Raw genomic sequence first — 53748 nt, 5'->3', positions numbered from 1 at the left:
CACTCGCACAATGTGCGAGTGGCCAGGCCTTTTTCGTCAAACGCATTGCCCGGGCCAGGCGTCCGGAATCCGGTCATCGCTCTCCGGTACGTGTGTTAACGGTCCGTTTCGCGGGTGTCTGTCTGTGCTCAGTTTGTCCGGATTTCGGTATCTGGGGCCTTGGTGATGTTGTCAAAACGAGACCACTTAAGTGTGGTTTACAGCCCGGGCGTACTTAATAGTTGGCTCCATTGAGCTCGGGTCAATGGGTCACGCACTGTGGGGAGTGCCGACTCACGAGCACACTCGGGGTACCGGGGGATCAGCGCCGTCAGGGGTGTCGGCAGGTCTCGAAGTGCCCTTCTTGTAGTGACAAGTGGACTCATGAGGAGGAAACCCATGCGCGGTGCCAAGAGCGCCAAGTGGGTAGCGGGCGCGATCATCGTCGCCCTGGCTGCGACCGCCTGTGGCGGGGGCAAGGACGACAAGGGCACGGACGCCGGGGGCAAGGTCGACCCGAACGGCATCTTCTCCATCGAGGTCGGTGAGCCGGAGAAGCCGCTGCTCACGGGTGACACGATGGAGTCCAACGGCGCCATCGTCATGTCCGGTCTGTTCTCGACGCTCGTCGACTACAAGGCCGACGGCTCGCTCGAGATGATCAACGCCGAGTCGGTCACCACCACCGACTCGAAGCTGTGGACCGTCAAGCTCAAGAAGGGCTGGAAGTTCCACGACGGCACCCCGGTCACCGCGAAGTCCTTCGTGGACGCGTGGAACTGGAACGCCAACATCGAGAACGCCCAGGGTCTCGCCTCCTGGTACGCGGACATCGCGGGCTTCGAGAAGGTCCACCCCGAGGCCGAGGGCGCCAAGCCCACCGCCAAGACCCTCGACGGTCTGAAGGTCATCGACGAGAGCACCTTCACCATCGACCTCGCGAAGCCGGTTCCGTACTTCGCCCACAAGCTGGCCTACATCTCCTTCGCCCCGCTCCCGGAGTCCTTCTTCAAGGACCCCGAGGCCGGCGGCCAGAAGCCGGTCGGCAACGGTCCCTACAAGTTCAAGAGCTGGGACCACAAGAAGCAGATCGAGGTCGTCCGCTTCGACGACTACCAGGGCCCGAACAAGGCGAAGAACGGCGGTGTGGTCTTCAAGAACTACACCACCCTCGAGGCCGCGTACGAGGACCTGAAGTCGGGCAACGTCGACGTCCTGCGTCAGATCGCCCCGAAGGACCTGCCGGTCTACCGCCAGGACCTCGGCGACCGCGCCGTGGACCAGCCGTACTCCTCGATCCAGACGATCGCCGTCGCCTTCTACGCCGACCAGTGGAAGAAGCCGAAGCTCGTCGACCCGAAGGTCATCCAGGGCCTTTCGATGGCGATCGACCGCGCCACCATCACCAAGACGGTGCTCAACGGCACCCGTGAGCCCGCCACCGGCTGGGTCGCCAAGGGCGTGCTCGGCTACCAGCCGAACGCGGTCGAGGTCACCAAGTTCGACCCGGCGAAGGCCAAGGAGCTCATCACCGCCGGTGGTGGCGTCCCGAACAACAAGATCTCCATCCAGTACAACGCCGACGGTGGCCACAAGGAGTGGGTGGAGGCTGTCTGCAACTCCATCACCCAGGCCACGTCCGTCGAGTGCGTCGGCGACGGCAAGCCGGACTTCCAGGCCGACCTGACCGCCCGCAAGAACCAGCAGGTCAAGTCCCTGTACCGTTCCGGCTGGGTGCTCGACTACCCGGTGAACGCCAACTTCATCTCGGACCTGTTCCGCACGGGTGCGGGCGGCAACCAGGGCGGCTTCTCCAACAAGGAGCTGGACGCCAAGATCGCCAAGGCCGACTCCGCCAAGACCCTTGAGGAGTCCGTCAAGGAGTACCAGGCGATCGAGAAGGACCTGGTGAACTACATGCCGTCCATCCCGCTCTGGTACTACAAGGTCAACGCGGGCTACTCGGAGAACGTCTCCGGCGTGGCGTACGCCCAGGACGGCGACCCGATCCTGACCGGCGTCGAGGTCAAGCAGAAGTAATCACCCAAGCGTAGTCCGCATACCGTCACGGGACTTGACGGATCGTCAAGTCCCGTCGCGGTGCCTTACGCAGCGGCTGGGGGGCCCTTCCGTGGCATCACGCTGTCCGAAACCGGGCAGCCATGTCGTGGGAGGGCCCGTCGGCTGCGGCCGTCACATCTCAACGGAGGCATGATGGGGCGCTATGTCGCACGACGACTGCTCCAGATGATCCCGGTCTTCTTCGGGACAACCCTGCTGATCTTCCTCATGGTCTACAGCCTGCCCGGCGATCCCGTGGCCGGACTGTTCGGGGACAAGGGGGCATCCCCTTCGACCCTCGCGGAACTCAGACACAAGTACGGTCTTGATCAGCACATCCTGAAGCAGTACTGGGACTACATCACCGGTATCGTCCTGCACTTCGACTTCGGTACGCAGTTCCGGAACGACCGGCCTGTGACCGAGGTTCTGGGCGACGCCTTCCCCGTCACCATCCAGCTGGCGGCCATGGCCTTCGCGTTCGAGCTGATCTTCGGCATCGGGCTCGGCATCATCGCCGGCCTGCGTGCCGGGCGTCTCGCCGACAACGCGATCCTGATCTTCACCCTGCTGATCATCTCGATCCCGGTCTTCGTGCTCGGCTTCATCATCAAGATGGTGTTCGCCTTCCAACTCGGCTGGATCCAGCCGAACGTGAGCAACGATCAGCTGGTGTCCGAGATGATCGCTCCCGCCATCGTCCTCGGTGGTCTCTCGCTTGCCTATGTGGCGCGGCTCACCCGCACCTCGATGGCCGAGAACCTGCGCGCCGACTACATGCGCACGGCCGTCGCCAAGGGCCTGCCGAAGCGCCGCATCATCGGCGTCCACCTGATGCGCAACTCGATGATCCCCGTGATCACCTTCCTCGGCACCGACATCGGCGCCCTCATGGGCGGCGCGGTCGTCACCGAAGGCCTCTTCAACGTCAAGGGCGTCGGTGGCCTGATCTACGAGTCGATCACCCGTCGCGAGGGCTCCACCCTCGTCGGCCTCGTCACCGTGCTGGTGGTCGTCTACCTCGTCACCAGCCTGCTCATCGACCTGCTGTACGCGGTCCTGGACCCGAGGATCCGGTATGCCTGACGTGACCAAGACCGCTGACGCGGCCGTCGTCGCCACCCCCTCGGTGGACGCTCCCGCGCCTCAGGCCCAGCAGGAGAAGCCCCGCTCGCTGTGGGGCGACGCCTGGCGTGACCTGCGCCGCAACCCGTACTTCATCGTGTCGTCGGTGCTGATCTTCTTCCTGCTGCTCATCGCGGCGTTCCCGGGGATGTTCACCAGCGCCTCGCCCACCGCGGGCGACCTGGTGAAGCACTACATCGGCAAGCCGGAGCTGAGCAACATCGGCTCCGAGGGCTGGCTCGGCTACGACATCCAGGGCCGTTCCGTCTACGCCCGCCTGATCTACGGCACCCGTGCCTCGGTCATCGTCGGCATCTGCGTGACCCTGATCGTCACCGTCGTCGGCGGCATCATGGGCATGATCGCCGGCTACTTCGGCGGCTGGGTCGACGCGCTCCTCTCCCGGATCACCGACATCTTCTTCGGTATCCCCTTCCTGCTCGGCGCCATGGTCGTCCTGCAGGCCTTCACCGAGCGCACCGTCATGGTCGTCGTCTTCGCCCTCGCCTTCCTCGGCTGGACGCAGATGGCCCGTGTCATGCGCGGTGCCGTGATCACGGTCAAGCAGGCCGACTACGTGCACGCGGCCAAGGCCCTCGGTGCCGGCACCACGCGGATCCTGTTCCGGCACATCCTGCCGAACGCCATGGCTCCCGTGATCGTCGTCGCCACCATCGCGCTCGGCGGCTACATCTCCGCCGAGGCGACCCTGTCCTACCTCGGTCTCGGCTTCGCGTCGCCGACCGTCTCGTGGGGCCTCGACATCTCCGCCGGTGTTCAGGCGATCCGTACGTCGCAGCACATCCTGCTGTACCCGTCGATCATGCTGAGCCTCACCGTCCTGGCGTTCATCATGCTCGGCGAAGCCGTTCGCAACGCCCTCGACCCCAAGCTGCGCTGAGGAGGGCGTAAACCGTGAGCACTATCGACAAGACCGCGTCCGTCCCGGCGCCGCGCGAGAGCGGCGAGCACAACGGGCCGCTGCTCGAAGTCAAGGACCTGCACGTCGAGTTCCACACCCGTGACGGTGTGGCCAAGGCGGTCAACGGCGTCAACTACTCGGTCGACGCCGGCGAGACCCTCGCCGTCCTCGGCGAGTCCGGCTCCGGCAAGTCCGTCACCGCCCAGGCCATCATGGGCATCCTCGACATGCCGCCCGGCAGGATCCCGCAGGGCGAGATCCTCTTCCGCGGCGAGGACATGCTCAAGATGGCGGACGAGGACCGCCGGAAGATCCGCGGCCGCAAGATCGCGATGATCTTCCAGGACGCGCTCTCCTCGCTGAACCCGGTCCTCACCGTCGGGTACCAGCTGGGCGAGATGTTCCGCGTCCACCAGGGCATGTCCAAGAAGGACGCCCAGCGCAAGGCCATCGAGCTGATGGACAAGGTCAAGATCCCCGCCGCCAAGGCGCGGGTCGGCGACTACCCCCACCAGTTCTCCGGCGGTATGCGCCAGCGCATCATGATCGCCATGGCGCTCGCCCTGGAGCCGGACCTGATCATCGCCGACGAGCCGACCACGGCCCTCGACGTGACGGTCCAGGCCCAGGTCATGGACCTCCTCGCGGAGCTCCAGCGCGAGTACAACATGGGCCTGATCCTGATCACCCACGACCTCGGCGTCGTCGCCGACGTCGCGGACAAGATCGCCGTGATGTACGCCGGCCGCATCGTCGAGCAGGCGCCCGTCCACGAGCTGTACGCGCGCCCGGCCCACCCGTACACCCGGGGTCTGCTCGACTCGATCCCGCGCCTGGACCAGAAGGGCCAGGAGCTGTACGCGATCAAGGGCCTGCCGCCCAACCTGCTCAAGGTCCCCTCGGGCTGCGCCTTCAACCCGCGCTGCCCGAAGGCCACCGATCTCTGCCGCACGGAGATCCCGGCCCTGGTGCCGGTCACCGAGCAGGACGGCGCGGATCTCGCGGGCCGCAAGAGCGCCTGCCACTTCTGGAAGGAGACGATCCATGGCTGACCTCAGCAAGAACGACGAGGCCGTGGCCGCCGCGCTGGACGTGCCCGTCCAGCGGGGCGAGCCGATCCTCCAGGTGCGCAACCTGCAGAAGCACTTCCCGCTGACGCAGGGCATCCTCTTCAAGAAGCAGGTCGGCGCGGTCAAGGCCGTGGACGGGGTCTCCTTCGACCTCTACCAGGGCGAGACCCTCGGCATCGTGGGCGAGTCCGGCTGTGGCAAGTCCACGGTCGCCAAGCTCCTGATGAACCTGGAGCGGGCCACCGCGGGCGAGGTCTTCTACAAGGGCCAGGACATCACCCGGCTGTCCGGCCGCGCGCTGAAGGCCGTCCGCCGCAACATCCAGATGGTGTTCCAGGACCCGTACACCTCGCTGAACCCGCGCATGACGGTCGGCGACATCATCGGCGAGACCTTCGAGATCCACCCCGAGGTGGCCCCGAAGGGCGACCGGCGCCGCAAGGTGCAGGAGCTCCTCGACGTCGTCGGTCTGAACCCGGAGTACATCAACCGGTACCCGCACCAGTTCTCCGGCGGTCAGCGCCAGCGCATCGGCATCGCCCGCGGCCTCGCGCTCAACCCGGAGATCATCATCTGCGACGAGCCGGTCTCGGCCCTGGACGTCTCCGTCCAGGCGCAGGTCATCAACCTGATGGAGAAGCTCCAGGACGAGTTCAACCTGTCCTACATCTTCATCGCGCACGACCTGTCGATCGTCCGGCACATCTCGGACCGCGTGGGCGTCATGTACCTCGGCAAGCTCGCCGAGATCGGTACGGACGAGGAGATCTACGAGCACCCCACGCACCCGTACACCCAGGCGCTGCTCTCCGCGGTGCCGGTGCCGGACCCGCAGGCGCGTGCCAACCGCGACCGGATCATCCTGACGGGCGACGTGCCCTCGCCGGCGAACCCGCCGTCGGGCTGCCGCTTCCGCACCCGGTGCTGGAAGGCCCAGGAGAAGTGCTCCACCGAGATGCCGGTCCTGGCGATCCCGGAGCGCTTCCGCGGCCAGGACACCCTGGCGGCCCACGAGTCGGCGTGCCACTTCGCCGAGGAGCGGGACGTCGTCCACGCGGGCTGATCGACCGTGACGGCCTGACGGACCAGGGCCCCTCGCACCCCCGCCGGGTGCGAGGGGCCCTTCCGCGTCCGGGCGCGGAAGGGAGGCCGTACCCCGTCGGACGCCGTAAAAGTGCACTGCCGTCAATATCGGGTGATATTGGGCCCTAAGTCACGCTTAGGACAATCGGGAGGCACTCCATGCGCGGAGCCACGCACGCCAAGTGGGCCGCTCTGGCCACAGCCGTCGCCCTCGCGGCGACCGCCTGTGGCGGCGGCGACGACAGCGGCGGTGGCGGAGGGGCCGACGGCATCGTGAGTTCCTCGTGGGGCGACCCGCAGAACCCGCTGGAGCCCGCCAACACCAACGAGGTCCAGGGCGGCAAGGTCCTCTCCATGATCTTCCGCGGGCTCAAGCAGTACGACCCGAAGACCGGCGAGGCCAAGGACATGCTCGCCGAGAAGATCGAGACCACCGACTCGATCAACTTCACCATCACGGTCAAGGACGGCTGGACCTTCTCCAACGGCGAGAAGGTGACCGCCAAGTCCTTCGTCGACGCCTGGAACTACGCCGCCGACCTGAAGAACAACCAGAAGAACGCCTACTTCTTCGGCCAGATCGAGGGCTACGACAAGGTCCACCCCGAGAAGGGCGAGCCGTCCGCCACGTCCATGTCCGGCCTCAAGGTCACCGGCCCCCAGACCTTCACGGTCAAGCTCACCCAGAAGTTCTCCACCTGGCCCATCACCCTCGGCTACGCGGCCTTCTCGCCGCTGCCCCAGGCCTTCTTCGACGACCGCCAGGCCTGGCTGTCGAAGCCGATCGGCAACGGCCCGTACACCGTCGACTCGTACTCCAAGGGCTCCCAGATGGCCCTCAAGCGCTGGGACGACTACCCCGGCACCGACAAGGCGCAGAACGGCGGCATCACCCTCAAGGTCTACACCGACAACAACACCGCCTACACGGACCTGACGGCCGGCAACCTCGACCTCGTCGACGACGTCCCCGCCTCCCAGCTCAAGAACGTCGAGGCCGACCTCGGCGACCGGTACATCAACGTCCCCGCCGGCATCATCCAGACCCTGTCCTTCCCGTTCTACGACCCGGCCTGGAACAAGCCCGGACAGGAGAAGCTCCGCCAGGGCCTCTCCATGGCGATCGACCGCGACCAGATCACCGAGACGATCTTCCAGAAGACCCGGACCCCGGCCGTCGACTGGACCTCCCCGGTCCTCGGCGAGGAGGGCGGCTTCAAGGACATCTGCGGCGACTTCTGCAAGTACGACGCCGCCGAGGCGAAGAAGCTCGTCGCCGAGGGCGGCGGCATCCCCGGCGGCACCATGAAGATCTCGTACAACGCCGACACCGGCTCCCACAAGGAATGGGTCGACGCGGTCTGCAACTCCATCAACCGCGCCCTCGGCGACAACAACGCCTGCGTCGGCAACCCGGTCGGCACCTTCGCCGACTTCCGCAACCAGATCACCCAGTCGAAGATGGACGGCCCGTTCCGGGCCGGCTGGCAGATGGACTACCCGCTCATCCAGAACTTCCTCCAGCCGCTGTACTACACCAACGCCTCGTCCAACGACGGAAAGTACTCGGACCCCCAGTTCGACAAGCTGGTGAACGAGGCCAACGCCGAGGCCGACACCGCGAAGGCCGTCGGGCTCTTCCAGCAGGCCGAGGAAGTCCTCCGCGACGACATGGGCGCCATCCCGCTCTGGTACCAGAACGGCAGCGCCGGCTACTCGGAGCGGGTCGGCAACGTCTCCCTGAACCCGTTCAGCGTCCCGGTCTACGACCAGATCAAGGTCAACTGACGTCGTAGCAGGTCGGAGGCGTACGGCCCGGCCCGCGGACCCCCGCGCCGGGCCGCACGTCTTCTCCGCACCCCACCGCCACGCGGAGCCACCCCTCTTCCCGGAGCCAACCCCCGGAGCCCCCCATGGGTCGATACGTGATCCGGCGGCTGCTGCAGATGATCCCGGTCTTCTTCGGCGCCACGCTGTTGATCTTCCTGATGGTGAACGTGATGGGCGACCCCATCGCCGGACTGTGCGGCGACCGCCAGTGCGACCCGGCGACCGCCGCCCAGCTGGAGAAGGAGTTCGGTCTCGACAAGCCCGTCTGGCAGCAATACCTCACCTACATGGGCAACGTCTTCACCGGAGACTTCGGCACCGCCTTCAACGGGCAGCCCGTCACCGAACTGATGGCCAGCGCCTTCCCCGTCACCATCCGGCTCACCATCGTCGCGATCTTCTTCGAGATCGTCATCGGCATCAGCCTCGGCGTCGTCACCGGCCTCAAGCGCGGCCGCCCCGTCGACACCACCGTCCTGCTGCTGACCCTGGTCGTCCTCTCCGTCCCGACCTTCGTCACCGGCCTCCTCGTCCAGCTCCTCCTCGGCGTCAAATGGGGCTGGATCAAACCGGCCGTCTCACCCGAGGCCACCTTCAGCGAACTCATCGTGCCCGGCCTGGTCCTCGCCTCGGTCTCCCTGGCCTACGTCACCCGGCTCACCCGCACCTCGATCGCCGAGAACAAGCGCGCCGACTACGTCCGCACCGCCGTCGCCAAGGGCCTGCCCCGCCGCCGGGTCATCAGCCGGCACCTGCTCCGCAACAGCCTCATCCCCGTCGTGACGTTCATCGGCGCCGACGTCGGCGCCCTCATGGGCGGAGCCATCGTCACCGAACGGATCTTCAACATCCACGGCGTCGGCTACCAGCTCTACCAGGGCATCGTCCGCCAGAACACCCAGACCGTGGTGGGCTTCGTGACCATCCTCGTGCTGGTGTTCCTGCTGGCCAACCTCCTGGTCGACCTTCTGTACGCCGTCCTTGACCCGAGGATTCGCTATGCCTGACCAGCCCGAGCCGCTCGAGTCGTACGAAGAGGGCCAAGCCATCGCCCCCACCGGGGCCGGGGGCGCGTCCGACCTCGCGACGGCCGAAGGCGAGACCCTGGAGAAGACGCCCGGCGGCCCCCTGGGCACCGGAGCCGACAAGAAGCCCCGGTCCCTGTGGTCCGACGCCTGGCGCGACCTGCGCCGGAACCCGATCTTCATCGTCTCCTCGCTGGTGATCCTCTTCCTGGTCGTCATCTCCATCTGGCCCCAGCTGATCGCCTCCGGGGACCCCCTGGACTGCGACCTCTCCAAGGCCCAGGAAGGCTCCCAGCCCGGCCACCCCTTCGGCTTCAACGGCCAGGGCTGCGACGTCTACACCCGCACCGTCTACGGCGCCCGGACGTCCGTGACCGTCGGCGTCCTCGCCACCCTCGGCGTCGCCGTCCTCGGCAGCATCCTCGGCGGACTCGCCGGCTTCTTCGGCGGCGCCTGGGACGGCGTCCTCTCCCGGATCACCGACGTCTTCTTCGCCATCCCCGTCGTCCTCGGCGGCCTGGTGCTCCTCTCCGTGGTGACCAGCTCCACCGTCTGGCCGGTCATCGGCTTCATGGTGCTGCTCGGCTGGCCGCAGCTCTCCCGCATCGCCCGCGGCTCCGTCATCACCGCCAAACAGAACGACTACGTCCAGGCGGCCCGGGCCCTCGGCGCCTCCAACTCCCGGATGCTGCTCCGCCACATCACGCCCAACGCCATCGCCCCGGTGATCGTCGTCGCCACCATCGCCCTCGGCACGTACATCGCACTGGAGGCGACCCTGTCCTACCTCGGCGTCGGCCTGAAGCCGCCGACCGTCTCCTGGGGCATCGACATCTCCTCGGCGTCGCAGTACATCCGCAACGCGCCCCACATGCTGCTCTGGCCGGCCGGCGCGCTCGCCGTCACCGTGCTCGCCTTCATCATGCTCGGCGACGCCGTCCGCGACGCCCTCGACCCGAAGCTGAGGTAGGGACCCATGCTGCTCGAAGTGCGCGACCTGCACGTGGAGTTCCACACCCGCGACGGGGTGGCCAAGGCCGTCAACGGCGTCGACTACTCCGTCGACGCGGGGGAGACCCTCGCCGTCCTCGGCGAGTCGGGCTCCGGCAAGTCCGTCACCGCCCAGGCCGTGATGGGCATCCTCGACGTCCCTCCGGGCAAGATCAGCCAGGGCGAGATCCTCTTCCAGGGCCAGGACCTGCTGAAGCTCAAGGAGGACGAGCGGCGCAAGATCCGCGGCGCCAAGATGGCGATGGTCTTCCAGGACGCGCTGTCCTCCCTCAACCCCGTGCTCAGCGTCGGCGACCAGCTCGGCGAGATGTTCCAGGTCCACCAGGGCATGTCGCGCAAGGACTCCAAGACCAAGGCCGTCGAACTGATGGACCGGGTCCGCATCCCCGCGGCCAAGGAACGCGTCGACCAGTACCCCCACCAGTTCTCCGGCGGCATGCGCCAGCGCATCATGATCGCGATGGCGCTCGCCCTCGAACCCGAACTGATCATCGCCGACGAGCCCACCACCGCCCTCGACGTCACCGTCCAGGCCCAGGTCATGGACCTGCTCGCCGAGCTCCAGCGCGAACTCAACATGGGTCTCATCCTCATCACCCACGACCTCGGCGTCGTCGCCGACGTCGCCGACAAGATCGCCGTCATGTACGCCGGCCGGATCGTCGAACAGGCCCCCGTCCACGAGATCTACAAGGCCCCCGCCCACCCCTACACCCGCGGCCTGCTGGACTCCATCCCCCGCCTCGACCAGAAGGGCCAGGAGCTCTACGCGATCAAGGGCCTCCCGCCCAACCTCCTCGCCATCCCGCCCGGCTGCGCCTTCAACCCCCGCTGCCCCATGGCCCAGGACGTCTGCCGCACCGACGTGCCCCCGCTCTACGACGTGACCGAGTCCCCGGTGAAGCGCTCCAGCGCCTGCCACTTCTGGAAGGAGTGCCTCCATGGCTGAGGCGATTCTCGAAGTCCGGGACCTCCACAAGCACTACCCGCTCACCCGGGGCATCGTCTTCAAGAAGCAGATCGGCGCCGTCAAGGCCGTCGACGGCGTCGACTTCGACCTCCACGCCGGCGAGACCCTCGGCATCGTCGGCGAATCCGGCTGCGGCAAGTCGACGGTCGCGAAGATGCTGGTCAACCTCGAACGGCCGACGTCCGGCGTGATCCGCTACAAGGGCGAGGACATCAGCGGACTCTCCCCCCGCGCGCTCAAGGCGGTCCGCCGCAACATCCAGATGGTGTTCCAGGACCCGTACACCTCGCTCAACCCGCGCATGACCGTCGGCGACATCATCGGCGAGCCGTACGAGATCCACCCCGAGGTCGCCCCCAAGGGCGACCGGCGGCGCAAGGTGCAGGACCTCCTCGACGTCGTCGGCCTCAACCCCGAGTACATCAACCGGTACCCGCACCAGTTCTCCGGCGGCCAGCGCCAGCGCATCGGCATCGCCCGCGGCCTCGCCCTCCAGCCCGAGATCATCGTCGCCGACGAACCCGTCTCCGCCCTCGACGTCTCCGTCCAGGCGCAGGTCATCAACCTGATGGGGAACCTCCAGTCCGAGTTCTCCCTGTCGTACGTCTTCATCGCCCACGACCTGTCGATCGTGCGGCACATCTCCGACCGGGTCGGCGTCATGTACCTCGGCCGGATCGTGGAGATCGGCACCGACGCCCAGATCTACGACCACCCCACCCACCCCTACACCCAGGCGCTGCTCTCCGCCGTGCCCGTGCCGGACCCCGAGGCCCGCGCCCACCGCGAGCGGATCATCCTCACCGGCGACGTGCCCTCCCCGGCCAACGTGCCCTCCGGCTGCCGCTTCCGCACCCGCTGCTGGAAGGCGCGGGAGCGGTGCGAGCTGGAGGTCCCGCTGCTCGCCGTGCCGGCCGTCTACCGGCTCACCGACAGCCCCGCCAAGCACGACTCCGCCTGCCACTTCGCCGAGGAGAAGCAGGTCGTCCCGCCGGAGGAGTCCCTCGCCCACCCGGAACCCCTGGAGGACGGCCCGGCCCCGGCGGAGGCGGCGCGTGAGGCGGAGGAGCCGGACGAGGGCGCCAAGGGGCGGACCGAGAGCCCCGGGGAGCCGGGTCAGGGCCCCGGGGAGCCGGGCGAGAGTCCGGAGGAGTCGGGGGAGGGCCCGGAGGAGCCGGGAAGCCCGAAGACGCTGTGACTCCTCGGCAATCGCCGAGAAACGGATCCGATATGTGAATACCGGATCCTGTCGGACATGCGGCTGTGCGGGTGCCGTCGGCCGGCGGGGCCCCCGGGAGCCCCGCCGGCCGTTACTCCGTCACCTCGGCACCGGCCATCGGCCGGAACCGCTTGTCCCGGCCGACGCCGACCGTGAGTATCGGCCCCGTGACTGTGACACGACCGGCACGTCTCACCGGCGCGGCGCTCGCCGCCGTGCTCGCGCTCGTCCCCTTCGTCTGGATCCTGCGCGACCTCGCCGCCCTCGGCTCGCCCGAGGACCTGTTCTGGTACTGGGCCGGCGACCGCTTCCGGCTCGCCCGCGCCCGGTCGGCCACCACCCTGCTCGACCCGCTCCTCTGCGTCGCCGCCGCCGGCACCGCCCTCGCGGCCCTCCGCTCCCGCCACGCCGCCGCCGCGCTCGCCGCCACCGGCGCCGTGACCCTCGGCGTCCGCCTCCCCGGCCTCTGGACCCACGGCACGGGCCCCCTCGTCACCGCCCTCGTCGAACTCGCCCTCGGCACCGGCCTCCTCGTCACCGCCCTCGCCGGCCGCCGCCCGGCCGCCGGACCGGACGAGCGGGTCCCGACCCGGCCCCGCAGGCCACCGGCCGTCGCCGCGGGACTCCTCCTCGCCGTCGCCGCCCTCGTCCTGCTCGCGGGGGAGGTCGACCGGGCCGTCCGGCTCGGCCCCCGCTTCGCCGTCGACCGCTTCACCGGCGGCAGGTCCGTCCTCGACGCGGCGCTCGGCGTCCCGCCCGGCTGGCTCGCCGTCGTCCTCGTCGCGCTCTGTCTGACCGCCGCCGTCTCCGCCTTCGCCACGGCCCGGCACACCCGGCCCCTCGGCCTGCTCGCCGGCGGCTTCCTCCTCGCCCGCGGGCTCGCCGAGACCGCCCGGATGGCCCGCCTCCACCTCCACTACGACGTCCGGTACGTCATGGCCCCCGAGCCGGACCTCCCCGGCCTCGCCACCGCGCTCTACGGCGTGCTCGCCGGGGCCGCCGTCCTCGTCCTGCTCGCCGGGCGCGGCGCCCCCGACGCCGCGCCCGCCCCCAGGACCCCGGCGGCGACCCCGCCGCCGCCCTACCCGCGCCCGCCCGGCTGGTGACCGGGGAAGCCGCCCAGCGACCGCTTCAGGAAGTCGACCTGCAGGAGCAGCAGGTTCTCCGCCACCTGCTCCTGCGGGGTCATGTGCGTCACCCCCGACAGCGGCAGCACCTCGTGCGGCCGGCCCGCCGCGAGCAGCGCCGACGAGAGCCGCAGCGCGTGCGCCACCACCACGTTGTCGTCCGCCAGACCGTGCACGATCATCATCGGCCGGGCCGGCTCCGCGGGCGCCGCCAGGCCGTCGTCGGTGAGCAGCGACTGCGCCGCGTACACCTCAGGATCCGCCTCCGGGGTGCCCAGGTACCGCTCGGTGTAGTGGGTGTCGTACAGCCGCCAGTCCGTGACCGGCGCGCCCACCACCGCCGCGTGGAAGACGTCGGGGCGCCGCAGCACCGCGAGCCCCGCCAGATAGCCGCCGAACGACCAGCCCCGCACCGCCACCCGGTCCAGGTCCAGCGGGAACCGCTCCGCGAGCGCCCGCACCGCCGCCACCTGGTCGTCCAGCGTCACCGCGAAGTCCCGCTCCACCGCCTTCTCCCACGCGGGCGACCGCCACGGCGTCCCCCGCCCGTCCGCCACCACCACGGCGAAGCCCTGCTCGGCGAACCACTGCGAGGTCAGGTGCGCGTTGTGCGCGGCCACCACCCGGGGGCCGTGCGGGCCGCCGTACGGGTCCATCAGCACCGGCAGCGGCCCGTGCCCCTCCTCGTACCAGGACGGCAGCAGCACCGCGCAGGGGATCCGCCGCTCGCCGGCCTCCGTGAGCACCGGCCGGGCCCGCAGCGGCGGTTCGGCCGCGTACGAGCCCACCACCGCCACCGGCCGTCCCTCGCGCAGCACCCGTGCCACCGAGCCCGGCGCGTCCGGCCGCGAGGACACCAGCACGGTCACCGGGCCGCCGCGCACCGCCCCGTGCCAGCCCACGCCCTCCGAGACCCGCTCCACACCCGCCGCGGAGACCCGGTACACGTGCGCCTCGCCGGTCTCCGGCGCCCCGGCCGCCGCGCCGGCCGACGCCGACACCAGGACGTCGTCCCCGCCGACGTCCAGGACCGCGCGCACGTGCAGCGAGGCGTCCGTCAGCCGCTCCTCGCCCACCGACAGCGCCCGCGCCCCGCCCTCGTCGCCGATCCGCACCAGACGGCCGTCCGGCGACCAGCACGGCACCCCGGGCAGCAGCTCCAGCCAGGCCGGGTCCTCGTCCTCCCGTACGGTCGCGGTGGTCCCCGACACCGTGTCCACCGCGAGCACCCGCTGGCTCCGCTGGTCCCGGGCCTGCACCAGCAGCAGCGGCGCGCCCGCCGACGACCAGTGCACGCGGGCGAGGTACGGGAACCGCTCCCGGTCCCACACCACCTCGACGCGCGAGCCGTCGAGGCCGTAGCGGAAGAGCCGCACCTCCGCGTTGGGCGTCCCGGCCGCCGGATACGCCACCCGCTGCGGCTCCCGGTCCGGACGCGCCGGGTCCGCGATGTACCACCGGCGGACCTCGCGGTCGTCCGCGCGCGCCACCAGGAGTCCGTCCGACTCGGGCGACCACCAGAATCCGCGGTCCCGGCCCATTTCCTCCGAGGCGATGAATTCGGCCAATCCGTAGCTGCTGTGCCCATCCTCCGGAACCGCCAGTTCCAGATCGCCGGAACCCTCCGCTCCGACCACCCGCAGCGCACCTCCCGACACATACGCCACCAGGCGCCCGTCCGGTGAGGGCCGCGGGTCGATCACCGGCCCCGGCACCGGCAGCTCCCGCACCGCCCCGGCCCGCAGCCCGACCGTGAACAGCCGCCCGGACAGGGCGAACGCCGCGAGCTCCACCGCCGCGTCCACCGCGTAACCGACGATCCCCGCCGACCCCTCCCGGCTGCGCTCGCGCCGCGCCCGCTCCTCGGCCGACAGCTCCTCCCCGGCCCCCGCGAGCAGCGCCGAGGGGTCCGCGACGACCCGTTCCACCGGCTCTCCGCCGCCCGCGGGCAGGTCGAGCACCCACAGACCGTGCGTCCGGTCCGTGGCGGACCCGGAGCGGACGAAGACGATCCGCTCCCCGTCGGGGGAGACCGAGAAACCGCGCGGCACCCCGAGCCCGAACCGCTGGGTCCGGGCGTGCAGGCGCGGGAAGGAGAGCCCCACGGGTGGGGCGGACGAGTGCTGCTGAGGCAAGGTCATACGGCCGAAAGTAGCGCTGTACGCCCCCTCGCGCGCCTGTACGCCGATCGATGCGCGGGTACGGATAGTTATGATCCGTAGCGCTTGGTGGGTGCCCCTCCGTGGGTATGCACTCGCGTGGGGTCCCCGGCACATGCCCGAGGACCACACCACTCGCACGAAGTACGCGCACCACCCGCACGAACCACTCGCACCACCCGCACGCAACCGCACGCGCGAACCGCTCGAATTCCCGACCGAAGGTGGAGGTGAACCGCCGTGGCACTCTCGCTCTCGATCTCCGTGGTGGTGCTGCTGGCGATCGTCGTCTTCCTGCTGATCCGGAAATCCGGACTCAAAGCCGGTCACGCGGTGGTCTGTGCGCTCCTGGGCTTCTACCTCGCCAGCTCCTCCCTCTCCGACTCCATCACCACCCTCACCACCAACGTGGCGAGCATGATCGCCGGTCTCAAGTTCTGACCCGGGCGGTCACCCGCGGCCCCGCCTCGTAGGGTGGGGCCATGACCGATCTCCCCGCCCGTCGTCTGCTCCTCGTGCACGCGCACCCGGACGACGAGTCGATCAACAACGGCGCCACCATGGCCAGGTACGCGGCCGAAGGCGCCCTGGTCACCCTGGTCACCTGCACCCTGGGCGAGGAGGGCGAGGTCATCCCGCCCGAGCTCGCCCATCTCGCCCCCGACCGCGAGGACCGCCTCGGCCCCCACCGCGTCGGCGAACTCGCCGCCGCCATGGCCGCCCTCGGCGTCACCGACCACCGCTTCCTCGGCGGTGAGGGCCGCTTCCGCGACTCCGGCATGATGGGCGCCCCCCAGAACGCGCGCGAGAACGCCTTCTGGAGCGCGGACGTGGACACCGCCGCCTCCCTTCTCGTCGAGGTGATCCGCGAGACCCGTCCCCAGGTCCTCGTCACCTACGACCCCGACGGCGGCTACGGCCACCCGGACCACATCCAGGCCCACCGCGTCGCGATGCGCGCCGCCGACCTCGCCGCGGACCCCGCCCACCGCCCCGGGCTCGGCCCGGCCCACACCATCGCCAAGATCTACTGGAACCGGGTGCCCCGCGCCGTCGCCGAAGCCGGCTTCGCCCGCCTGGCCGCCGAGGGCTCCGCCTTCCCGAAGGACGCCGTCGTCGACGACGTGCCCGGCCTCGTCGACGAGGAGCGCGTCACCGCGGAGATCACCGGCGGCGACCTCGCCCCGGGGAGCTCGTACGCCGCCCGCAAGAGCGCCGCCATGGCCGCCCACGCGACCCAGGTCGCCGTCGACGGCCCCTGGTTCGCCCTCTCCAACGAGCTCGCCCAGCCCCTCCTCACCACCGAGTACTACGAACTCGTCCGCGGCACCCCGGGCGCACCGGCCGGCGCGCGCGAGACCGACCTCTTCGCGGGCCTGCCGGACGCCGACGCGGTCGCGGGGGAGGTGGCGGGCCGATGAGCACCCCCGCCGCCCGGTACGCCGCCTACGCCGGCCTCCTCGTCCTCGGCGCGGTCGTCGGCACGGCCGGCGCCCTCGTGCAGGCCGCCTGGCTCCCGCTCGGGCTGCTCCTCGCCCTGCTCGCCACCGCCGCCCTCTTCTACGGCGGCATGCGCGCCACCGGCAACCAGGTCGGCCTCGCCGCGGCGGGCGGCGGCTGGCTCCTCGCCGTCATCGTGCTCAGCCTCGGCCGCCCCGAGGGCGACGGGCTCTTCGGCGGCGGCCTCGGCGAGCTGGTCTTCCTCTTCGGCGGCATGGGCGCCGCTGTGATCTGCGCCACCGTCAGCAGGCTGCCGCCCGGCACCCCCTAGACGGGCCCGCGCACCACCCGTGAGCGGCCGGACTTCGCACCGGGCGGATAACCTGCGGCACCGGACAGTATGGTGGTGCGCGCCGCCGAACCGCCCGGGACCGTACGAGCATCAGCAAGAGCGGGCGGCGGAGCCAACCGGGAGATCCTGCTTTGAGTCGTGAAACTGGTCGAGAGACCGACAGTTCGTCCTCCGGCGCCCAGGGGCGCGGCGGGGCCGCCTACCCGTCGGGAACCCAGCCTTATGGATCCCGCCAGTATCCGTCGCTCCACCCGACGCAGGACGCGCCGGAGGACACCTCCGCCGCGTCCGCGCCGCCGGAGGAGCCGAAGACCGAGACCACCCTGACGACCCGGATCCGCATCAACATTCCGGGTTCGCGGCCGATTCCGCCCGTCGTGGTCCGCACCCCCGTCTCCGAGGCCGACGCCGCGGCCCTCCCGGCCGAGCCGGAACGGCCCGCTCCGGCCCCCGAGCCCGCGCCCGAGCCCGAGCCGGCCCCCGCGCCGGTCGCGCCCGAGCCGCCGCAGGCCGCCGCGGAGGCCCCCAAGGCCAAGGGGACCAGCGACTGGTTCGCCCCCCGCAAGAACTCGGGCCCGGCCCCCGCGGCCCCCGCGGGCGGCCCCACGGCGCCCGCCCCGAAGGCCCTCGGCGGCCCGCAGACGCCCGGCACCGGCTTCGCGGGCTCCGCGACCGCCGGAGTCCCGGCGGTCGGCAGCGCGCCCTCCAGCCACCCCGTCAGCAACCCGCTGTACGACACCGGCACCCTCCCCGGCTACGAAGGCACCCCCGCCGCCGGAGTCCCCCTCTACGACGGCCCCGTGCCCGGCGGCACCCCGGCGGCCGGCACGCGCGCGTACGACGGCACTCCCGCCGCCGGCACGCCCCGGTACGACGGCCAGCCCACCGGCGCGACCACGGGCCCGGCGAGCGGTATCGCCGACCTCGGCGCCGGCACGGCCCAGCGCCCGCCCATGCCGAAGCGCCCCGGAGGCCCGAAGCAGGGCGGCCCGAGGCCGGGCGCTCCCGTGCCGGGTGCTCCGGCGGCGGGCGGACCGAGGCCGGGCGCTCCCGTGCCGGGCGCTCCCGCGCAGGGCGGCCCCGGCCCGCTCGGAGGCGGAGCCGGTGGCCCCGCCGTGCCGCGCATGTCCGACGACACCGCGATCCTGACGCCGCAGCAGCCCGCGCCCCCGCGCGGCGGCCCCGCCGGCCCGGGCGGCGGCGGTCAGGTGTCCGGCGACACCCTCACGAGCGGCATCCCGGTCGTGCCCCCGACCGGCGGCCGCCCCGACCCGGCCCCGCGGGCCGACGGACACCCGGCACCGGGCCAGGGTCCCCGGCCCGGCCGCCCGGGGCAGCCCCAGAAGCCCGCGCCGGGCCTCACGCCCGTGCCGAAGCCCGCCCCGGCCCCGGCTCGGGCCAAGAAGGGCCGCTCCAAGCTGGTCCTGGTCGCCGTCGGCGTCATCGGCCTCGCGGGTGTCGCCTACGGCGCCGGTCTCCTCCTCAACCACTCCGACGTCCCCAAGGGCACCACCGTCCTCGGCGTCGACATCGGCGGCGGCACGAAGGAGGAGGCCGTCGGCAAGCTGCAGGCGAGCCTCGGCAAGCGCGCCGCGACCCCGCTCCAGCTCACCGTCGGCGGCAAGAAGATCCAGCTCGCCCCCGACAAGGCCGGCCTCTCCCTGGACAGCCAGGAGACCGTCCGCAACGCCGCGGGCAGCGACTACAACCCCGTCTCGGTGATCGGCTCCCTCTTCGGCGGCGAGCGCGTCGCCAAGCCGGTCTTCCCGGTCGACGACGAGAAGCTCGCCGTCGCCCTGCGGGACCTCGCGGGCTCCTCCTCGTCGGCGACCGAGGCGACGATCGTGTTCGCCCCGAACAAGGTCACCGCCGTCGAGGGCAAGTCGGGCCAGGGCCTCGACGTCCAGCGTTCGGTGATCTCCGTCAAGGACGCCTTCCGCGCCCAGGTCGAGACCGGCCTGACCAAGGTCGTCGAACTCCCGGTCAGCGTCCGCAAGCCCACGGTCACCAAGGCCGAACTGGACCGGGCGATGAAGGAGTTCGCCCAGCCCGCGATGTCCGGCCGGATCACCATCCAGGCCGGCGGCAAGTCCATCGACTTCGGCCCGGCCCGCTCGCTGCCGCAGATCCTCTCCATGAAGGCCGTCGACGGCCACCTGGTGGAGGTCTACGACAAGAAGGCGATCACCCGCCTCCTCGAAGGCACCTTCGAGGGCGTCATGATCACCAAGGGTGACGGCTCCCGGCACGAGGTCTCCGCCGACGACGTCGCCTTCGTCATGCGCGACGCCCTCCGGGGCAAGAGCAAGGCGGAGCGCACCGCCACGATCGACCTCACGGGCAAGGGCTGACCCCCACGCGCGACGCCCGCGGAACGGCCCCCGTCCTCGCTCCGAGGCCGGGGGCCGTTCCACGTGAAGGCCCCCTCACCCGGCGACCAGCACGGCGGAGAGCGCGAGCGCGCCCGGGAGCGCCTGGGCGAAGAGGATCCGCCGGTTGGCGGTGGCCGCCCCGTACACCCCCGCGATGACGACGCACGTCAGGAAGAACACCTGCACGCGGAAGCCCGTGGGGTCCTCCGCGATCAGCCCCCAGACGAGCCCGGCGGCGATGAACCCGTTGTAGAGCCCCTGGTTGGCGGCCATGGCGGCGGTCTCACGGGCGAGCCGGGCGTCGAAGCCGGAGAAGCGCCGCCCGGTCTCCTTCTCCCACAGGAACATCTCCATCACGAGGATGTAGACGTGGAGGAGGGCGATGAGGGCGACGAGGATGTCGGCGGTCAGCGGCATGGCCCCATTGTGGGCGGGGGAGCGGCGCCGGGGCGGGTGCGACGCGGGCGACGGCGGCCCGGGCCGGAGCGGCGCCCGTCCGGGCGGCTGACCGACGGTCAGCGCCCTTGCCGCGAAACCCGGTTGGATCATCCAGGGGCGGCCGTCTAGACTCGGCGGCCTGGGAGCGGGGTCGTAGCACAGAGGTAATGCGCCGCGATGGCATCTCGGAGGACGCCGGTTCGAATCCGGTCGCCCCGCTCCCTCCCGAACCCCCTTCCCCCCGCTACGGCGGCGCCGTGAACGTGCGCCGGTAGGTCCGGGGTGGCACCCCCCGCCGGCGGACGAACTGCTCGCGCAGCACGGCCGCGCTGCCGTAGCCGACGCGGCGGGCGATCTCCTCGACGGGGAGGTCCGTCGTCTCCAGGAGTTCCTCCGCGCCGCTCAGCCGCAGTCCGCGCAGCCAGGCGTGCGGGGTGGTGCCGGTGGCGGCGGCGAAGCGGCGGGCGAAGGTGCGGCGGCTCATGACGGCCCGGCGGGCCAGCTCCGTGACGGTCAGGGGCTCGTGGAGGTTCTCGCGGGCCCAGGCGAGGACCCCGGCGAGGTGCTCGTCCCGGCCGGTCTCGGGCGCGGGGGCGGCGAGGTACTGGGCCTGGCCGCCGTCGCGGTGCGAGGGCAGCACCATGTCCCTGGCCACGGCGTTGGCGAGGGCCGCGCCGTGTTCCCGGCGCAGCAGGTGGAGGCAGAGGTCGAAGCCCGCCGCGGCGCCCGCGCCGGTGGCGATCCGGCCCTCGTCCACGTACAGGGCGCCGGCGTCGACCGTGACCTCCGGGTGGCGGCGGGCCAGGAGGTCCGCGAACCGCCAGTGCGTCGTGGCCCGGCGGCCGTCGAGCAGCCCCGCCGCGGCCAGCGTGAACGCTCCGACGCAGTGCGCCGCGACCAGCGCGCCCCGCGCGTGGGCGTCCCTGAAGGCGTCGAGCGCGGCCGGTCCCGGCGGGGTGCGGAAACCGGCTCCCGGGAGCGCGATCACCAGATCCGCCGAGGCCAGCCGGTCGAGCCCGTACGGGACGGAGAGCGGCACCCCGCAGTCCGTGGGCACCGGGCCCGGCCGGTCCGCGCAGAGGGAGAACCCGAAGCCCGGCACCCCCTCGCCGTGCGGGCCGAACACCTCCGCGACGACGCCGACGGCGAGCATGCCGACGCCGGGCGGCGCGTAGGCGGCGACGGTGGTGAAGGCGGGCACGGGGGGAGTCTGCCACGCGCCCTGGCCCGTGTGGCACGAATCCCGCGATCAGTGGCATCCGTGCCACTCGTGACCCGTGTCCCGTCCCGGCAGGATCGTCCGCATGACGACAGACGCGCCCCTCGCCCGCACCGCCCGCCTCACCGTCCTGACCACCGGATACGTGGGGTCCACCGGCCCCGGTGTCGCCGCCACCGTCTCCTACGTCACGGACGGCGACCGGCACGTGGTCTTCGATCCGGGCATGGTGGCGGGCGTCAACACCATCCTCGACCCGCTCGCCGCGCTCGGGCTGGGGCCGGAGGACGTCACCGACGTCGTGCTCAGCCACCACCACCCGGACAACACCATGAACGCCGGTCTCTTCCCCCGCGCCCGCGTCCACGACCACAAGGTCGAGTACGCCGGCGACGGATGGACGAACCGGGACGCCGAGGGGTACGAACTCACCCCCTCCCTGCGCCTGATCCGCACCCCCGGGCACAGCGCCGAGGACATCACCCTCCTCGTCGGCACCGACGAGGGCGTCGTCGCCCTCGCCGGCGACCTGTGGTGGCACGCGGCCGGCCCGGCCGACGATCCGGTGGCCCCGGACCGCGCCCTGCTGCGCGCCTCCCGGCTCCGGGTGCTCGCCGTCGCGGACCTCGTCGTGCCGGGCCACGGGGCGCCCTTCGTGCCCGACGCCGGCACTCCGCTGTAAGACCCCTCCGCCGTCCGGGACGTCCCCGTAGGCTCGTCCCATGATCATTCAGGAGCTCTCCGACGCCGAGGTCGCCGCGACCGCCGCCCGCGCCGGGGCCGAGGTCGTGCGCGGCCTCTACGGGCGGGAACTCGACCGGGTCGACAAGGGCGCGGGCGACTTCGCCACCACCGCCGATCTGGCGGCCGAGCGGGCCGTCCTCGACGTGCTGCGGGCCGCCCGGCCCGAGGACGGCGTGCTCGGCGAGGAGGGCGGGGAGCAGGGGCCCGACGGGGCCCGGCGCCAGTGGCTCGTGGATCCGCTCTGCGGGACGCTCAACTACGCCGTGGGGAACAAGCTCGTCGCCGTCAACGTGGCCCTGCGCGGCGGGGCGGCGGCCGTGGCCGACCCGTTCGGGGGCGCGGGCGGCGAGGTGTTCCGTACCGACGGGACGACCGCCTGGGGCGAGGACGGCGCGGTCCTGGTGCCCACCGCCGCCACCGGGCTCGTCGACGTGAACCTCGACCCGCCGTTCCCCGGCGCGCCCGGTTTCCGGGCCGTCGAGCTGCTCGCCCATCCGGACTTCGCCGCCGGCTTCCGTCCCCGGGTCGTGTCGACCTCGCTCGCGCTCGCCTGGGTGGCCGCGGGGAAGCGGGCCGCGTACGTCACCGACGGCGGCGACCTCTCCGGCAGCGTGCACTTCGCCGCCGGCATCGCGCTGTGCCGGGCGGCCGGCTGTGTCGTCACCGGCATCGACGGCGCGCCGGTGGGGGAGGGCGGGGGGCGCGGACTCGTGGCCGCCGCCGACGCCGCCACCCACGCCCGCCTGATGGCGATGATCCGCCCCGGCGGGGTCCGGGAGGGACGGCCTAGTTGAGCCGGGCCCGGGCCGCCTGCGCCTTGTGGCGGATCGCGGCGGCCGATTCCGGGTCGACCGCGTCCATGATCTGCGCGTACGCCTCCATCTCCGCCGCCCCGGTGAGGAAGTCGCCGCGCTGGACGAGGAGTTCGGCGCGTTCGTAGCGGAGGCGGGCCGGGTGGGAGGGGAGCAGCAGGGCCAGCTCCACCGCCCACAGGGCGACGTCGGAGCGTTCGGGGCGCGGGGCCGCCCAGGCGCGGATGTTGCCGAGGATGCGGAGTACGACGGCGCCGGGTTCGGCGGGGCGCAGCATGGAGCGGTCGAGGGCCTCACCGGTCGCGCTCGCCACGAGGAGCTCGGCGTCCTCGGCCGTCATCGGGCGGCCGCCCGCGAAGGGGTCGGCGAGGTCCAGTGCGGCGGGGTCGCCGAAGCCGACGACGAAGTGGCCCGGGAGGCCGAGCCCGTACACGGGGGCGCCGGCGCGCCGGGCGACCTCCATCCACACCACGGACAGCAGGATGGGCAGGCCCCGGCGCCGGCGGAGCACCTCGTGGAGGAGGGAGGACTCCAGCCGCTGGTAGTCGGCGGGGACGCCCTCGAAGCCCTCGCGGACGCCGAGGAGCGCCGCCAGCTCGGCCTTCCAGGCGCCGGTGCGGCGGGTGCCGTACGGGACGAGTCCGGCGAGCCGGTCGAGTTCGACGTCGGCCTCGACGAGGTCGTGGTCGGTGACGGCGGGGTCGGCCACGGCGCAGATCAGCAGACAGAGCCGGACGAGGTCGGGCCGCTCGGCCCTGGCCTCCTCCGCGAACTCCCGCCGCCGGTCGGGCGGCGGCTCGGACGGTCGCCTCAGGGGGTCCTCCGCGCTCACGCCGCGCTCACGCCTCCGCCTGCCGGTAGTGGTGGTAGTGGTGGTGCACAGAGAAGCCCATCCCCTCGTACATCGCCCGCGCGCCGTCGTTGTCGGCCTCGACCTGGAGCCAGGCCGCCGAGGCGCCCTCGTCGAGCGCCTGCCGGGCGAGGGCGGTCATCACCGCCGTGGCCAGGCCCCGGCGGCGGTGCGCCGGGTCGACCTCTATCGCCATGAACCCCGCCCAGCGGCCGTCGACGACGCAGCGGCCGATGGCCGCCGGCACCTCTCCCGTGCCCGCGACGGACGCGAACCACACACTGGGGCCGCCGGAGAGCACCTGCCGCACGGCGGGGCTCGCGGAGGTGGACCGCTGGTAGCGGCGCAGCCACGGCTCGTCGAGGGCGCGGGAGAGGCGCACCTCCGCGGGCCCCGGTTCCCGGTCGGCGAGCGGGGCGAGCGCGGCGATCCGCAGTTCGGCGGTGACCTCGCGGTGCCAGCCGAGCCGTTCGAGGTCGGCGCAGAGCAGCTCCTGGGCGGACTCGGCGCCGGTGGCGGTCTGTACGTACGCGGGGAGCCCCCGGTCCGCGTACCACTCCCGTACGGCGTCCAGGGCCTCGGCGACGGGCCGGCCCGGATCGCCCGCGGGCAGCGCCGAGTTGGCGCGGCGGGTGAACCCGTCGGAGGCCCGCAGCGTCCACTCGCCGAGCGGCTCGCTCTCGACCGGCGGCCAGGCGCGCGCGGCGACCCCGGAGAGCTCCGGGAAGGTGGCGGACGGGCCCCTGCGGCGGGCGGGCGCCGGGGGCACGGGCTTGCCCGCCGCCAGGCGGAGTTCCGGGATCCGGACGGTCTCGCCGCTCTTTCGTGTGATCGTCAGCACACCGCCGTCCCAGGATGTGAGCACCCCGACCGCGTCGGTGTAGCGCTCCCCCGGCGCGGCGGAGTCCGTCACGTACCGAACGGAGACACGTTTTCCCACGTCAGCACTGGTGAGACGGACCTCAAGCCGCCCTCCGCCGATCATTTCCACAGCTTCTCCGCCCCTCCTGTTCGGATCGCCCCCAAGAACGGAGATACTAGGTGCGGGCATCGACGACACCGCGCTCCCGCGCAGACCAGCCCTACCGAGGAGGAACGACAGCGTGACCTACGTCATCGCGCAGCCTTGTGTCGACGTCAAGGACAAGGCTTGCATCGAGGAGTGCCCCGTCGACTGCATCTACGAGGGCAAGCGATCTCTCTACATCCACCCGGACGAGTGCGTCGACTGTGGAGCCTGTGAGCCGGTCTGCCCGGTCGAGGCGATCTTCTACGAGGACGACACCCCGGAGGAGTGGAAGGACTACTACAAGGCGAACGTCGAGTTCTTCGACGAGCTCGGTTCGCCCGGTGGCGCGTCCAAGCTCGGCGAGATCGAGCGGGACCACCCCTTCATCGCCGCCCTGCCGCCGCAGAACGGCTGATCTTTCGTTGCACCCGCTCTCGGTCCCGTACGGCCCCGCCGCCGTACGGGACCGAGGCGTATCCGACGTGTACCGCGTACGTACTGAGGAAGTGAGCCAACCCGTGAGCGCAGTCTCTTCGCGCCTGCCCGTCTTCCCCTGGGACAAGCTGGAGCCGTACAAGAAGACGGCCCTGGCGCACCCGGACGGGATCGTGGACCTGTCGGTGGGGACGCCGGTCGACCCGGTCCCCGCCCTGATCCGGGAGGCCCTGGTGGCGGCCGCGGACTCGCCGGGCTATCCGACGGTCTGGGGCACCCCGGCGCTGCGGGACGCGCTCACCGGCTGGTGCGAGCGGCGACTGGGCGCGGTCGGCTTCGTCCACGAGAACGTGCTGCCGGTGGTCGGCTCCAAGGAGCTCGTCGCCTGGCTGCCGACCCAGCTGGGCCTCGGCGCCGGCGACAGGGTGGCGTACCCGCGGCTCGCCTACCCGACGTACGAGGTCGGCGCGCGGCTCTGCGGCGCGGAGCCCGTCGTCTACGACGACCCGACCGAGCTGGACCCGGCCGGCCTGAAGCTGCTCTGGCTCAACTCCCCGTCCAACCCGACGGGCAAGGTGCTCCCCAAGGAGGAGCTGGTCCGGATCGTGGCCTGGGCGCGCGAGCACGGCGTCCTCGTCTTCTCCGACGAGTGCTACCTCGAACTGGGCTGGGAGGCCGACCCGGTGTCGGTCCTGCACCCGGACGTCTGCGGCGGCTCGTACGAGGGGATCGTCGCCGTCCACTCGCTCTCCAAGCGGTCCAACCTGGCGGGGTACCGGGCGGCGTTCGTCGCCGGTGACGCGGCGGTCCTCGGCGAGCTGCTCCAGATCCGCAAGCACGGCGGCATGATGACGGCGGCGCCGGTCCAGGCGGCCACGGTCGCGGCGCTGGGCGACGACACCCACGTCGAGGAGCAGCGGGCCCGGTACGCGGCCCGCCGCGCCTCCCTCAAGGCGGCCCTGGAGGCCCACGGCTTCCGCGTCGACCACTCCGAGGCGAGCCTCTACCTGTGGGCGACGCGCGACGAGCCCTGCTGGGACACGGTGGCGTACCTCGCGGAGAAGGGCGTCCTGGTGGCCCCGGGCGACTTCTACGGCGAGGCGGGGGCGCGCCATGTGCGGGTCGCCTTCACGGCGACGGACGAGCGCGTGGCGGCGGCGGTCAAGCGCCTCGGCTGACCGTACGGACACGCGGAAGGGCCCGGGCGCGTCGCGCGACCCGGGCCCTTCCGCGTACCCGAGGGGCGCGGCCTCAGGGGGTTCAGCCGAGGGGGAGGCCGCCGAGCATCTGGCCGGCCGGGGCGCCGCCCAGCGCGCCGCCGGCGGGGGTGGTGCCGGCGCTGTCGGCGGCGGCACCGGCGGTCTGGCCGAGCGCCTGGCCGGTGCTGCCCGCGGTCTCGCCCGCGATCTTCTGGGCCGCCGGGGTGGCGGTCTTGCCGGCCGCGCCCACGGCCTTGCCGGCCGCCGGGACGGCCGTGCCGACGGCCTCGCCGCCGGTCGCTCCGGCGACCCCGGTCGCGGTCTGGGCGGCACCGTCGACGGCCGAGCCCGCGTTGGCGGCGTCGAGGGCGGTCAGGCCGCCGAGGGCGCCGGCCGGCGCGAGGCCGTGGTCCAGGGCGCTCGCGGAGCCGGCCGCACCGACCACGGGGGCTGCGCCGGCCGCGACGATCAGGGCGACTCGGGCGATCCGGCGGGTCAGGGGGAGGGACATGGTGCTCCTTCGACGGAGAGGCGGTGGGGACGTTTGCGTTTGCGGGCTGCACAACCGCGGTGGGGGCGGGGGAGGTTGCGGGGGGCGAAGGTAAAGGCTGGGTAATGCGTCGTATTGTCGGGTGGGGAGGAAAGCGGACGAACGCCGCCGGTCGGCCCCTCCTGCCGAACCGTCACTCCCCTTGCGCCCCAAGCTCCCCGCGCGTCTCACCCCCCGACACGCCGCTCTCCGGCCCCCTCCGCCCCCCGATCCCCACCCCGAGGGACCGCTCGCACACAGGTCCACCCCTCCCGAGGGGCCGCCGCGGCGCCGTCCCGAGCCACTCCGCCCCGCCCGCGGGAACGGCGGGCGCGTGCCCCCGCGCGGGCGCGCCGGAGCAGCCGCCCGCACCGGGACCGGGCGTCGCGAGGACCGGGCCCGGGTGTCGCGAGGACCGGACCGGGCGTCGCGAGGACGGTCAGCGGGTGAGGCGGAGGTGGACCGTGGGCGGTTTGGCGGCCGCGTCGCCGGCCGACGCGGCCGCGGCCCAGCCGCCGCCGGAGTCGTCCGCGCGCCAGACCTTCCCCCCGTACGACACCTCCGCGACCCGCAGCGTCGCCGCGCGGGCGACCGCCCACTGGGCCAGTTCCCAGCCGCGCCGCTCGGGGCCGCGGACGGGGACCACCAGGACGGCCGGCTCCGCCGCCGAGCGCCCCGCGCTGGCACCGCCGGAGACGGAGGTGGGGGCCGCGGAGTCGCCGAAGGCGCGCACCAGCTCCGTACGGACGAAGGCGGGGTCGCCGGGGCGGCCCTCCTTCACGTCCGCCGTGCAGGAGAGCGCGGCCGGCGTGCGGCCCGTCAGCGCCGCCGACAGCAGCGTCGCGTCCGGCTCGTGCTTGGCGTACGCCTGCGGGAAGCCGCTCTTCTGCACCTTCTGCGCCGCCACGGTCAGCGGCAGCCGCGAGTAGCCGGGGACCTTCTCCAGGCCCTCGTAGAACTTCCCGGCCGAGTACACCGGGTCCATGATCTGCTCCGGCGCGCCCCAGCCCATCGACGGCCGCTGCTGGAAGAGTCCGAGCGAGTCCCGGTCGCCGTGCTCGATGTTCCGGAGCGCCGACTCCTGGAGCGCGGTCGCCAGCGCGATCGTGACCGCCCGCTCCGGCAGCCCCCGGGACGTGCCGACCGCCGCGATCGTCGCCGCGTTCGACGCCTGCTCGGGCGTGAACTCGTACCGCTGGGCCCCACTGCCCACGGCGCACCGGGGCGCGCCCTTGCTGCCCGTCACCTGGTGGACCGCGATGTACGACGCGAGGCCGCACAGGACGGCGAGGGCGGCGGCCGAACGGGCGAGACGGCCGCGGCGGGCGGGGCGGGGGGAGTCGGACACGGGGCCCACCGTACTGGAGGCCGGGTTAGGGTCGGCATATGGCTGACATCACCCCGCAGGAGACTGCCCAGGAGACCTCGCTCGACCTCGCCCAGGACGGGGCGGCGCTCACCGCGGCCCTCGTCGACTTCGCGTCCGTCAGCGGGACCGAGAAGCCGCTCGCCGACGCCATCGAGCAGGCCCTGCGCGCCCTGCCCCACCTGAGCGTCGACCGCCACGGCAACAACATCGTCGCCCGGACCTCCCTCGGACGCGCCGAGCGGGTCGTCCTCGCCGGTCACATCGACACCGTGCCGATCGCCGACAACGTCCCCTCCCGGCTCGACGAGGACGGCGTCCTGTGGGGCTGCGGCACCTCCGACATGAAGTCCGGTGTCGCCGTCCAGCTCCGGATCGCCGCGACCGTCCCCGAGCCCAACCGCGACCTCACCTTCGTCTTCTACGACAACGAGGAGGTCGCCGCCGACCTCAACGGCCTCGGGAAGATCGCCGCCGCCCACCCGGAGTGGATGGAGGGCGACTTCGCGGTCCTCCTGGAGCCTTCCGACGGGCAGGTCGAGGGCGGCTGCCAGGGCACCCTCCGCGTCATCCTGCACACGGCCGGCGAGCGCGCCCACTCCGCCCGCTCCTGGATGGGCTCCAACGCCATCCACACCGCCGCGCCGATCCTCGCCCGCCTCGCCGCGTACGAGCCGCGCAAGCCGGTCATCGACGGCCTGGAGTACCACGAGGGCCTCAACGCGGTCGCGATCCAGGGCGGCGTCGCCACCAACGTCATCCCCGACGCCTGCTCGGTGACGGTCAACTACCGGTACGCCCCCGACCGCTCCCCGGCCGAGGCGCTGGCGCACGTCCGCGAGGTCTTCGCCGACTGCGACATCGCCGAGTTCGTCGTCGACGACGAGAGCCCCGGCGCGCTGCCCGGCCTCTCCCACCCCGCCGCCGAGGCGTTCATGAAGGCCGTCGGCGGCACCGCGATGCCCAAGTTCGGCTGGACCGACGTCTCCCGCTTCAGCGCGCTCGGCGTGCCCGCGGTCAACTACGGCCCGGGCGACCCGATCTACGCGCACAAGCGGGACGAGCACGTGCACGTCGACCGGATCCACCACTGCGAGGCGCGGCTGCGCGACTGGCTGACCGCCCGTCTCCCGTAATTTCGCGTTTCGTCACCTCAGTGGTCCTACCCTGACCCAAGAGCCAGAGAAGATCGTGGATCGGCGGAGGGAGCAGGCCATGGGCATTCCCGAGGGAGTGGCGAAGCCGGAGGAGCAGCGGCTGGGTCCGGTGCTGAGGCGGAGGGACCAGGTCCAGCCGGGCACCACGGACCAGCGGCTGCTCGACACCGAGGGCGACTCGGAGTGGGTGCACACCGACCCCTGGCGGGTCATGCGGATCCAGTCCGAGTTCGTCGAGGGCTTCGGCGCGCTCGCCGAACTGCCGAGCGCGATCAGCGTCTTCGGCTCGGCCCGGACGAAGCCGGACTCGCCCGAGTACGAGGCGGGGGTGCGCATCGGCAGGGCGCTCGTCGAGGCGGGCTTCGCGGTCATCACGGGCGGCGGCCCGGGCGCCATGGAGGCGGCCAACAAGGGCGCCCGGGAGGCGAAGGGCATCTCGGTCGGCCTCGGCATCGAGCTCCCCTTCGAGCAGGGGCTCAACCAGCACGTCGACATCGGTGTGAACTTCCGGTACTTCTTCGTCCGCAAGACGATGTTCGTGAAGTACGCGCAGGGCTTCGTCGTCCTGCCCGGCGGCCTCGGCACCCTCGACGAGCTCTTCGAGGCGCTGACCCTGGTGCAGACCCGCAAGGTGACCCGCTTCCCGATCGTGCTGTTCGGCAGCGCGTACTGGAAGGGGCTCGTCGACTGGCTGAAGGACACGGTCGTCGCGGGCGGCAAGGCGAGCGAGCGCGACCTCCTCCTCTTCCACGTCACGGACGACGTGGACGAGGCGGTCGCGCTCGTCACGAAGGAGGTCGGCCGCTAGCCGTCCGGGCCGCCGGCCGTCACGGCCGGTCCGGCGGGGCCGGGCCTCAGGCCAGGCCCCGCCGGGCGACCGCCGGGGCGCGGTGTCCGGCGATGGACGCCACCATGTCGAGGACCTGCCGGGTCTCGGCGACCTCGTGGACGCGGTACACCCGGGCGCCGAGCCAGGCGGAGACGGCGGTCGTGGCGAGGGTGCCGAGGACGCGCTCCTTCACCGGCCGGTCCAGGGTCTCGCCGACGAAGTCCTTGTTCGACAGGGAGACGAGGACCGGCCACCCCGTCTCCGTCATCTCGCCGAGGCGGCGGGTCGCCTCCAGGCTGTGCCGGGTGTTCTTCCCGAAGTCGTGACCCGGGTCGATCATGATCCCGTCGCGCCGCACGCCCAGCGAGACCGCGCGCTCGGCGAGGCCCACGGTGACCCGCAGGATGTCGGCCATCACGTCCTCGTACGCGACCCGGTGCGGCCGGGTCCGCGGCTCGGCGCCGCCCGCGTGGGTGCAGACCAGGCCCGCGCCGTACTTCGCGGCGACCTCCGCGAGCCCGGGGTCGACCCCGCCCCACGCGTCGTTCAGCACGTCCGCGCCGGCCTCGCAGACCGCCTCGCCGACGTCCGCCCGCCAGGTGTCCACGCTGATCACCACGTCGGGGTGGCGGCGGCGGACCTCCGCGACGAAGCCGACCGTGCGGCGGGCCTCCTCCTCGGCCGTGACCTCCTCGCCGGGGCCGGCCTTGACCCCGCCGATGTCGATGATCGCGGCGCCCTCGGCCACCGCCTGTTCGACCCGGGCGAGTGCCGGCTCGTCACGGAAGGTCGCGCCCTGGTCGTAGAAGGAGTCAGGGGTCCGGTTCACGATCGCCATGATCACCGGCTCGTGCGGCCCGAACTCACGCCGTCCCAAGCGCAGCATCCCTTATGTCCCTTCTCGCGACCGGTCGACGGCGTCCTGTGCAGTCGTCTGCGGTCGTCTGTGACCCTAACCGGCGGTGGCGCATGGCACGATCGGCACCGGACGTTTTCCACCCCCGGAGAGGCGCGCTGGTGTTCTGGTTCCTGCTCATCACGATGGTCGTGGTCGTCGCGGCCGTGACCCTCGCCGTGGTCGGCGGCGGCGACAGCGAGGTGCTGCCCGACGCGGCCCCCGAGCAGCTGGTGGATCCGCTGCCGCTGAGCCGCCCGGTCGACCGCGCCGACGTCGAGGCGCTGCGGCTGCCGGTCGCCGCCCGCGGCTACCGGATGGAGGACGTCGACGACGTCCTGGACCGCCTCGCGGCGGAGCTCGCCGAGCGCGACGCCCGGATCGCCGAGCTGGAGGCGGCCCTCGCGGGCGCACCGGCCGGCGGCGAGGCGGCGGAGGGCGAGGAGCGGTGACCGGAGGGGCGATTCCGGGCCCCGACGGGGCGCCGCGCTGCCCCTGGGGCCTCTCCACGGAGGACTACACGGCCTACCACGACGAGGAGTGGGGCCGCCCGGTCCACGGCGACGACGCCCTCTTCGAGCGACTCTGCCTGGAGGCCTTCCAGTCGGGCCTGTCCTGGATCACGATCCTGCGCCGCCGGGAGGGCTTCCGGCGCGCCTTCGCGGAGTTCCGGATCGCCTCCGTCGCCGCCTTCGGGGACGCCGACCGCGAGCGGCTCCTCGCCGACGAGGGCATCATCCGCAACCGCGCCAAGATCGACGCCACCCTCGCCAACGCGAAGCTGCTCGCCGACTGGGCCCCCGGCGACCTGGACGCCCTGATCTGGTCGTACGCCCCGGATCCGGCGGCCCGCCCGGCCCCCCGCACCCTCGCGGACGTCCCGGCGGTCACCGACGAGTCCACGGCCCTGGCGAAGGCCCTGAAGAAGAAGGGCGTCCGCTTCGTCGGCCCGACGACGGCGTACGCCCTGATGCAGGCCTGCGGCCTGGTCGACGACCACCTGGTGGGGTGCGTCGCCCGGGGCGGGAATGTCCCCGCCCCGGGCGACGCGCGGCCTCAGAAGACGACGACGCCCTCGGCGGTGTCGTAGCCCATGTCCGCCTCCGGGCCCGTGACGCCGCCGCGGCCGGTGCCCGGGTAGACGTACAACTGGCCCTGGATCGGCCGCATCAGGTCCGGGAGGCCGTCGCCGGTCACGTCGCCGGTGGCGATCACCGGGTCGTACGAGGGCCAGGCGTACGGCATCCGGACGCGGGTGCCGAAGGTGCCCCGCCCGGTGCCCGGGTAGAGCCACAGGTTGCGCGAGCCGTCCCGGGCGACGAGGTCCGACCGGCCGTCGGAGTTCAGGTCGCCGGGCGCGGCCAGCGCGTTCATCGCGTTCCAGCCGCCGCCGACCTTCTTGCGGGCGGTGAAGCCGCCGCGGCCGGTGCCGGGGTAGGTCCACAGGACGCCGGCGGTGTCCCGGGCGAGGAGGTCGCGCCGGCCGTCGCCGGTGAGGTCGCCGGCCGCCTCGATCTCCCGCATGGAGTTCCAGCCGCCGCCGACCCTGACGCGCGGCTTGAGCCCGCCGCGCCCGGTGCCGGGGTAGAGCCAGAGGACGCCGGAGCGGTCCCGGGCGTAGACGTCCTCGGCGCCGTCGCCGGTGTGGTCGCCGTGGCGGACGAGGGCGGTCATGGAGTTCCAGCCGCCGCCGATCAGCCGGCCCTTCGTCCGCCAGTCGGCGTCGTGCTTGCCGTCGAGGAGCCACAGCCTGCCGTCGTCGGCGCGTTCGAGCAGGTCGGCGATGCCGTCGTTGTCCATGTCGCCGAACCGCGAGGCCGCCGGGAGACCGGCCGGGCGGGGCCGGTCCATGGAGGTCCAGTTCATCCAGGCGTGCCCCTGGGAGGCCTCCCAGAAGGTGCTGCCCATCCGGATCGAGCTGATCGCGTTGTCGAGCTCGCCGTCGTGGCCGCTGTACCGCAGGTCCGTGCCGTACTGCTGGCGGGGATCGATGACCATCCCGTCGCCGATGTAGTTCGGTTCGGTGAGGGCGATGGCCCACTTGTCGCTGCGGTTGACGAACGACGAGATGGAGTTGTTCCAGGCCCCCAGGGTCGGCTGGCTCGACGTGTAGACCTTCATCTGGCCGCCGAAGTCCGGGTACTGGAAGACGCAGAAGCTGCCCCGGGGACAGCGGGACTCGTCGGCCGAGGCCGCGGGCGCGGCGGTCAGGAGCGTGGCCAGGGAGGCCGCCGTGGTGACGGCCGCCGCCAGGGCACGCCGGAGTGCGGTGGTGCGCTGCATGCGCGGTATCCCTTCGGGACGGTCAGAAGGCGAAGGTGGTGGACCGGAGGTGGGCGAGGTCGCGGGGCGCGCGCAGGCGCCCGTCGCCGGTGCCGGGGTAGACGCGCAGGCCGTTGCCCCACTCGTTGCCGATGCCGGGGCGGTGGGCGACCACGTCGGGGCGGCCGTCGCCGGTCACGTCGCCGAGGCCGAGCAGTTCCTTGTGGCCGTTCCAGCCGCCGTCGCCGATGAGCTTGCGGGTGGCGAAGGCGCCGCGGCCGGTGCCCGGGTAGAGCCAGAGCCTCCCGGCGGTGTCGCGGGCCACGAGGTCCGCCCTGCCGTCGGAGTTCAGGTCGCCGGCGCCGACGAGCTCGTTGATCGCCTTCCAGCCGCCGCCGACCTTCTTGCGGGCGGTGAAGCCGCCGCGGCCGGTGCCGGGGTAGGTCCACAGGACGCCGTCGCGGTCGGAGGCGAGCAGGTCGCCCTTGCCGTCGCCGGTCAGGTCGCCGGCCGCGGCCAGGTCCCGCAGGGAGTTCCAGCCGCTGCCGGCCTGGCGGCGCGGCTTGAAGGCGCCGCGGCCGTCGCCGGGGTAGAGCCAGAGGACGCCGGAGCGGTCCCGGGCGTAGACGTCCTCGTTGCCGTCGCCGTCCTGGTCGCCGTGGCGGGTCAGCGCGGTCATCGCGTTCCAGCCGCCGCCGACGAGCCGGGTCACGCCCGGGGTCTCGTAGTCGTGCGCGGTCCACAGCTGGCCGATCACGTTGCGGCCGGCGACGTCGGCGTTGCCGTCGTTGTTCAGGTCGCCGAACCTGCCGTGCGCGGGGACCGGGGCGGGCCGGGTGCCCACGTGGTCGTAGAGCACCGGGTAGCGGCTCTCGGCCCCGCAGAAGTCGTCGGCCTCGGGGCCGACGTCGACGGAGCTCACCGCCCCGTCGAGCTCGGGGTAGGCGCTCTCGTCGAAGGAGTCGCTCGTGTAGAAGTGCACCGAGCCCTCGGGTTCGAGCCCGGGCTCCGGGTAGAAGCAGACGGCGTCGGCGACGCCCGGCAGCCTGGTCACGAAGGACCGGACGCGGTTGTCCCACGCGCCGAGCGTGGCCAGCGGCCCCCGGACGACGAGCATGTCGCCCTGGTACAGCGGCCGGCTGAAGAGGCAGACCGCGCCGTCGGGACAGCGGTCGTAGCCGTCCGAGGCGGCGGCGGGCGTGGACAGGACCGTCGCGGGCAGGCCGAGTGCCAGACCCGCGACGAGGACACCGCGCAACAGGCGCGCGGAAGGAGTGGGACGCACGAGACCCCCCAGGTGTGTGCGTACGAAGGTGGCCGGAGCCTAGTGGGCGCGGCCACCTCCGCACGAAACGGGGTCCGTCGTTCCGTCAGCGGCCGAGGTACTTCGGCTTCTCCTTGGCCAGGAAGGCGCGGACCGCGATGGTGTGGTCCTCGGAGGCGCCGGCGAGGGTCTGGAGCTCGTCCTCCTTGTCGAGGGCCTCGTCGAGGGAGTGGTCGGCGCCGTAGGCGACGGAGGCCTTGAGGGCCGCGTAGGCGACGGTGGGGCCCTCGGCGAGCTTGCGGGCCAGCTTCAGGGCCTCGGCGGGGAGGTCGGCGGCGGGGACCAGGCGGTTCACGATGCCCAGGTCGTACGCCTCCTGGGCGGTGAGCGTGCGGGGGAAGAGCAGCAGGTCGGAGGCGCGGCTCTGGCCGATGAGGCGGGGGAGCGTCCAGGACATGCCGGAGTCGGCGGTGAGCGCGACGCCCGCGAAGGAGGTGTTGAAGGAGGCGGTGTCGGCCACGATCCGGTAGTCCGCGGCGAGCGCGAAGCCGAAGCCGGCACCGGCGGCGACGCCGTTCACCGCGGCGATCACGGGCTTGTTCATGCCGGTGAGCGCCCGGACGATCGGGTTGTAGTGGTCCCGGACCGTGTTCATCGTGGCGCTGGTGCCCGATTCCTGGTCCTGGAGCAGCAGGCCGACGTGTTCCTTCAGGTCCTGGCCGACGCAGAAGGCCCGGTCGCCCGCGGAGGTCAGCAGCACCGCCCGGACCGCCGGGTCGGCGGCGGCCGTCTCGGCCGCGTCCCGCAGCGCCACCTTGGCGGCGATGTTCAGCGCGTTCATGGCCTCGGGCCGGTTGAGCGTGATGGTGGCGAGTCCGTCGCTCACTTCGTACAGGACCGTGTCGGCCATCGGGACCCCTTCGTCTCGTGGATGGGCTGATCAGCCCAGCATGACGGAGATCACCCGTACCGCCCATGTGAGCTGCGTCAAAGAATCGGGGCCCGCGGAGCGACCCGCGGCGGCGAAGTATCGCAGGCCCGACGCCGAAATGTGGGGTTTTGCGGGAGCGCGTTGCGCAAGCGATGCCGATCGATGTTGGTCATCGGGTCCTGCGATGCGGGATAATGACCTGGAAGCAATGTGTTCGAAGCCGGTGAGGCGTGCTCCGTGGTACGGAGCTGCCCGGCTGAAGATGAGCTGGTTTCAGGAAGGGGAACGAGCATGGCGGCCATGAAGCCGCGGACGGGTGACGGCCCGCTCGAGGTGACCAAGGAGGGGCGGGGCATCGTCATGCGCGTTCCGCTCGAAGGCGGCGGTCGGCTCGTGGTCGAGCTGACCCCGGACGAGGCCGAGGCGCTCGGTGACGCCCTGAAGAAGGTCGTCGGCTGACCCTCCCCGAATTCCTGTCCCACCGCCCCGGTACGGCCCCGCCGTACCGGGGCGGTGGTGTGCCGGGGCCCGGGCGAGGGGTCCGGCCGGGGGCCGGCGGCGGCCGGGAAGGCCGTCAGCCGCGGCGGACCGCGCACAGCAGGCCGTCGCCCACCGGCAGCAGGGTCGGCAGCAGCTGGGGGCTCTCTCGGACCGTGCGCAGCAGCTCGCGGACCCGCTGCACCTCGGCCGGCTGGGCGCCGGAGTCGACCGTGCGGCCCTCCGCGAAGACGCCCTCGAAGCAGACCAGACCCCCAGGTCGGAGCAGGCGCAACGATTCAGCGAGATAGTCCGGGTACTCCCCGCGGTCGCCGTCGCAGAAGACGAGGTCGTACCCGCCGTCCGCGAGCCGCGGCAGCACGTCGAGCGCCCGGCCCGGGATGAACCGCGCCCGGTTGCCGGCGAAGCCCGCCGCCCGGAACGCCGTCTTCGCGAACTGCTGGTGCTCCGGCTGCACGTCCACCGTGGTCAGGGTGCCGTCCGGACGCATCCCGAGCAGCAGGTAGATGCCCGACACGCCCGTGCCCGTACCGATCTCGGCCACCGCCTTGGCGTCCGCCGACGCGGCCAGCAGACGCAGCGCCGCGCCCGTGCCCGGCGACACCGAGGGCAGCCCTGCCTCCCGGGCCCGCTCCCGGGCCCAGCGCAGCGCTTCGTCCTCGGCGACAAAGGCGTCGGCGAACGCCCAGTTCGTCTGCCGGTTGGCGGTAATGGCCCTCTCCTGTCCCCTTAGTTGGCGCAACGGTGACTGTATCCGCTGTCAGCGGGAACCCGCAGATGGGACCGGGCGTTCACCAGGGGAGGGACGGGCACGGGAAGCGGCGGACGACGCCGATTCAAATGCTCGTAAAGATTCTTATCCGGAGCTAACGGGCGAGGTGGCTATGGTAGGGGCTCCACTGGACACCACCAGAGCCGATAGGGGAGGTGCGGCTGCGCCTGTGGATCGGAGAGGGGCGCTGCGGCGTCTTCTCAGGTCGGCGGGTGAGCCGAAATCCGTGACCGACACCGCTGACAAGCTCCACACCACCGACACCGCACCCACCACCGCGACCTTCGCATCGGATGCGGAATCGCAGGCGTGGACTCCGCCCACCTGGGAGGAGATCGTCAGCACGCACAGCGGTCGTGTCTACCGCCTGGCCTACCGCCTGACCGGCAACCAGCACGACGCCGAGGACCTCACCCAGGAGGTCTTCGTCCGTGTCTTCCGCTCGCTGTCGACGTACACCCCGGGCACCTTCGAGGGCTGGCTGCACCGCATCACCACCAACCTCTTCCTCGACATGGTCCGCCGCAAGCAGCGCATCCGCTTCGACGCGCTCGCCGACGACGCCGCCGAGCGGCTCCCCAGCCGTGAGCCCTCCCCCCAGCAGGTGTTCAACGACACCCACTTCGACGCCGACGTCCAGCAGGCCCTCGACACCCTGGCGCCCGAGTTCCGCGCCGCCGTCGTCCTCTGCGACATCGAGGGGCTCTCGTACGAGGAGATCGCCGCGACCCTCGGCGTGAAGCTCGGCACCGTCCGCAGCCGCATCCACCGCGGCCGCTCGCACCTGCGCAAGGCGCTCAAGCACCGCTCGCCCGAGGCCCGCGCCGAGCGGGCCCTGGCCACCGTGGGATGGGAGGCCGGGACAGCGTGAGCGGCACTCGTCCCCCGTCCCCGAGTCCCGCCGAGCACCACCTCGGGGACCGGCTCGCCGCGCTCGTCGACGGCGAGCTCGGCCATGACACCCGCGAGCGGGTCCTCGCCCACCTCGCCACCTGCGCCCGCTGCAAGGCCGAGGCCGACGCGCAGCGCGCCCTGAAGAGCGTCTTCGCGTCCAGCGGCGCCCCGCAGCCCTCCGAGGGCTTCCTCGCCCGCCTCCAGGGCCTTCCCGGCGGCCCGGGCGAGCCCGGGCGCTCCCCGCTGGAGCAGCTCCTCGAAGCCGGCGGAGTGAAGAGCGACGGCTTCGCCACCGCGCCTCCCACCGTGCCCGACACCGGCACCGGCTTCCGGGTCCACACCGTCACCGCCCCGTCGGGGCGCGGCCGGCGCTTCGCCGTCGCCGCCGCCGGCGCGGTCTCCTTCGCGGCCATCGCCCTCGGCGGCACGCTCCCCGTCGACGGTTCGCTCACCACCGCCGCCCGCGGCGGGCAGAGCGGCGGCACCGCGGTCACCCCGCTCCGCGCGGGCGCCTCGGCGGGCTCCGGCACGGGTTCCGCGGCGGGCTCCGCGACCGGGCGGTCGGACCGCTCCGAGCGCTCGGGCGGCGCCCAGTCCTTCGGCAGCGCCCCGCTCGTCCCGGGCGGCACCGTCCCCTCGGGGGCCGTCCCGGCGGACGTGGACCGGGCGGGTCCGGTGGCGTCGGTACGGCTCAGGGCGGTGCACGCGCAGTCGCTCCTCGCCCTCTCCCCGTTCATACGCCCGACGGTCCCCGCGCTCCGGCTGGCCCTCGGCCCGGCGCCCGGTCCGGCCGCGAGCCCGCCCGGCGTCCCGCCGGGCTCCCCTCGCTGACGTCCGACCTGGTTGAATCCTCGGTCAGAGCGCCCGAACACCGGGAGCTCACGGGTCTGCGGTTGCGGGGAGAGCATGAACGACGGGAAGCCGAACTGGTGGAGCCGGCCTTCGACGCCCCCGGAGGCGGCGCGGATACCCACGCCGCCCCGGGCCGAGGAGGACGACTTCCCCCTCCAGGCCCCCGACCTGGCCGAGCCCGCCGCGCCGGAGCCGGCCGCGGAGGCGCCCGCCGCCCCCAAGGTCGACATGACGAAGGAACCGGCGGCCGCCGAGCCCGCCGGGGCGGAGCCCGTACCGGCCGAACCGGCCCGGGAGGAGCCCGCGGCGGCCGAGCCGGCAGCGGCCGGACCCGTCCAGGCCGAGCCCGTACCGGCGGAGCCCGCGGCGACGGAGCCCGTACCGGCTGACGCCGTGTCGGCCGAGCCCGTACGCGACGCGTCCGCCGCCCCGCGACCGCTGCACGAGCCCGACGAGTACCGGACGCCGCCCTACGGGGAGCCCGGACCGTGGGCGCCCGCGCCGCCGGTGCAGCGGCCCGCCGCCCCCGCACCCGCCCCCGCCCCGCAGGGCGCCGTCCCGCCGCCGCAGGCGCCCGTGCCGCCGCACGCCTGGGGCCAGTACGACCCCTGGGGCGCCGGCCACGCGTCCCCGCCGCCGCCCGCGCGGAAGAAGTCCCGGCGCGGTCTCGCCCTCGTCGGGGCCCTCGCCTTCGCCCTGGTCACCGGCGTCATCGGCGGCGGCGTCGGCGCCTACGTCGAGCGCAACGGCGGGATCGGCACCGTCGAGCTGCCGCAGGCCGGAGCCGGGAGCGCCGACCGCGCGCCCGACAGCGTCGCCGGCATCGCCGCCGCCGCCCTGCCCGGCGTCGTCACCCTGCACGTCAGCGGCGGCGGTTCGGCCGGCACCGGCACCGGCTTCGTCCTCGACAACCGCGGCCACATCCTCACCAACAACCACGTCGTCGACGCCGCCGCCACCTCCGGCGACATCACCGTCACCTTCTCCAGCGGCGAGACCGCCTCCGCCAAGCTCATCGGCAAGGACACCGGCTACGACCTCGCCGTCGTCCGCGTCACCGGCGTCACCGGCCTCAAGCCGATCCCGCTCGGCAACTCCGACGACGTTCGAGTGGGCGACCCCGTCGTCGCGATCGGCGCCCCCTTCGACCTCTCCAACACCGTCACCTCCGGCATCATCAGCGCCAAGGAGCGCCCCATCACCGCCGGCGGCGAGAAGGGCGACGGCAGCGACATCTCCTACGTCGACGCCCTCCAGACCGACGCGCCCATCAACCCCGGCAACTCCGGCGGCCCCCTCCTCGACGGCAAGGGCCACGTCATCGGCATCAACAGCGCCATCCGCGCCGCCGGCGGCTCCGGCGAGGGAGACGGCGGCAGCGGCGGCCAGGCCGGCTCCATCGGCCTCGGCTTCGCCATCCCGGTCAACCAGGGCAAGCGGGTCGCCGAGGAGCTCATCAACACCGGCAAGGCCACCCACCCGGTCATCGGCGTCAGCCTCGACATGCAGTTCAACGGCGACGGCGCCCGCGTCGGCGACAAGGGCAAGGACGGCTCGCCCGCCGTCACCCCCGACGGCCCCGCCGCCAAGGCCGGACTGCGCCCCGGCGACGTCATCACCAAGGTCGACGGCCAGCGGGTGCACAACGGCGAGGAGCTGATCGTGAAGATCCGCGCCCACCGCCCCGGCGACGCCCTCGCCCTCACCCTGACCCGCGACGGCCGGGAACTGACCAGGACCGTCACGCTCGGCTCCGCCCAGGGCACCTGAGCGACCGGGCGACCGAGCGACCGGGCCAGGGCCCGGCGACCACCCGAGGTACATGTGGCGGACATCGCAAGGTACCCGTCCGGCAGTCCGGGCGGGTACCGTGGTCGGGCCGTCCTGGTCCGGCGTGAAGGAGCTATTAGGTGTTCAGCGACATAGGCGCACTCGAGCTGGTGACGCTCATCGTCCTCGCCGTGCTCGTTTTCGGGCCGGACAAGCTGCCGAAGGTCGTCCAGGACGTCTCGCGCTTCATCCGGAAGGTCCGGGAGTTCTCCGACAGCGCGAAGGAGGACATCCGCAGCGAGCTGGGGCCGGACTTCAAGGACTTCGAGTTCGAGGACCTCAACCCGAAGACCTTCATCCGCAAGCAGCTGGACGGCAACGAGGACCTCGGCGAGCTCAAGGAGCTGCGCTCGACCTTCGACCTCCGCAAGGAGATGAACGAGGTCGCCGACGCGGTGAACGGCCGCGAGAGCGCTCCCGCCGCCCCCGCCGCCGCCCCCGCGGCGGTCAACGGCTCCGCGCCCGACCTGCTGAAGAAGCAGGACAAGCCGGCCGCGCCCGAGGCCCCGCCGTACGACTCCGACGCCACCTGACACGGGGCGTCACCGCCCGGTCGCTATCCTCCTTGAGTTGACGGAACGAGGAGGCGGCCGAGATGAAGACGACGAGTCGGGTGGAAGCCGAGGGGTTTCTGCGCGCGCCCTTCGCCTGGTACGGGCTCGACGAGGCGTTCACCGGGCCCCGCAGGCTGATGCAGATCGGCACGGCCGCGGACGGCACGGTCCAGCACGGCTCGATGGGCCACGGTGACGAGCCGTCGATAAAGTCCGAGGCCGCGGCCGCGGAGAAGGAGCGGTTCGCCGTCGTCGTGACGGTCGCCGCGAACCCGGTGCGGCGCACGGGCGACGGCACGGGCGTGCTCGACGCCACCACCGTCTCCTCCGCCGCCTGGCTGGCCGGCTCCGGGCTGCTCGCCCACACCTGGCCCGCCTCGCTCGACCACGGGCTGCGGGACCACTGGCTGGACCAGCAGACCGAGACGGCGTTCGAGCTGGCGGACGACCTGGAGGGGCCCGCCTGGACCGCGCTGTCGCTGCCGGTCGACGGGGTGCCGGTGCCCTTCCACTACCGCGAGTCGGAGTTCGGGTGGGTGCTCGCCGGGTCCACCGGCGAGGTGCACATCGGGGCCTACGGGCGCGGGATGAGCGCGTACGGGCTCGGCTTCGCGCAGGTGAAGGACCTCGGCCCGTACTCCTGACGGTACGTACGACGAAGGGCACCCCGGACCGGGGTGCCCTTCGTCGCGTCTCAGAACTTGTTGCGCGGGGTGATGCCCAGGCTCAGGCCGGAGAGGCCGCGCTGGCGGCCGCCGAGCTTGCCGGCGATGGCGCGCAGGGCCGCGCCCGCCGGGGAGTCGGGGTCGGAGAGGACGACGGGCTTGCCGTTGTCGCCGCCCTCGCGCAGGCGGACGTCGATGGGGATCTGGCCGAGGACCGGGACGGTGGCGCCCGTGGTCCTCGTCAGGCCGTCCGCGACCGCCTGTCCGCCGCCGGTGCCGAAGACGTCGACCATCTCGTCGCAGTGCGGGCACGGCAGGCCCGACATGTTCTCGACCACGCCGACGATCTTCTGGTGGGTCTGCACCGCGATCGAGCCGGCCCGCTCGGCGACCTCGGCCGCCGCCTGCTGGGGGGTCGTGACGACCAGGATCTCCGCGTTCGGCACCAGCTGCGCGACGGAGATCGCGATGTCGCCGGTGCCCGGGGGCAGGTCGAGGAGGAGGACGTCCAGGTCGCCCCAGTACACGTCCGCGAGGAACTGCTGGAGCGCGCGGTGCAGCATCGGGCCGCGCCACACCACGGGCGCGTTGCCCGGGGTGAACATGCCGATGGAGATGACCTTCACGCCGTTCGCCGACGGCGGCATGATCATGTTCTCGACCTGGGTCGGACGCCCGTCCGCGCCCAGCATGCGGGGCACGCTGTGACCGTAGATGTCGGCGTCGACGACACCGACCTTCAGACCGTCGGCGGCCATCGCCGCCGCCAGGTTCACGGTCACCGAGGACTTGCCGACGCCGCCCTTGCCGGAGGCCACCGCGTACACCCGGGTCAGCGAGCCCGGCTTGGCGAAGGGCACCTCGCGCTCGGCGGTGGTGCCGCGCAGCGCCGTCGCGAGCTCCTTGCGCTGCTCGTCGCTCATCACGTCGAGCGTGACGTCGACACCGGTGACGCCCTCGACACGCGAGACGGCCTCGGTGACGCGTTGCGTGATGGTGTCGCGCATCGGGCAGCCGGAGACCGTCAGGTAGACCGTCACCGCGACCTTGCCGTCCGGTCCGATCTCCACCGACTTGACCATGCCGAGCTCAGTGATCGGACGATTGATCTCGGGGTCGTTCACCGTCGCCAGTGCTTCGAGCACCGCGTCTTCCGTAGCCATAGGTCCGATGGTACGGGGACGACCACGTCGCGACGAAAGGGCTGTCAACGGTCGGGTACGTCACTCCGCCGCTCGCCGTCCGGCGGGAATAGATCGCGTTCCTGTCCGCGCTCCTCCAGCTCCTTCACCAGATCCTGGAGTTCGGAGCGGATCCAGTCGCGGGTGGCGACCTCCCCGAGGCCCATCCGGAGCGCCGCGATCTCGCGCGTCAGGTACTCGGTGTCGGCGATCGACCGCTCGTTCTGCTTGCGGTCCTGCTCCAGGTTGACCCGGTCACGGTCGTCCTGCCGGTTCTGCGCGAGCAGGATCAGCGGGGCCGCGTACGAGGCCTGGAGCGAGAGCATCAGGGTGAGGAAGATGAACGGGTACTGGTCGAAGCGCAGGTGCGCCGGGGCGGACACGTTCCACACCACCCAGGCGATGATGATCACCGTCATCCAGACGATGAACCGGCCCGTGCCGAGGAAGCGGGCGATCCGCTCCGACATCCGGCCGAAGGCCTCGGGGTCGTACTCGGGCAGCAGCCGGCTGCGCCGGATCCGGGGCTGGTCGAGCCGGATGCGGGGGATCCTGGGCTGGTCCCGTTCCCGGTCCCGTTCCCGGTCCCGTTCCTGCGTCCGCTCAGCCACCGCGCGCCCCCTCCTCGTGGAACTCCGTCTCCCGCCAGTCGTCCGGCAGCAGATGGTCGAGCACGTCGTCGACCGTGACCGCGCCGAGCAGCGAGCCGCTCTCGTCCACGACCGGCGCCGCCACCAGGTTGTACGCGGCGAAGTAGCTGGTCACCGCGGGCAGCGCGGTGTCCGGGCCGAGCGGTGGCAGATCGCTGTCGACGAGCGAGCTGACCAGCGTGAACGGCGGGTCGCGCAGCAGCCGCTGGAAGTGGACCGTGCCCAGGTACTTCCCGGTCGGCGTCTCGTCCGGCGGCCGGCACACGTACACCTGCGCGGCGAGCGCCGGCGACAGGTCCTGCTGCCGTACGCGGGCGAGCGCGTCGGCCACCGTGGCGTCGGGGCGCAGCACGATCGGCTCGGTGGTCATCAGACCGCCGGCCGTCCGTTCCTCGTACGACATCAGCCGGCGCACGTCGGCGGCCTCGTCCGGCTGCATCAGCATGAGCAACCGTTCCTTCTCCTCCTCGGGGAGTTCGTTGAGGAGGTCGGCGGCGTCGTCCGGGTCCATCGCCTCCAGCACGTCGGCGGCCCGCTCCTCCTTCAGCTTGCCGAGGATCTCCACCTGGTCGTCCTCGGGCAGCTCCTCCAGGACGTCGGCGAGCCGGTCGTCGTCGAGGGCGGCGGCGACCTCGGCGCGCCGCTTGGGGGAGAGGTGGTGGAGCGCGTTGGCGAGGTCGGCGGGGCGGAGCTTCTCGAAGGTGGCGACCAGGCTCTCGGCGCCCTGCCCGTGCTCCTCCAGGGAGAAGCCGGTGACCGCCGACCACTCCACGGTCAGCGTCTCCCCCTTGCGGCGCAGCGCCCCGCCCTTGCCCCGGCGGACGAAGACCTTGTCGATCTCCCAGTCGCGGCGGGCCGGCAGCTGCTGGATGGCGATGTCGAGGACGGTGACCTCCTCGCCGGACTCGACGAGCGTCACCCGCCGGTCGAGGAGCTCGCCGAGGACGAGCCGTTCGGTCGGCCGCTGCTCGAAGCGCCGCATGTTGACCACACCGGTGGTGATGACCTGGCCGGACTCGACGCCGGTGATGCGGGTCATGGGGACGAAGACCCGGCGGCGGCTCAGCACCTCGACGACCATGCCGAGCAGCCGGGGCGGGCGGCGGCCGACGCGGAGCATCGCGACCAGGTCGCTGACCCGGCCCACCTGGTCGCCGACGGGGTCGAAGACGGCCACGCCGGCGAGGTGGGAGACGAAGATCCGGGGGGCGCCTGCCGCCATGCCTCGCGCCTCCTCGGTGCCGCACGATCCGGGTCGCCGCACCGCCCTGGTGGGGTTTCGCGGCCTTTGCGCCGCCCTCGCCGGGCTTCGCATGGTTCAGGCTAGCCCGTGGTGTTCGCCCCCGCTCCGGCAGCGCCGCCGTCCGGCTGCCTGCGGGGACGCCGAGCGGGCCCGGGTACGCTGCGGTCTGCCGCCCCCACCGGCACCGGCCGGTCCGTCCGGCCGACCCCGGCGGCTCCTCCCGCCGCGTGTCCGCGGCCGGGGCCGTTCCCCCCCACCGCAGAACGAGAGGCAGCGCAGGTGACCGTCCGCACCCCGTCATCGCGTAACCCGTCCGTGCCGTCGGCGCGCGCCCGCACGGCCCCCGCAGGCCGTCTCCGCCGGGCGGCCGTGCCGCTGGCGTTGTGCGCGGGGCTGACGGTGGGTCTGACGGCCTGCGGGGCCGATCCGGACGAGGGGACGAACGGGGTCGGGAAGCTGTCGGCGCCGGAGATCGAGCGGGAGGCCCGTACGGCGGCGGACACGGCGAAGGCGGTACGGCTCGCGGGCACCCTGGTCAGCAAGGGCGGCACCTTCAAGCTGAACATGCGGCTGAAGCAGAACGGCGCCACCGGCTCGGTGACCACGAAGAACAGCACCTTCGAGCTGCTGCGCGTCGACGACGCGCTCTACCTCAAGGCCGACGCCGGCTTCTGGTCGCACGAGGAGGAGGGCGACGGCAAGCCCACCGAGGCCGACACCGAGGCCGCCGACAAGCTGGACGACATGTACGTGAAGGTGCCGCGCGACGACCCCTCGTACAAGCAACTGCGCGGCTTCACCGAGATGGACCAGCTGCTGCGCGGTCTGATCGGGCTGCACGGGGACGTCGTCAAGGGCGACCGGGACCAGATCGGCGGCGTCCGCACGGTGAAGGTGAAGGGCGGCACGAACGGCGAGGGCGGCACCCTCGACGTGGCCCTGGAGGGCTCCCCCTACCCGCTCCAGTTCGCCCGCGGCGGGGGAGCGGGGCTCGTGGTGCTCTCGGAGTGGGACAAGGACTTCCCGCTGGCCGAACCGGACCGCGAGGAGACCCTCGACTACGGCCGCCAGCTGCCCCGGACCTGAACCGGGTCCAGGCCCCGCCGCCCGGCAGCCCGCGCACGACCAGGGCGGTCCGGCGGCCGCGCGGGGCCGCGAGGGCGCTCTCCACCGGGCGGCCCGGGGCGGGCGCGTCGACGTGGGCCCGGTCCCGGCCGCGAGGCAGGGCGGCGCCCCGCTCGCCGGCGCCGCGCCGCACACCGCCGACACCCCCTTGGGGACGGCCCCGGAGGAGCTGCCCGAGGGCTAGCGCTTCTTCTTCCGGCGGAAGAGCAGCTTCGGCAGGGCGGCCGGGACGGGGTGGCGGGTGGTCGCCCCGGACGGGAGGGGTACGGCGGCGAGCGAGCCGTCCGGGAACGCGGTGGTCGCGGTGTGCGGGTCGAGGCGCAGCACGCGGCACTCGCGGGCCCACCGCTCGGGCATGGCCTCGCCGTCGGGCGCGTTGAGCCGCTTGCCCTTCAGCTCGGCGACGGCCGCGTCCCACGCGTCGGTGCCGGGGGTCAGCTGGCGTACGGCGGCCGTCCAGGCGACGATCCGGCCGCCCTTGTCCTTGCTGCGGACGGTGACCTCGGCGGTGGCGCCGTCCGCGAGGCCGGGCAGCGGCTGCTCGCCGGGGCCGTCGCCGACGACGTGGGCGGCGCCGTCGTGCCAGACGTGCCAGAGCGCCCGGGCGGGCCCGGTGCCCCGGACCCAGACGAGGCCGGACTTCTTGGTGGCCTCCTCGACGAGGAACAGCTCTTCAGTCATGGCCCGAAGCCTAGCGGGAGGCCGCTACAGCCAGCCGTTCCGCTTCAGGGTGCGGTGGATCGCGAAGCAGATGACGGCGATGCCGCCGAGCACCATCGGGTAGCCGTACTTCCAGTGCAGCTCCGGCATGTGGTCGAAGTTCATGCCGTAGACGCCGCAGACCGCCGTGGGGACGGCGACGATCGCCGCCCACGAGGTGATCTTGCGCATGTCCTCGTTCTGCGCCACGGTCGCCTGGGCCAGGTTGGCCTGGAGGATCGAGTTCAGCAGCTCGTCGAAGCCGACGACCTGCTCCTGGACGCGGGCGAGGTGGTCGGCGACGTCCCGGAAGTACTTCTGGATGTCCGGGTCGACCAGCCGCATGGGCCGCTCGCTGAGGAGCTGCATCGGGCGCAGCAGCGGGGTGACGGCCCGCTTGAACTCCAGGACCTCGCGCTTGAGCTGGTAGATCCGGCCCGTGTCCGTACCGCGGGTGGAGCCCTTCGCGGCGGGCGAGAAGACGTCGATCTCCAGCTGGTCGATGTCGAGTTCGACGGCGTCGGCGACCGCGATGTAGCCGTCGACGACGTGGTCGGCGAGGGCGTGGAGCACGGCCGAGGGGCCCTTGGCGAGGAGCTCCGGCTCGCCCTCGAGGCGGTGGCGGAGGTTGCGCAGGGAGCCCTGGCCGCCGTGCCGGACGGTGATGACGAAGTCGGGGCCGGTGAAGCACATCACCTCGCCGGTCTCCACCACCTCGCTGGTGGCGGTGAGTTCGGCGTGCTCCACGTAGTGGATCGTCTTGAAGACGGTGAAGAGGGTGTCGTCGTACCGCTCCAGCTTGGGCCGCTGGTGGGCGTGGACGGCGTCCTCGACGGCGAGCGGGTGGAGTCCGAACTCGGCCGCGATACCGGCGAATTCGGCCTCGGTCGGCTCGTGCAGACCGATCCACGCGAAGCCGCCGGACTTCCGCACCTGCGACATCGCGCCGCGCGGGGTGAGGCAGGCGCGGTCGTCGATCCGCGTGCCGTCGCGGTAGACCGCGCAGTCGACGATGGCGCTGGAGGCCGTGTGGTCGCGGGTCGGGTCGTAGTTCGTGTACGTGGTCGGGGTCTTGCGCAGGCTCGGACGCAGGGTCGGCCGAACGGCGGCGCGCAGGTCACGGATCATCGACATGGGCGTGCTCCTTCACGGACAGGCCGTCGGCGAGCGTGGCGCAACCCGGAATGAGGACGGGAAAGGGACTTCGTCCACAAAGCGGGCGGCACCGGAGGATCGCGGTGACGGCGTTCGCAACTCAGACAGGCGAGAGGGGGGTGCTCTTCCGTCGGACGCGATGCCGGAGAGGGGGGTCCGCGGTTCAGGGACCCGGGGTCACCGGAGGGAGGAACGCACCGGGCTCGGGTGCGATGCGGCGGAAGAGCGGCTGGTACTGCCCGATCGACTTCGGTCCATCGCAGTCCCACCTCCTCCGGCCGGTCCCTCGTGAGGGATGACGTGTGACGCACAGTCGGGAAACCCGACCAGTGGCCAACACTATCAGCCGACCGAGGGTCAATCCCTTACTTTGCCCGTTCCATACGCGATCTATGCTCGCGGCATGGGAGAAGTTCTTGCACTGGTCGAGGCCCGGCTGCGTACGGCCCTGGGCGAACCGGACGCGCGGGCCGCGGTGACCTTCCTCGGCACCGACCGGATCGAGGTGCTCCGCTTCGTCGACGCGGAGGCCGGGCTCGTGCGCTACGCCACGCTCGGCATGGCGGCGGCGCCGATGGCGGACCCGACGGCCGCGCTCGCCGACCCGGTGAAGGGCCCGCGCGCCGAGCTGGTCCTGACCGTACGCCTCGGGCGCGCCGACACCGACAAGGTGCTGCGCCCGCTCGCGGTGCTCGCCGCGACCCCTCAGGTGGAGGGCGTGATCGTGGCGCCCGGCGCCTCGCTGGACCTCGGCGAGCCGCTCTGGCCGGGGGCCGGCTTCAGCTCGGTGCTCGTCGCCGAGTCGGGCGGACTCGTGGAGGACCTGGAGCTGGACGAGCCCATGGACCCGGTCCGCTTCCTGCCGCTGCTGCCCATGACCCCGAACGAGGCCGCCTGGAAGCGGGTGCACGGCGCGCAGGCCCTGGAGGAGCGCTGGCTCGCCCGGGGAACGGACCTGCGCGATCCGCTGCGCGGTTCGGTGGCCCTGGACTAGAGGGGGCGCGTGCCGGGGTGAACGCTTCCGGCCGGACGGGTGATCGGCGGCGGCCGTCCTTGACGGGAGGCGTGCGCGGGAGGACCGTTGAGCCCTATGAGGGGCGAACCCAGTTGTCCGAAGTGCGGTGGGCGGGTCAGGGCGCCCGGTCTCTTCTCCGACTCCTGGCAGTGCGACGTACACGGACCCGTGCACCCGCTCCAGCCGGTGATCCCGCCCAGCGTCGAAGGCCTCGGTGTCGTCGTGCACCGCTCCCACGTACCCGTCTGGATGCCCTGGCCGCTCCCCGTCGGCTGGCTCTTCACCGGGGTCGCCTACGCCGGTGACGACCGCAGCGGCGGGCGCGCCACCGCCGTCGCCTGCTCCGGGCCCGGCCCGCTCGGCGGCATCGGCGAGCTGCTGCTCGTCGCCGAGGAGCTGGGCGTCGGCCTCGGCGCCCGGTACGCCGGCATCGACGGCCCCGACCCCGGCTCCGGCATGGCGATCGACAAGCCGCCGCAGGCCAAGGTCCTCGCCGCCGGCCGCCCCACCCCCCTCTGGCACGTCACCGGCACCCCCCACGACCGGGCGGTCTTCGCGGGCGAGGCCCGCGGGCTCTGGCTCTGGGCGATCGTCTGGCCCGAGCAGTCCGGGCTGCTGATGTACGACGAGCTGGTCCTCACCGACCTGCGCGACGCGGGTGCCGAGGTCGAGCTGCTGCCCTGCGGGGCGCTCACCCCGCGACTGCTCGGCTGACCGTCCGCCCACGTCCGGGCGCGTAATGGGCGACTCCTGGCTGGGGTCCGTACAGTCGGGTGCGTGTCGCCCGTTATGCTGGAGCGTCGCCCGCCCGTGCCGAGCCCCCTGGAGAACCGCGTCGTGCGCATCGACCTGCACAGCCACTCCACGGCCTCCGACGGCACCGACACCCCGGCCGAGCTGGTGCGGAACGCCGCCGCGGCCGGACTCGACGTCGTCGCGCTCACCGATCACGACACCACCCGCGGGCACGCCGAGGCGATCGCCGCCGCGCCCGAGGGGCTGACCGTCGTCCCCGGCGCCGAGCTCTCCTGCCGCCTCGACGGCATCGGCCTGCACATGCTCGCCTACCTCTTCGACCCCGAGGAGCCGGCCCTGCTCGCCGAGCGCGAGCTGGTCCGCGACGACCGGGTGCCGCGCGCCCGGGCCATGGTCGACCGGCTCCGGCTGCTCGGCGTCCCCGTCACCTGGGAGCAGGTCGCGCGGATCGCCGGCGACGGCTCCGTGGGCCGCCCGCACGTGGCCGAGGCCCTGGTCGAGCTGGGCGTCGTCCCCGACGTCTCGGGGGCCTTCACCGTCGAGTGGCTCGCCGACGGCGGCCGCGCCCACGTGCAGAAGCACGAGCTGGACCCGGCGGACGCGATCCGCCTCGTCAAGGCGGCCGGCGGCGTCACCGTCTTCGCCCACCCGGCCGCCGTCAAGCGCGGCCAGGTCGTGCCGGAGTCCGCGATCGCCGCCCTCGCGGAGGCCGGGCTCGACGGCATCGAGGTCGACCACATGGACCACGACGAGCCCACCCGCGCGCGGCTGCGCGGCCTCGCGAAGGAGCTGGGCCTGCTGGTCACCGGCTCCAGCGACTACCACGGCAGCCGCAAGACCTGCCGGCTCGGCGAGTACACCACCGATCCCGAGATCTACGGCGAGATCACCCGCCGGGCCACCGGCGCCTTTCCCGTCCCCGGCGCCGGCGGAGTCCGCTCCTAGGGCCTGTCCGGCGGACCGGTACCGGTAGGCCGCGGCGTCCCCGCGGTGCGGCGAAGCGCCGCACCGGGCGCCGCGGTCCCGGCCGTGGTCCGCGGGCACGGCGCGCGGCCCGCCTCCGGGCCGGGCGTCCACTCCGCCGTCGTGCCGACGGCGGGGCGCCGTGCCGCCTCCGCCCGCCCCCGTCCCGTACCGCCCCTTCGGCCCCGCACGTCCGTCGTGCGGGGGCGGGGCACTCCCGCGCCGGTTCCGGAATCATGGATTCCGGTCCGGTGTGCCCACTCCACCGTTCGACCCTCACCCGCAAGGCACCCCACCGTGTTCGACGTCGCCGTCTTCGGCTCGCTCTTCCTCACCCTCTTCGTGATCATGGATCCGCCCGGCATCACGCCGATCTTCCTCGCGCTGACCTCCGGCCGCCCGGCCAAGGTCCAGCGCCGGATGGCCTGGCAGGCCGTCGCCGTCGCCTTCGGCGTCATCACCGTCTTCGGCATCCTCGGCCAGCAGATCCTGGCCTACCTGCACGTCTCCGTCCCCGCCCTGATGATCGCGGGCGGCCTCCTGCTGCTGCTCATCGCGCTCGACCTGCTCACCGGCAAGACCGACGAGCCGAAGCAGACCAAGGACGTCAACGTCGCCCTCGTCCCGCTCGGCATGCCGCTGCTCGCCGGGCCCGGCGCCATCGTCTCCGTCATCCTCGCCGTCCAGCACGCCGACAGCGCCGCCGCGCAGGTCTCCGTCTGGACCGCCATCGCCGCCATGCACGTCGTGCTCTGGCTGACCATGCGCTACTCGCTGCTGATCATCCGCGTCATCAAGGACGGCGGCGTCGTCCTCGTCACCCGGCTCGCGGGCATGATGCTCTCCGCGATCGCCGTGCAGCAGATCATCAACGGCGTCACCCAGGTCGTCCGGGGCGCCTGAACCGCGCCCGGACGCCACTGCGCCCCCGTGCGGATTCCGCCGGAGCGGAGTCCGCGCGGGGGCGCGGTGCGTGGTGTGGACCTGCCCCGTTACGAGGCGGAGGTCTCTGCGGGTCGGATCCAGATGCGCTGGCCGATCGCGGCGGCCTGCTGCACGATCCGGTTGACGGAGGCGGCGTCCACGACGGTCGAGTCGACGGGCGTGCCGTCGACGTCGTCGAGTCGCAGGATTTCGAAGCGCATGGCTTCTCCCTTCGTCCGAGTTGATCCTCCATACGGAGAACTTGTGTACGTATGTATCCAACGGCGGAGCCATCCAGAACATTCCTTACGCTAAGGAAAATTTTCGGATGGCTAACTACTCACGGGTAAGGGGTGTGGCGGACCGCCCTCGCGAGGCGGACAATGAGGGCCGATGAACGACGCCATGAACCCCGCACCACCCTCCACCGACACCCTCCGCGCGCTGGCCGCGCTGGAGGACCGCATGGAGCACACCAACGAGCTCCTGCGGCGCATGCTGGCCGAGGTGGCCAAGACCCCGTCCACTCACGCCATCTTCGTCGACGCCGGTTACGTCCATGCTTCGGCCGGGTTGCTGGTGACCGGCACCGAGGACCGGCGCTCCTACGACCTCGACGCCGAGGGCCTCATCGAGGCGTTCATCGACACCGCCCGGACGATCTTCGCCGACAGCCGACTGCTCCGCGTCTACTGGTACGACGGCGCCCGCCGCCGCATCCACACCCCCGAACAGCAGTCCATCGCCGAGCTCCCCGACGTCAAGGTCCGCCTCGGCAACCTCAACGCCAACAACCAGCAGAAGGGCGTCGACTCCCTCATCCGCACCGACCTGGAGTCCCTCGCCCGCCACCGCGCCATCAGCGACGCCGCCCTCATCGGCGGCGACGAGGACCTGGTCTCCGCCGTCGAGGCCGCCCAGGGCTACGGCGCCCGCGTCCACCTCTGGGGCATCGAGGCCGCCGACGGACCCAACCAGGCCGAGGCCCTGCTCTGGGAGGTCGACAGCCAGCGCACCTTCGACCTCGACTTCTGCCGGCCGTACGTCACCCGCCGCCCGGTGACCCTGTACGAGAACGACGCCGAGCCGCCGCCCTCGCGCGACGAGGTCCGCTTCGTCGGCGCCCAGATCGCCGCGACCTGGCTCGGCGAACGCGGCCGCGACCGCCTCGCGGAACTCCTGCCCGGCGACCCGTACCTCCCCGCCGCCTACGACCAGGACCTCCTCGTCGAGGCCGAGTCCCGGCTCAGCCGCTCCCTGCGCGGCCACGGGGCGCTCCGCCGCGCCCTGCGCGACGGCTTCTGGCAGCACCTCAGGGCGCAGTACTGAGCCGTGCCGTCGTGGGGGCCGGCGCGTCCACACGCCGCCAGAAGGCGGCGAGGCGCTCGGCCAGCTCGCGCGGGTGCGAGACGTTGGGGGAGTGACCCGCTCCCTCCACCACCGTGTGGTGCGCGCCGGTACGGGCGGCGACCGCCGCCAGCTCGGCCGGCGGCCAGACCATCTCCCCGGAGCCGTACGCCAGGTGCACGGGCAGCGTCAGGCCGGCCAGCTCCGCCGGGCCGTCCGGGTCGCGCAGCAGCAGCCGTCCCGCGCCGGACAGCTGGGAGACCTTCGTCAGCATCCAGCGGCGCCGCAGGAAGCCCACCAGCTCGACCGAGTCGACCGCCTCGTCGGGCTGCTCGCCCCGGCTGTCCAGCCAGCGCGTCGTCCGCCACACCCGGTCCTTCGCCAGCAGCGCGTGCCCGGCCCGCAGCGCCCGGATCCGGACCCGCTGGGGGCGGGCGACCCGGCCGGGGCCCGAGGAGAGCAGCGTCAGCGAGCGGAAGGCGCGCGGCGCGAGCACCGCGGCCGAGCGGGCGACGAGCCCGCCGAAGGAGTGCCCCAGCAGGTGCACCGGACCGTCCCGCAGCGCCACCGCCTGCGCGACCGCGTCCAGGGCGAGCGCCCGGCGGCGGTAGGCGGCGCGGCCCCGTGGGCCGTGCGACTCGTTCTGGCCGCGCCCGTCGACGGCGACGACGCGGTAGCCGGCCTCGCTCAGCGGGCCGAGCAGCGCCAGGAAGTCCTCCTTGCTGCCGGTGTACCCGGGCAGCATCAGCACCGTCCCCCGCCGCTCGCCCGCCGGCACGGCGTCCAGCACGGCGAACGCGCCGCGCACGGTCTCCAGGCGGTGGGCCCGGGTGCGCGGGGGGAGGGCCAGGGAGCGGGGCTTGCTCATGCAAGGACTGTAACCGGACGACCGGAGGGCGGGCTCCGGGGACGACGACGGCGGCCCGGCCCCTGGTGGGGGC

General features: G+C 72.7%; 54 protein-coding genes and 1 tRNA gene. 36 read left to right on the top strand and 19 right to left on the bottom strand.

What is annotated here, in order from left to right; genetic code table 11:
• Nucleotides 1–378 precede the first annotated feature (378 nt).
• The 11 genes from ACFQ8C_RS16085 to ACFQ8C_RS16035 all read left to right on the top strand — a co-directional run bounded on the left by ACFQ8C_RS16085 (nucleotide 379) and on the right by ACFQ8C_RS16035 (nucleotide 13401).
• On the top strand, nucleotides 379–2019 hold the full coding sequence (locus ACFQ8C_RS16085) for an ABC transporter substrate-binding protein (RefSeq protein ID WP_383457214.1): 1641 nt from the start codon (nucleotides 379–381) through the stop codon (nucleotides 2017–2019).
• 174 nt (nucleotides 2020–2193) lie between these two features.
• Entirely contained in the window at nucleotides 2194–3126 is a 933-nt protein-coding gene (locus ACFQ8C_RS16080) for an ABC transporter permease (RefSeq protein WP_383457227.1), read from the top strand.
• On the top strand, nucleotides 3119–4066 hold the full coding sequence (locus ACFQ8C_RS16075) for an ABC transporter permease (RefSeq protein ID WP_383457212.1): 948 nt from the start codon (nucleotides 3119–3121) through the stop codon (nucleotides 4064–4066). The genes ACFQ8C_RS16080 and ACFQ8C_RS16075 overlap by 8 nt, the downstream gene beginning before the upstream one ends.
• A gap of 14 nt (nucleotides 4067–4080) precedes the next feature.
• Complete coding sequence (locus tag ACFQ8C_RS16070) at nucleotides 4081–5139, top strand: ABC transporter ATP-binding protein (protein ID WP_383457209.1); 1059 nt, start codon at nucleotides 4081–4083, stop codon at nucleotides 5137–5139.
• Nucleotides 5132–6220 (top strand): ABC transporter ATP-binding protein, encoded by a 1089-nt coding sequence (locus ACFQ8C_RS16065; RefSeq protein ID WP_383457206.1) that lies wholly within the window; start codon nucleotides 5132–5134, stop codon nucleotides 6218–6220. The genes ACFQ8C_RS16070 and ACFQ8C_RS16065 overlap by 8 nt, the downstream gene beginning before the upstream one ends.
• A gap of 179 nt (nucleotides 6221–6399) precedes the next feature.
• Complete coding sequence (locus ACFQ8C_RS16060; RefSeq protein WP_383457204.1) at nucleotides 6400–8028, top strand: ABC transporter substrate-binding protein; 1629 nt, start codon at nucleotides 6400–6402, stop codon at nucleotides 8026–8028.
• Nucleotides 8029–8153: 125 nt separating this feature from the next.
• Nucleotides 8154–9077, top strand: a complete 924-nt coding sequence (locus ACFQ8C_RS16055) for an ABC transporter permease (protein ID WP_187622344.1) — start codon at nucleotides 8154–8156, stop codon at nucleotides 9075–9077.
• Nucleotides 9070–10065, top strand: a complete 996-nt coding sequence (locus tag ACFQ8C_RS16050) for an ABC transporter permease (protein ID WP_383457201.1) — start codon at nucleotides 9070–9072, stop codon at nucleotides 10063–10065. The genes ACFQ8C_RS16055 and ACFQ8C_RS16050 overlap by 8 nt, the downstream gene beginning before the upstream one ends.
• Before the next feature lie 6 nt (nucleotides 10066–10071).
• Nucleotides 10072–11055 carry an ABC transporter ATP-binding protein gene (locus ACFQ8C_RS16045; RefSeq protein WP_383457198.1) on the top strand — a complete coding sequence of 328 codons (984 nt, stop codon included), beginning with the start codon at nucleotides 10072–10074 and terminating at the stop codon, nucleotides 11053–11055.
• Nucleotides 11048–12274 (top strand): ABC transporter ATP-binding protein, encoded by a 1227-nt coding sequence (locus tag ACFQ8C_RS16040; RefSeq protein WP_383457196.1) that lies wholly within the window; start codon nucleotides 11048–11050, stop codon nucleotides 12272–12274. Before ACFQ8C_RS16045 ends, ACFQ8C_RS16040 begins: the two co-directional genes overlap by 8 nt.
• A gap of 188 nt (nucleotides 12275–12462) precedes the next feature.
• Nucleotides 12463–13401, top strand: coding sequence for a hypothetical protein (locus tag ACFQ8C_RS16035; protein ID WP_383457194.1), 939 nt, complete (start codon nucleotides 12463–12465; stop codon nucleotides 13399–13401).
• Here ACFQ8C_RS16035 and ACFQ8C_RS16030 read toward each other — a convergent pair.
• The gene (locus ACFQ8C_RS16030) at nucleotides 13377–15563 is read right to left on the bottom strand and encodes a prolyl oligopeptidase family serine peptidase (protein ID WP_383457191.1); all 2187 of its coding nucleotides are present in this window, start codon (nucleotides 15561–15563) and stop codon (nucleotides 13377–13379) included. The genes ACFQ8C_RS16035 and ACFQ8C_RS16030 overlap by 25 nt on opposite strands.
• Nucleotides 15564–15821: 258 nt before the next feature.
• Here ACFQ8C_RS16030 and ACFQ8C_RS16025 point away from each other — a divergent pair, with 258 nt between their 5' ends.
• From ACFQ8C_RS16025 to ACFQ8C_RS16010, 4 genes are all read left to right on the top strand, one after another.
• Nucleotides 15822–16022 (top strand): hypothetical protein, encoded by a 201-nt coding sequence (locus tag ACFQ8C_RS16025; RefSeq protein WP_169087190.1) that lies wholly within the window; start codon nucleotides 15822–15824, stop codon nucleotides 16020–16022.
• Nucleotides 16023–16063: 41 nt separating this feature from the next.
• Complete coding sequence (gene mshB, locus ACFQ8C_RS16020) at nucleotides 16064–17002, top strand: N-acetyl-1-D-myo-inositol-2-amino-2-deoxy-alpha-D-glucopyranoside deacetylase (protein WP_383457188.1); 939 nt, start codon at nucleotides 16064–16066, stop codon at nucleotides 17000–17002.
• On the top strand, nucleotides 16999–17352 hold the full coding sequence (locus ACFQ8C_RS16015; RefSeq protein WP_383457186.1) for a DUF6113 family protein: 354 nt from the start codon (nucleotides 16999–17001) through the stop codon (nucleotides 17350–17352). Before mshB ends, ACFQ8C_RS16015 begins: the two co-directional genes overlap by 4 nt.
• 152 nt (nucleotides 17353–17504) lie before the next feature.
• Entirely contained in the window at nucleotides 17505–19724 is a 2220-nt protein-coding gene (locus tag ACFQ8C_RS16010; RefSeq protein WP_383457183.1) for a hypothetical protein, read from the top strand.
• Between the two features lie 75 nt (nucleotides 19725–19799).
• Here the strand turns inward: ACFQ8C_RS16010 and ACFQ8C_RS16005 are convergent, their stop codons facing one another.
• Nucleotides 19800–20162, bottom strand: coding sequence for a DUF1304 domain-containing protein (locus ACFQ8C_RS16005; protein ID WP_383457180.1), 363 nt, complete (start codon nucleotides 20160–20162; stop codon nucleotides 19800–19802).
• Between the two features lie 166 nt (nucleotides 20163–20328).
• Between ACFQ8C_RS16005 and ACFQ8C_RS16000 the strand changes: the two genes are divergently transcribed.
• A tRNA-Ala gene (locus tag ACFQ8C_RS16000) sits at nucleotides 20329–20403 on the top strand.
• Nucleotides 20404–20427: 24 nt separating this feature from the next.
• Here the strand turns inward: ACFQ8C_RS16000 and ACFQ8C_RS15995 are convergent.
• Nucleotides 20428–21336, bottom strand: coding sequence for a GlxA family transcriptional regulator (locus tag ACFQ8C_RS15995; RefSeq protein ID WP_383457225.1), 909 nt, complete (start codon nucleotides 21334–21336; stop codon nucleotides 20428–20430).
• A gap of 151 nt (nucleotides 21337–21487) precedes the next feature.
• Between ACFQ8C_RS15995 and ACFQ8C_RS15990 the strand changes: the two genes are divergently transcribed.
• The gene (locus ACFQ8C_RS15990) at nucleotides 21488–22084 is read left to right on the top strand and encodes an MBL fold metallo-hydrolase (RefSeq protein ID WP_383457178.1); all 597 of its coding nucleotides are present in this window, start codon (nucleotides 21488–21490) and stop codon (nucleotides 22082–22084) included.
• 40 nt (nucleotides 22085–22124) lie between these two features.
• On the top strand, nucleotides 22125–22940 hold the full coding sequence (locus ACFQ8C_RS15985; RefSeq protein ID WP_383457176.1) for an inositol monophosphatase family protein: 816 nt from the start codon (nucleotides 22125–22127) through the stop codon (nucleotides 22938–22940).
• On the opposite strand, the gene ACFQ8C_RS15980 is transcribed toward ACFQ8C_RS15985, so the two are convergent.
• A complete protein-coding gene (locus tag ACFQ8C_RS15980) occupies nucleotides 22933–23772 on the bottom strand; it encodes a tetratricopeptide repeat protein (protein ID WP_383457222.1) in 840 nt (279 codons plus the stop codon). The two genes, ACFQ8C_RS15985 and ACFQ8C_RS15980, sit on opposite strands and share 8 nt — an antisense overlap.
• Nucleotides 23773–23797: 25 nt before the next feature.
• The gene (locus tag ACFQ8C_RS15975) at nucleotides 23798–24799 is read right to left on the bottom strand and encodes a GNAT family N-acetyltransferase (RefSeq protein ID WP_383457173.1); all 1002 of its coding nucleotides are present in this window, start codon (nucleotides 24797–24799) and stop codon (nucleotides 23798–23800) included.
• Nucleotides 24800–24911: 112 nt separating this feature from the next.
• Between ACFQ8C_RS15975 and fdxA the strand changes: the two genes are divergently transcribed.
• Complete coding sequence (gene fdxA / locus ACFQ8C_RS15970) at nucleotides 24912–25232, top strand: ferredoxin (protein ID WP_015035968.1); 321 nt, start codon at nucleotides 24912–24914, stop codon at nucleotides 25230–25232.
• A 103-nt stretch (nucleotides 25233–25335) separates the two neighbouring features.
• The gene (gene dapC, locus ACFQ8C_RS15965; protein WP_383457171.1) at nucleotides 25336–26430 is read left to right on the top strand and encodes a succinyldiaminopimelate transaminase; all 1095 of its coding nucleotides are present in this window, start codon (nucleotides 25336–25338) and stop codon (nucleotides 26428–26430) included.
• Nucleotides 26431–26512: 82 nt separating this feature from the next.
• Here dapC and ACFQ8C_RS15960 read toward each other — a convergent pair whose 3' ends face one another.
• Both ACFQ8C_RS15960 and ACFQ8C_RS15955 read right to left on the bottom strand, forming a co-directional pair.
• Nucleotides 26513–26962, bottom strand: a complete 450-nt coding sequence (locus ACFQ8C_RS15960; protein WP_383457168.1) for an ATP-binding protein — start codon at nucleotides 26960–26962, stop codon at nucleotides 26513–26515.
• Nucleotides 26963–27419: 457 nt separating this feature from the next.
• Nucleotides 27420–28337 (bottom strand): hypothetical protein, encoded by a 918-nt coding sequence (locus ACFQ8C_RS15955; protein WP_383457166.1) that lies wholly within the window; start codon nucleotides 28335–28337, stop codon nucleotides 27420–27422.
• Between the two features lie 29 nt (nucleotides 28338–28366).
• Between ACFQ8C_RS15955 and dapE the strand changes: the two genes are divergently transcribed.
• Both dapE and ACFQ8C_RS15945 read left to right on the top strand, forming a co-directional pair.
• Entirely contained in the window at nucleotides 28367–29482 is a 1116-nt protein-coding gene (gene dapE, locus ACFQ8C_RS15950; RefSeq protein ID WP_383457164.1) for a succinyl-diaminopimelate desuccinylase, read from the top strand.
• A gap of 79 nt (nucleotides 29483–29561) precedes the next feature.
• Nucleotides 29562–30311 (top strand): TIGR00730 family Rossman fold protein, encoded by a 750-nt coding sequence (locus tag ACFQ8C_RS15945; RefSeq protein WP_383457161.1) that lies wholly within the window; start codon nucleotides 29562–29564, stop codon nucleotides 30309–30311.
• Nucleotides 30312–30357: 46 nt separating this feature from the next.
• On the opposite strand, the gene folP is transcribed toward ACFQ8C_RS15945, so the two are convergent.
• Nucleotides 30358–31218 (bottom strand): dihydropteroate synthase, encoded by an 861-nt coding sequence (gene folP, locus ACFQ8C_RS15940; RefSeq protein WP_383457159.1) that lies wholly within the window; start codon nucleotides 31216–31218, stop codon nucleotides 30358–30360.
• A 131-nt stretch (nucleotides 31219–31349) separates the two neighbouring features.
• Between folP and ACFQ8C_RS15935 the strand changes: the two genes are divergently transcribed.
• Together ACFQ8C_RS15935 and ACFQ8C_RS15930 are read left to right on the top strand one after the other, a co-directional pair.
• Nucleotides 31350–31679, top strand: a complete 330-nt coding sequence (locus ACFQ8C_RS15935) for a DivIVA domain-containing protein (RefSeq protein ID WP_383457156.1) — start codon at nucleotides 31350–31352, stop codon at nucleotides 31677–31679.
• Complete coding sequence (locus ACFQ8C_RS15930) at nucleotides 31676–32317, top strand: DNA-3-methyladenine glycosylase I (RefSeq protein ID WP_383457153.1); 642 nt, start codon at nucleotides 31676–31678, stop codon at nucleotides 32315–32317. The genes ACFQ8C_RS15935 and ACFQ8C_RS15930 overlap by 4 nt, the downstream gene beginning before the upstream one ends.
• On the opposite strand, the gene ACFQ8C_RS15925 is transcribed toward ACFQ8C_RS15930, so the two are convergent.
• The 3 genes from ACFQ8C_RS15925 to ACFQ8C_RS15915 all read right to left on the bottom strand — a co-directional run bounded on the left by ACFQ8C_RS15925 (nucleotide 32284) and on the right by ACFQ8C_RS15915 (nucleotide 35663).
• Nucleotides 32284–33510, bottom strand: a complete 1227-nt coding sequence (locus tag ACFQ8C_RS15925; protein WP_383457150.1) for an FG-GAP-like repeat-containing protein — start codon at nucleotides 33508–33510, stop codon at nucleotides 32284–32286. The two genes, ACFQ8C_RS15930 and ACFQ8C_RS15925, sit on opposite strands and share 34 nt — an antisense overlap.
• 22 nt (nucleotides 33511–33532) lie before the next feature.
• Complete coding sequence (locus ACFQ8C_RS15920; RefSeq protein WP_383457149.1) at nucleotides 33533–34774, bottom strand: FG-GAP-like repeat-containing protein; 1242 nt, start codon at nucleotides 34772–34774, stop codon at nucleotides 33533–33535.
• 85 nt (nucleotides 34775–34859) lie between these two features.
• On the bottom strand, nucleotides 34860–35663 hold the full coding sequence (locus tag ACFQ8C_RS15915; protein WP_383457146.1) for an enoyl-CoA hydratase/isomerase family protein: 804 nt from the start codon (nucleotides 35661–35663) through the stop codon (nucleotides 34860–34862).
• Between the two features lie 312 nt (nucleotides 35664–35975).
• On the opposite strand from ACFQ8C_RS15915, the gene ACFQ8C_RS15910 reads away from it, so the two are divergent.
• Entirely contained in the window at nucleotides 35976–36143 is a 168-nt protein-coding gene (locus ACFQ8C_RS15910; protein WP_009997451.1) for a DUF3117 domain-containing protein, read from the top strand.
• A 115-nt stretch (nucleotides 36144–36258) separates the two neighbouring features.
• Here the strand turns inward: ACFQ8C_RS15910 and ACFQ8C_RS15905 are convergent, their stop codons facing one another.
• Nucleotides 36259–36924, bottom strand: a complete 666-nt coding sequence (locus ACFQ8C_RS15905; protein ID WP_383457143.1) for an O-methyltransferase — start codon at nucleotides 36922–36924, stop codon at nucleotides 36259–36261.
• 142 nt (nucleotides 36925–37066) lie between these two features.
• Between ACFQ8C_RS15905 and sigE the strand changes: the two genes are divergently transcribed.
• From sigE to ACFQ8C_RS15880, 5 genes are all read left to right on the top strand, one after another.
• A complete protein-coding gene (sigE, locus tag ACFQ8C_RS15900) occupies nucleotides 37067–37825 on the top strand; it encodes an RNA polymerase sigma factor SigE (RefSeq protein WP_351111585.1) in 759 nt (252 codons plus the stop codon).
• Complete coding sequence (locus ACFQ8C_RS15895) at nucleotides 37822–38679, top strand: anti-sigma factor family protein (protein ID WP_383457140.1); 858 nt, start codon at nucleotides 37822–37824, stop codon at nucleotides 38677–38679. The genes sigE and ACFQ8C_RS15895 overlap by 4 nt, the downstream gene beginning before the upstream one ends.
• A 75-nt stretch (nucleotides 38680–38754) precedes the next feature.
• Nucleotides 38755–40470, top strand: coding sequence for a S1C family serine protease (locus tag ACFQ8C_RS15890; RefSeq protein WP_383457137.1), 1716 nt, complete (start codon nucleotides 38755–38757; stop codon nucleotides 40468–40470).
• A 140-nt stretch (nucleotides 40471–40610) separates the two neighbouring features.
• Entirely contained in the window at nucleotides 40611–41063 is a 453-nt protein-coding gene (locus ACFQ8C_RS15885; protein ID WP_383457135.1) for a sec-independent translocase, read from the top strand.
• Between the two features lie 62 nt (nucleotides 41064–41125).
• Nucleotides 41126–41728: a hypothetical protein gene (locus tag ACFQ8C_RS15880; RefSeq protein WP_383457132.1), complete on the top strand. Its 603-nt coding sequence runs from the start codon at nucleotides 41126–41128 to the stop codon at nucleotides 41726–41728.
• 50 nt (nucleotides 41729–41778) lie between these two features.
• Here ACFQ8C_RS15880 and ACFQ8C_RS15875 read toward each other — a convergent pair whose 3' ends face one another.
• From ACFQ8C_RS15875 to ACFQ8C_RS15865, 3 genes are read right to left on the bottom strand one after another with little or no spacing between them, the layout of a single operon-like run.
• Nucleotides 41779–42912: an Mrp/NBP35 family ATP-binding protein gene (locus ACFQ8C_RS15875; RefSeq protein ID WP_383457129.1), complete on the bottom strand. Its 1134-nt coding sequence runs from the start codon at nucleotides 42910–42912 to the stop codon at nucleotides 41779–41781.
• A gap of 44 nt (nucleotides 42913–42956) precedes the next feature.
• Nucleotides 42957–43541 (bottom strand): DUF1003 domain-containing protein, encoded by a 585-nt coding sequence (locus tag ACFQ8C_RS15870; RefSeq protein ID WP_383457127.1) that lies wholly within the window; start codon nucleotides 43539–43541, stop codon nucleotides 42957–42959.
• Nucleotides 43534–44802, bottom strand: a complete 1269-nt coding sequence (locus ACFQ8C_RS15865) for a magnesium transporter MgtE N-terminal domain-containing protein (RefSeq protein WP_383457125.1) — start codon at nucleotides 44800–44802, stop codon at nucleotides 43534–43536. Before ACFQ8C_RS15865 ends, ACFQ8C_RS15870 begins: the two co-directional genes overlap by 8 nt.
• Before the next feature lie 336 nt (nucleotides 44803–45138).
• Here ACFQ8C_RS15865 and ACFQ8C_RS15860 point away from each other — a divergent pair, with 336 nt between their 5' ends.
• On the top strand, nucleotides 45139–45909 hold the full coding sequence (locus ACFQ8C_RS15860) for a hypothetical protein (protein ID WP_383457219.1): 771 nt from the start codon (nucleotides 45139–45141) through the stop codon (nucleotides 45907–45909).
• A 219-nt stretch (nucleotides 45910–46128) separates the two neighbouring features.
• Here the strand turns inward: ACFQ8C_RS15860 and ACFQ8C_RS15855 are convergent, their stop codons facing one another.
• Together ACFQ8C_RS15855 and ACFQ8C_RS15850 are read right to left on the bottom strand one after the other, a co-directional pair.
• Nucleotides 46129–46629 carry a hypothetical protein gene (locus ACFQ8C_RS15855; protein ID WP_383457123.1) on the bottom strand — a complete coding sequence of 167 codons (501 nt, stop codon included), beginning with the start codon at nucleotides 46627–46629 and terminating at the stop codon, nucleotides 46129–46131.
• A 24-nt stretch (nucleotides 46630–46653) separates the two neighbouring features.
• Nucleotides 46654–47781 carry a magnesium and cobalt transport protein CorA gene (locus ACFQ8C_RS15850; protein ID WP_383457121.1) on the bottom strand — a complete coding sequence of 376 codons (1128 nt, stop codon included), beginning with the start codon at nucleotides 47779–47781 and terminating at the stop codon, nucleotides 46654–46656.
• A 424-nt stretch (nucleotides 47782–48205) separates the two neighbouring features.
• Between ACFQ8C_RS15850 and ACFQ8C_RS15845 the strand changes: the two genes are divergently transcribed.
• The 4 genes from ACFQ8C_RS15845 (at nucleotide 48206) to ACFQ8C_RS15830 (ending at nucleotide 51439) form a co-directional block, all read left to right on the top strand.
• Nucleotides 48206–48796, top strand: a complete 591-nt coding sequence (locus tag ACFQ8C_RS15845; RefSeq protein WP_383457118.1) for a suppressor of fused domain protein — start codon at nucleotides 48206–48208, stop codon at nucleotides 48794–48796.
• Between the two features lie 96 nt (nucleotides 48797–48892).
• Nucleotides 48893–49531: a DUF6758 family protein gene (locus ACFQ8C_RS15840; RefSeq protein WP_383457115.1), complete on the top strand. Its 639-nt coding sequence runs from the start codon at nucleotides 48893–48895 to the stop codon at nucleotides 49529–49531.
• Nucleotides 49532–49654: 123 nt separating this feature from the next.
• Nucleotides 49655–50518, top strand: a complete 864-nt coding sequence (locus tag ACFQ8C_RS15835) for a PHP domain-containing protein (protein ID WP_383457216.1) — start codon at nucleotides 49655–49657, stop codon at nucleotides 50516–50518.
• A gap of 315 nt (nucleotides 50519–50833) precedes the next feature.
• Nucleotides 50834–51439 (top strand): MarC family protein, encoded by a 606-nt coding sequence (locus tag ACFQ8C_RS15830; RefSeq protein WP_383457112.1) that lies wholly within the window; start codon nucleotides 50834–50836, stop codon nucleotides 51437–51439.
• Between the two features lie 89 nt (nucleotides 51440–51528).
• Here the strand turns inward: ACFQ8C_RS15830 and ACFQ8C_RS15825 are convergent, their stop codons facing one another.
• Nucleotides 51529–51681: a hypothetical protein gene (locus tag ACFQ8C_RS15825; protein ID WP_106978848.1), complete on the bottom strand. Its 153-nt coding sequence runs from the start codon at nucleotides 51679–51681 to the stop codon at nucleotides 51529–51531.
• Between the two features lie 172 nt (nucleotides 51682–51853).
• Between ACFQ8C_RS15825 and ACFQ8C_RS15820 the strand changes: the two genes are divergently transcribed.
• On the top strand, nucleotides 51854–52789 hold the full coding sequence (locus tag ACFQ8C_RS15820) for an NYN domain-containing protein (protein WP_383457109.1): 936 nt from the start codon (nucleotides 51854–51856) through the stop codon (nucleotides 52787–52789).
• On the opposite strand, the gene ACFQ8C_RS15815 is transcribed toward ACFQ8C_RS15820, so the two are convergent.
• Nucleotides 52773–53675, bottom strand: a complete 903-nt coding sequence (locus ACFQ8C_RS15815) for an alpha/beta fold hydrolase (protein ID WP_383457106.1) — start codon at nucleotides 53673–53675, stop codon at nucleotides 52773–52775. The two genes, ACFQ8C_RS15820 and ACFQ8C_RS15815, sit on opposite strands and share 17 nt — an antisense overlap.
• Nucleotides 53676–53748 lie beyond the last annotated feature (73 nt).

Origin of the sequence: Streptomyces sp. NPDC056503, assembly GCF_042794995.1 — a bacterium.
Classification (GTDB): Bacteria; Actinomycetota; Actinomycetes; order Streptomycetales; family Streptomycetaceae; genus Streptomyces.
This window is presented reverse-complemented; position numbering and strand designations above follow the sequence as displayed.

Excerpts from the sequence above, each read along its gene's own strand:
- ACFQ8C_RS16005 (WP_383457180.1), bottom strand. The coding sequence starts at position 20,162 with ATGCCGCTGACCGCCGACATCCTCGTCGCCCTCATCGCCCTCCTCCAC.
- ACFQ8C_RS16080 (WP_383457227.1), top strand. The coding sequence starts at position 2,194 with ATGGGGCGCTATGTCGCACGACGACTGCTCCAGATGATCCCGGTCTTC.
- ACFQ8C_RS15865 (WP_383457125.1), bottom strand. The coding sequence starts at position 44,802 with ATGGCGGCAGGCGCCCCCCGGATCTTCGTCTCCCACCTCGCCGGCGTG.
- ACFQ8C_RS15985 (WP_383457176.1), top strand. The coding sequence starts at position 22,125 with ATGATCATTCAGGAGCTCTCCGACGCCGAGGTCGCCGCGACCGCCGCC.
- ACFQ8C_RS16060 (WP_383457204.1), top strand. The coding sequence starts at position 6,400 with ATGCGCGGAGCCACGCACGCCAAGTGGGCCGCTCTGGCCACAGCCGTC.
- ACFQ8C_RS15815 (WP_383457106.1), bottom strand. The coding sequence starts at position 53,675 with ATGAGCAAGCCCCGCTCCCTGGCCCTCCCCCCGCGCACCCGGGCCCAC.
- ACFQ8C_RS16030 (WP_383457191.1), bottom strand. The coding sequence starts at position 15,563 with ATGACCTTGCCTCAGCAGCACTCGTCCGCCCCACCCGTGGGGCTCTCC.
- folP (WP_383457159.1), bottom strand. The coding sequence starts at position 31,218 with ATGCTGCGCTTGGGACGGCGTGAGTTCGGGCCGCACGAGCCGGTGATC.
- ACFQ8C_RS16015 (WP_383457186.1), top strand. The coding sequence starts at position 16,999 with ATGAGCACCCCCGCCGCCCGGTACGCCGCCTACGCCGGCCTCCTCGTC.
- ACFQ8C_RS16075 (WP_383457212.1), top strand. The coding sequence starts at position 3,119 with ATGCCTGACGTGACCAAGACCGCTGACGCGGCCGTCGTCGCCACCCCC.
- ACFQ8C_RS16065 (WP_383457206.1), top strand. The coding sequence starts at position 5,132 with ATGGCTGACCTCAGCAAGAACGACGAGGCCGTGGCCGCCGCGCTGGAC.
- ACFQ8C_RS16085 (WP_383457214.1), top strand. The coding sequence starts at position 379 with ATGCGCGGTGCCAAGAGCGCCAAGTGGGTAGCGGGCGCGATCATCGTC.
- sigE (WP_351111585.1), top strand. The coding sequence starts at position 37,067 with ATGGTAGGGGCTCCACTGGACACCACCAGAGCCGATAGGGGAGGTGCG.
- ACFQ8C_RS15990 (WP_383457178.1), top strand. The coding sequence starts at position 21,488 with ATGACGACAGACGCGCCCCTCGCCCGCACCGCCCGCCTCACCGTCCTG.
- ACFQ8C_RS15825 (WP_106978848.1), bottom strand. The coding sequence starts at position 51,681 with ATGCGCTTCGAAATCCTGCGACTCGACGACGTCGACGGCACGCCCGTC.
- ACFQ8C_RS16040 (WP_383457196.1), top strand. The coding sequence starts at position 11,048 with ATGGCTGAGGCGATTCTCGAAGTCCGGGACCTCCACAAGCACTACCCG.
- ACFQ8C_RS15995 (WP_383457225.1), bottom strand. The coding sequence starts at position 21,336 with ATGCTCGCCGTCGGCGTCGTCGCGGAGGTGTTCGGCCCGCACGGCGAG.
- ACFQ8C_RS15910 (WP_009997451.1), top strand. The coding sequence starts at position 35,976 with ATGGCGGCCATGAAGCCGCGGACGGGTGACGGCCCGCTCGAGGTGACC.
- ACFQ8C_RS16055 (WP_187622344.1), top strand. The coding sequence starts at position 8,154 with ATGGGTCGATACGTGATCCGGCGGCTGCTGCAGATGATCCCGGTCTTC.
- ACFQ8C_RS15845 (WP_383457118.1), top strand. The coding sequence starts at position 48,206 with ATGGGAGAAGTTCTTGCACTGGTCGAGGCCCGGCTGCGTACGGCCCTG.
- ACFQ8C_RS15850 (WP_383457121.1), bottom strand. The coding sequence starts at position 47,781 with ATGTCGATGATCCGTGACCTGCGCGCCGCCGTTCGGCCGACCCTGCGT.
- ACFQ8C_RS15855 (WP_383457123.1), bottom strand. The coding sequence starts at position 46,629 with ATGACTGAAGAGCTGTTCCTCGTCGAGGAGGCCACCAAGAAGTCCGGC.
- ACFQ8C_RS15925 (WP_383457150.1), bottom strand. The coding sequence starts at position 33,510 with ATGCAGCGCACCACCGCACTCCGGCGTGCCCTGGCGGCGGCCGTCACC.
- ACFQ8C_RS15960 (WP_383457168.1), bottom strand. The coding sequence starts at position 26,962 with ATGTCCCTCCCCCTGACCCGCCGGATCGCCCGAGTCGCCCTGATCGTC.
- ACFQ8C_RS15880 (WP_383457132.1), top strand. The coding sequence starts at position 41,126 with ATGAAGACGACGAGTCGGGTGGAAGCCGAGGGGTTTCTGCGCGCGCCC.
- dapE (WP_383457164.1), top strand. The coding sequence starts at position 28,367 with ATGGCTGACATCACCCCGCAGGAGACTGCCCAGGAGACCTCGCTCGAC.
- ACFQ8C_RS15945 (WP_383457161.1), top strand. The coding sequence starts at position 29,562 with ATGGGCATTCCCGAGGGAGTGGCGAAGCCGGAGGAGCAGCGGCTGGGT.
- ACFQ8C_RS15840 (WP_383457115.1), top strand. The coding sequence starts at position 48,893 with ATGAGGGGCGAACCCAGTTGTCCGAAGTGCGGTGGGCGGGTCAGGGCG.
- ACFQ8C_RS15890 (WP_383457137.1), top strand. The coding sequence starts at position 38,755 with ATGAACGACGGGAAGCCGAACTGGTGGAGCCGGCCTTCGACGCCCCCG.
- ACFQ8C_RS16045 (WP_383457198.1), top strand. The coding sequence starts at position 10,072 with ATGCTGCTCGAAGTGCGCGACCTGCACGTGGAGTTCCACACCCGCGAC.
- ACFQ8C_RS15875 (WP_383457129.1), bottom strand. The coding sequence starts at position 42,912 with ATGGCTACGGAAGACGCGGTGCTCGAAGCACTGGCGACGGTGAACGAC.
- ACFQ8C_RS15915 (WP_383457146.1), bottom strand. The coding sequence starts at position 35,663 with ATGGCCGACACGGTCCTGTACGAAGTGAGCGACGGACTCGCCACCATC.
- ACFQ8C_RS15820 (WP_383457109.1), top strand. The coding sequence starts at position 51,854 with ATGAACGACGCCATGAACCCCGCACCACCCTCCACCGACACCCTCCGC.
- mshB (WP_383457188.1), top strand. The coding sequence starts at position 16,064 with ATGACCGATCTCCCCGCCCGTCGTCTGCTCCTCGTGCACGCGCACCCG.
- ACFQ8C_RS16050 (WP_383457201.1), top strand. The coding sequence starts at position 9,070 with ATGCCTGACCAGCCCGAGCCGCTCGAGTCGTACGAAGAGGGCCAAGCC.